Below are 55,272 nucleotides of genomic sequence, written 5' to 3'. Positions count from 1 at the left end.
CATGCCGGGCGAAACGGTCGCCATTGTGGGGGAGTCGGGTTCGGGAAAGTCGACGACGGCGCTAGCCGCCATCGGCTTGCTGCCCAACAACGGACGCGTCTCCGCCGGGCAGATACTGCTCGACGGCGAAGACATCGCCCACGCTTCGGAGAAGCGCATGATCGAGCTCCGTGGCAGCCATATCGGCATGGTTCCCCAGGACCCCATGTCCAACCTGAACCCTGTATGGAAGATCGGCTACCAGGTTCGTGAAACGCTCAAAGCCAACGGGCGGCCGGATGGCCCGGACGACGTGGCCAGGGTGCTTGCTGAAGCCGGCCTCCCGGACGCTGCCCGGCGTGCCAAGCAGTATCCGCACGAGTTCTCCGGCGGCATGCGTCAACGCGCCCTGATCGCCATCGGCCTGAGCTGCCAGCCCAAGCTCCTCATCGCCGACGAACCCACGTCGGCGCTGGACGTGACTGTGCAGCGCAGGATCCTGGACCACTTGGACAAGATGACCACTGAGCTTGGCACTTCCGTGCTGCTCATCACGCACGACCTCGGCTTGGCTGCCGAGCGGGCTGACAAAGTCATTGTCATGTACCAAGGCAATGTTGTTGAGGCGGGTCCCTCTTTGGAGCTCCTCCGCAATCCGCAGCACCCGTATACCCGCCGCTTGGTGGAGTCGGCGCCGTCCCTGGCATCACGCCGCATTCAAGTGGCTAAGGAGCAGGGCGTGGATGCCGGTGACCTGTTGGCACCTGTGGCAGCAGCGCAAAGCCGCGTCCAGGACGAGATCCTCCAGATCAAGAACCTGCGCAAAATCTACAAACTGCGACAGGGGCTGGGTCAGACCTCCGATTTCGCTGCTGTTGACGATGTCAGCTTCTCTGTAAAGCGCGGGACCACCACGGCTATCGTGGGGGAGTCCGGATCGGGCAAGTCCACTGTGGCCAAAATGGTTCTCCAGCTGGAAAAGCCTAGCGAGGGCCAGATCATCTTTGACGGCGTGGATACCGCGGGGCTGAAGGGTAAGGAACTCTTCAAGTTCCGTCGCCGTGTGCAGCCCATATTCCAGGACCCCTACGGTTCCTTGGATCCGATGTACAACATCTTCAGGACCATTGAAGAGCCGCTGCGCGTACACAAGATCGGCAACGCAGCTAGCCGTGAAAAGAAGGTCCGGGAACTGTTGGACCAGGTAGCCCTGCCACAGTCCATGATGCAGCGGTACCCCAACGAGCTCTCCGGTGGCCAGCGGCAGCGCATTGCCATTGCACGTGCCCTGGCCTTGGATCCGGAAGTCATCATCTGCGATGAGGCGGTCTCGGCTTTGGACGTCCTTGTCCAAGCTCAGGTGCTGAACCTGCTGGCTGACCTTCAGGACAACCTCGGCCTCACGTACCTGTTCATCACGCACGACCTCGCGGTGGTGCGTCAGATCGCGGATCATGTCTGCGTCATGGAAAAGGGCAAGCTCGTGGAGACGGGCAGCACGGATGACGTCTTCGACAACCCGCGCGAGGCCTACACGCAGGCACTCCTGGATGCCATTCCGGGCGGTTCGCTGTTGTTGCCACCCGCGGTGGCCTGACCGGCGTCGAGCGTTTGACGGCTGTTTAGCAGAAGAGCCGGTGGATCCCCGAGAAGGGAACCACCGGCTCTTGCTGTTGACTTCGTGTTGTGAGGCCTGCTGTGCACGTCATAAAGCTCGCGAAGCGCGCAGAGCGGGCCACGCAACGCGCGCTCTACTGCGCAGGTGCAGATTCAGGTGCAGATTCAGATGCTGAGGCGGAGCTGTCCGGGCGGGCAGTGAGACCAAGCGAAGTGAATTCGCGAGCCAGTGCGGCGCCTAATTTTGCATGCCCGGCCGGCTTCAAGTGCACGCCGTCCTGGAGATCCCCGATTGCGTTATAGCGGGTGAGCCAGTCGCCCGCGCTGACGAAAGGTATGCCGTGCTTGGCGGCAATACGGCCTAGAAGGGCGTCGATTTCAGTGCGGCGTCCGCCTCCGTTGCTCACGCCCCTGGCAAGGGTTCCAATCATGGCCAAGGTGGTGCCCGGGTAGCGTTTCTTCAGGGCTGCGAGAAGCCGCTCGGCGTTGCTGGTGATCTGGGCGTCGGTGGCGCGTTGGGTGGCATCGTTGCCGCCGCCCTGGACGACGATCAGCGGTGGATCACCGAAGGGCAGTACCCAGTCGCCGCGCTGCAACGCGTCGATGTAGTTGCCGGTCTTTCCGTTGGTGGCCACATACCCGGTGCCGCCCATACCCACTACGTGCAATTTGTAGCCCATGGCTGCGATGCCCTGCTGCGGCCAGGAATCCTTCGGCATTGACTGGGAATCGCCAATTAGTACCGCGGTGTGGCGCACGTCGGCGAGAACCAGTTCGCTGCGGTTGTTCGCGGGGTTCTTATACAGGGATCCCACGGGCAGGTTGAGTGAACTGGGGGCAGGTGCAATCCTGAGCGGTTTGTCTGCGGCGGCTGTCTGCGCAGGCCCGGGCGCGGTCGAGCCAGAGGGGGCGGTCATTGGTGCTGGGCTTGGTCCGCAGCCTACCGTCAGAACGCCAATGGCGATCAATGGTGCGAGCATACGGAACACGGCCGGAGCTTGTCGCATCGTTGTTCTCCACGTGGCACTGGTTCTGCAGCCCATCATGGTGCACAGCGCGGGGAAAATCCAGCATCTGGACTTGCGTTTACATAACAAGACAGCAGTGTGAGCAGCGCCACATCCGAGCGCTGAATAGCTTGCTTTTTAGGCTCAGAAATGCAACTGCGTTTAGACTGGATGCAGGTGCCCTGTGTCCCGGGGTCTTTTCGCTGTGTGTTCCGATCAAGTCGATCAGGTATGCGCGCGGATACAAACAGCTGACTTCACCACTGAATCGAGTCATTAACGCATGTCTGAAACCATCACCAACACTGCGTCGCGGAGCGATCTGCGCAACGTCGCGATCGTCGCACACGTTGACCACGGTAAGACCACCTTGGTCGACGCCATGCTCAAGCAGACCAACTCCTTCGCTTCCCATGGTGAGGTTGAGGACCGTGTCATGGACTCCGGTGACCTGGAGCGCGAAAAGGGCATCACCATCCTCGCGAAGAACACCACGGTTGCCTACAACGGCCCGTCGTCCAACGGCGAGACCATCACCATCAACGTCATCGACACCCCCGGCCACGCCGACTTCGGTGGCGAAGTAGAGCGCGGTCTCTCCATGGTTGACGGCGTCGTCCTGCTGGTCGACTCCTCCGAGGGCCCCCTGCCCCAGACCCGCTTCGTGCTCCGCAAGGCCCTTGCCGCGCACCTTCCGGTCATCCTCCTGGTCAACAAGACCGACCGTCCCGACGCCCGCATCGACGAAGTTGTCCATGAGTCCATGGACCTGCTCCTGGGTCTCGCTTCGGACCTCGCCGACGAAGTTCCGGACCTGGACCTGGACAAGGTTCTCGAAGTTCCCGTCGTCTACGCCGCTGCCAAGGTTGGCCGCGCGTCCCTGGATCAGCCGGCCAACGGCTCTGCTCCGGAGAACGAGGACCTTGAGCCTCTCTTCAAGACCATCATCGAGCACATCCCCGCTCCGACGTACAATCCGGACGGCGTGCTGCAGGCACACGTGACCAACCTGGACGCATCCCCGTTCCTTGGCCGCCTCGCACTGCTTCGCATCTACAACGGCACGCTCCGCAAGGGCCAGACCGTTGCCTGGGCGCGTGCTAACGGCGAGCTCAAGAACGTCAAGATCACCGAGCTGCTTGCTACCAAGGCACTGACCCGTGTTCCTGCTGAGTCCGCTGGCCCGGGTGAAATCGTTGCTGTCGCCGGCATCGAGGAAATCACCATTGGTGAAACCCTCACGGACGCCGAGAACCCGCAGCCGTTGCCGCTGATCACCGTGGATGATCCCGCGATCTCCATGACCATCGGTATCAACACCTCGCCGCTGGCCGGAAAGGTCAAGGGCGCCAAGGTCACGGCCCGCCAGGTGAAGGATCGCCTGGACAAGGAACTGATCGGTAACGTCTCCATCAAGGTGCTCCCCACCGAGCGTCCTGACGCCTGGGAAGTCCAGGGCCGTGGCGAGCTCGCGCTGGCCATCCTCGTTGAGCAGATGCGCCGCGAAGGCTTCGAGCTGACCGTGGGCAAGCCGCAGGTTGTCACCAAGACCATCGACGGCAAGCTGCACGAGCCGATGGAACACATGACCATCGATGTGCCCGAGGAATACCTCGGCGCCGTCACGCAGCTCATGGCTGCCCGCAAGGGCCGCATGACAAACATGGCCAACCACGGCACCGGCTGGTGCCGCATGGAATTCATCGTCCCTGCGCGTGGCCTGATTGGTTTCCGTACCCGGTTCCTGACGGACACCCGTGGCGCCGGTATCGCTGCCTCGATCTCGGAAGGTTACGAGCCGTGGGCCGGACCGATCGAATACCGTACCAACGGTTCGATGATTGCCGACCGCGCAGGCGTTGTTACTCCATTCGCCATGATTAACCTGCAGGAACGCGGTTCCTTCTTCGTGAAGCCCACCTCCGAGGTTTACGAAGGCATGATTGTTGGCGAGAACTCCCGCGCTGATGACATGGACGTCAACATCACCAAGGAAAAGAAGCTCACCAACATGCGTGCCGCTTCCTCCGACACCTTCGAAAACCTGACGCCGCCGCGCGATCTCACCCTCGAAGAGTCCCTCGAATTCGCCCGCGAAGACGAGTGCGTCGAGGTAACCCCGGATGCCATCCGTATCCGTAAGGTCATCCTGGACTCCAACGAGCGCGCCAAGGCCAACCGCGCCCGCGCCAAGTCCTAGTCCTAACTGGCCTGAACCAGTTCGGAACAGCTGAATGAAGAGAGGAGCCGCCGGTTCGGTCCGTGGAATTGCCACGGCCGTGCTGGCGGCTCTTTTCGTTGCCCTGACTGGCACCGCCTTGCACCGGCAGACCGTACTCTGGTCCGGCGTTGAACTCCCTTGGGGCGTGGCCGCAGCCTTGCTGCTGCTGGCGTCCGTGCAGTTGTGGCTCGCTGCATGGTCCCGCTCAGTGATACCGACCGCGGTGGCAGGCGTGGTGAGCTATGCCGTCGTCGGCGTCCTGTCTTCAGCCGGCTCCGCCAAGCAGTTGATACTCGGCGACCTCGTGGGCAACGTGTGGGTCTTCGGCATCGGCGTAGTGACGTTAATCATGCTTATGGTTGTTAAGCGGCTGGTTGTCAGTCCGCTGCGACGCGGACGGACTGCCGCCGTGGCGGTGGCGGTGGAACCTCTTTCGCCGCGATAACCATTGCCAACGGAATCTCGACGTCGGCCGTACGGGTCCTGATGGTGCAGGAACCTTCAGTAGTTCCCACCAGATAGCCCAAGGCGTCCGTCAACCCGTCCTCGATCCTGTACCTGACCACCACCCGGATGCCTGGTTCTGCGGCGAGGAGGAATTGTCGGGGCGGCAAGTTCGGGGGAGTCACCGTTTCATACTAAGACGCGGGCTAGGTTGGCGTCAGCGCACTGTTGGATAATAGGCTCGGAAGTTGAGTGCCCGGCATGATGCCGGCCGTATTACCCCGGCCATCGCCGGGACAAACCGTGGAGAGGTCTGGGACGTGACGTACGTAATCGCGCAGCCGTGTGTAGATGTCAAGGACAAGGCATGTATTGAAGAATGCCCTGTCGACTGCATTTACGAAGGTGAGCGTTCCCTCTACATCCACCCCGATGAATGCGTCGACTGTGGTGCCTGTGAACCCGTGTGCCCTGTTGAAGCCATTTACTACGAGGATGACACCCCGGAAGAATGGGCCGACTACTACAAGGCCAACGTTGAGTTCTTCGACGACCTCGGATCCCCGGGTGGAGCGGCCAAGATCGGTAATACGGGTAAGGACCACCCGTTCATCTCCGCGCTGCCCCCGCAGAACCAAGACCACTAGGCGGTAGTTTCGGTGATTTCAGCGGCGCCGGCTTTCGGCCTGAACCTGCCTGACTACCCTTGGGAGGCCATGGCGCCGTATGTCGCCACGGCTTCCAAGCACCCCGATGGCGCAGTGAATCTCTCCATCGGAACTCCGGTGGACCCCACCCCCGGGTTGATCCGCGAGGCTCTGGCCAACGCTGCCGATGCCCACGGCTATCCCACGGTTCACGGCACGGAGGCCTTGCGGGAGGCGGTTGTGCACTGGTTCGCCAGCCGTCGCGGCGTCCCGGGGCTGGACCCCAAGGACGTCATGCCTACCGTGGGTTCGAAGGAGCTCGTGGCGTGGTTGCCGTTCCTGCTGGGCTTGAGCGCAGGCGACGTCGTCGTGCGTCCCACCGTTGCGTACCCAACCTACGACATCGGCGCCTCTTTGGCAGGCGCCACGGCAGTTGCCGCTGACGATCTGGATGAACTCGATCCCGCCACCCGCGCGAAGGTCCGGTTGATCTGGATCAACTCGCCGGGCAATCCCACAGGAAGCGTCCGCGACATCGAGTCGCTGCAACGGATCGTCGGCCAGGCCCGTGAGCTCGGAGCAGTAGTGGCCTCCGACGAGTGCTACGCAGAGCTGGGCTGGGGCGAATGGGATGCCCAGCGTGGCGGCGAAGCTGTCCCCAGCATCTTGGATCCCCGGGTTACCGGAGGTTCCACCGATGGCTTGCTGTGCGTCTACTCGCTCAGCAAGCAGTCCAACCTTGCCGGGTACCGTGCCGCATTCGTAGCTGGAGATTCGGCGATCATGGCCAATCTGGTCAACAGCCGCAAACATGCCGGCATGATCGTTCCCTACCCTGTGCAGGAAGCCATGCGCGTCGCTTTGGGCGATGCCGGCCATGTCCTGGCCCAGAAGGACCTCTACCGCGGACGCCGCGAGAGGATCGTGCCGGCGCTGGAGAACTTCGGACTGAAGATCCACGAATCCAAGGCCGGCCTGTACCTGTGGTCCACAGCCGGCGAAGCCACGTGGGATACGGTGGCGCGCTTCGCGGAACTCGGCATCGTGGTTGGCCCGGGCGTTTTCTATGGCGATGCCGGCAATGGCTTCATCCGCGTGGCGCTCACCGGCACCGACGAGCGAATTGACGCCGCCGTAGAGCGGCTTGGCACGGCCTCATAACAATGCTGTGACTTGCACCACTAATAGCGTCATTCCGCCAGTAACCGGATGGTACGGATTAGTTCCGTAGGGTTACTGGCGGTAGCTTTTTAACTGACTATCAATGGTGGCCTTCTCTAAGAAAGCACTTCGGCCGTTGGAGCCCTGCAACAGTAGGGCCGAAGGCGGCCACACCAGAAGGTTGTTGGACAAGCGTTCGATAGAGGCCTTGAGGCCTCATGAAGGGGACTCCATGACTGAGACCACCAGCGCGACACTGCGCCATGCCGGCGGCGAACTCGAACTGCCGCGCATCAAGGTTGTAGAAGGAAACGAAGGTTATGACGTTTCCAAGCTGCTGAAGCAGACGGGCGCCGTCGCCTATGACCCCGGCTTCATGAACACAGCGGCCACCACCTCGGCCATCACCTACATCGACGGCGACGCAGGCGTACTGCGTTACCGCGGTTACCCCATTGAGCAGCTCGCGCAGCACTCGAGCTTCCTCGAAGTTTCCTACCTGCTGATCTACGGCAACCTCCCTTCTCCCACAGAGTTGGAAGAGTTTGATCAGAAGATCCGCCGTCACACGCTCCTGCACGAAGAGCTTAAGGGCTTCTTCGGTGGGTTCCCGCGTGACGCCCACCCCATGCCGGTGCTTTCCTCGGCCGTTTCTGCGCTGTCCACCTTCTACCAGGACTCGCTGGATCCCTTCAACGCGGAACACGTGGAAGTTTCCACCATCCGCCTGATGGCAAAGCTGCCGGTCATCGCTGCTTACGCGCACAAGAAGTCCATCGGCCAGCCGATGCTCTACCCGGATAACTCCCAGAACCTGGTGGAGAACTTCCTGCGTCTTAGCTTCGGCCTGCCCGCCGAGCAGTACGAAATGGATCCTGTGGTCGTGAAGGCCCTGGACCTCCTGCTCATCCTGCATGCGGATCACGAGCAGAACTGTTCCACGTCCACCGTGCGACTGGTGGGCTCGTCCAATGCGAACCTCTTCGCGTCGGTGTCCGCCGGCATCAACGCTCTCTTCGGCCCCGCTCACGGTGGCGCCAACGAGGCCGTGCTGAAGATGCTGCGCCAGATCCAGGCCGACGGCATCAAGCCCGAGGACTACATGGAGAAGGTCAAGAACAAGGAAGACGGCGTCCGCCTCATGGGCTTCGGACACCGCGTCTACAAGAACTACGATCCCCGCGCCAAGATCATCAAGGCAACGGCACACGAAGTTCTGGGCAAGCTCGGCGGCAATGACGAATTGCTGGACATTGCCATGCGCCTCGAAGAGAAAGCACTGGCTGACGACTACTTCATCCAGCGCAAGCTGTACCCGAACGTCGACTTCTACACTGGCCTCATCTACAAGGCCATGGGCTTCCCGGAGAAGATGTTCACTGTATTGTTCGCCATTGGACGCCTCCCGGGTTGGATTGCCCAGTGGCGCGAAATGATCAATGATCCCCAGACCAAGATCGGCCGTCCGCGGCAGCTCTACACAGGGGAGCCGGAGCGCAACTACCCGGCCAACTAATACGGCAACAGCGTCAATAACGACGGCGGCCGCCCACCTCGCGCGAGGTGGGCGGCCGCCGTCGTTGGTTGCCGAAGCAGTGTTCGCCTAAGCGTTGCTCGTCGCGGCAGCCTCAGCTGCGTTGTAGCCGTAGGGGTTGTTCTTCTGCCAGCGCCAGTGGTCCTCGCACATCTGGTCCACGGTCATCGTGGTGGACCATCCAAGGTCAGCGAGGGCGGAAGAAGCGTCGGCCCAGAAGGCGGGGAGATCGCCGGCCCGGCGGTCGGTGATCTCGTACGGGATCGGCCGGCCCACGGCCTTCTCGAAGGAATGCAGGACCTCCAGAACGGACGAACCGCGGCCGGAGCCCAGGTTCCAGCGACGGACACCGGCGCGCTCGGCGATGTAGTTCAGGGCTGCTACATGGCCATCGGCCAGATCGACTACGTGGATGTAGTCGCGCTGCGCAGTGCCATCGGGGGTGTCGTAGTCGCCGCCGAAGACCATGAGCTTCTCGCGGCGTCCTACGGCTACCTGTGCGATGAAGGGGACGAGGTTGTTCGGGATGCCCTGGGGGTCCTCGCCGATGCGGCCGGACGGGTGCGCTCCAACCGGGTTGAAATAGCGCAGGAGTGCGATATGCCAGCGGTCATCCGCGTTACCCAGGTCTGAGAGGATGTCCTCGATCTGTTCCTTGGTGCGGCCGTAAGGGTTGTTGGCCCCGATTTCCATCTTCTCGATGTAAGGAATCGGGTTGTGCTCGCCGTACACAGTGGCCGAGGAGCTGAAGACGATGGAGCGCACGTTGTGCTTGTCCATGGCGCGGAGCAGGTTCAGGGTGCCCACGATGTTGTTGTAGTAGTAGGCGAGGGGTTCCTGGACGGACTCTCCTACGGCTTTGAGCCCCGCGAAGTGGATGACTGCGTCGATCTGGTGCTGGTCGAAGACGGCCTCAACGGCGGGCTCATCCACCAGGTCCACCTTGTGGAAGGCGGCAGTCTTGCCGGTGAGCTCCGAAACCCTGCGGAGGGATTCCTCGCTGGAGTTCACGAGGTTGTCGAGCACAACGACGTCGTGGCCGGCTTCCTGAAGGGACAAAACGGTGTGGGAACCGATGTAGCCGGTGCCACCCGTGACAAGAATTTTCATGGTTCCTACGCTATCGGAAATTGGAGCCACGCCGCTCTGTGTTGAGCGGTGTTGAAGCACGTTCGTGCTAAAAACTACTGGTGCCCAAAATTGTTGATGCCGAAGCCCGGCGCCATGAAGTTGTCCAAGCCGTCTTCCGGATTATTGCCAGCGATGGCTTGGAACGGGCATCCCTCAGGGAAGTAGCTGACGAAGCAGGCCTGGCTGTTGGTTCGGTGCGGCACTACTTCGCCAGCAGTGATGAACTTCTGGTCTTCTCCTTCGCGGCCGTCATCGATCGCCTTGCAAGGCGTCTTGAGGCGGCACTCGTGTCCGTCGAGGATGCCTCACCTGAAAGCCCCGAGCAGCACAACGCGGTGCTGAATCTCCTCGGTCAGTTCCTGCCCTTGGACGAGGAACTCGCAGTAGATGCCTGCGTGTGGATGGCGTTCCGGCACGCTGCCCGGATCAAGCCCGTTCTGGCCGACGAAGCCGAGCGCAGCCACCGCACGGTGGCCGCAATCGTCGGTCGCCTCATCATGCTCCTGAATCCGGGTGAAGCTGACGCGCAGCAAACCCTTGTGACGGAAGCGGAGAGGCTCCTGGCCACCATGGACGGGCTGTGCATGCATGCGCTGCTCCAGCCCGAGTGGATGACCGCAGAGATGTGCAGCGACGTCCTCACGGCCCACCTGCGCTCCTTGGGGGCAGTGCCAGCTGGCCGCTGAGGGTTGTTGCGGCTGCCGAGCCAATAAGAGCCGGACAACGCCATTACCGTCCGGAGTCATCGGGAATAGACTGGAACATGTCGGGGACCTGCCAAAGGGAGGAATTCGCATGCACGAGTCAGGCGGCCCGGGATGGCGCATCACCATGGATACGTCCGGGCCTATGCTCATTGCCCTGTACTTGCGCGACGTAGCCGGATTGGATGGTGCTGGAAAACCCATCCTCTCCCACGCAGCACCAAAAGTCAGACATGCAGACCACCAACACCTCACCTCTGATGTGGGGGGTCTCCCGGCGCTAAAGACCGAGTGGGAGGCCTGGTGGGAGAGCCTGGTGAAGTCTTATCCCAATCCGGCTCCCGAGCTATCGCCGCCCAGCTTCAAAGCTTTTGGCAATTCACCGGCACTCCAGCGCGTCCTGCAGGCACATTTTGGCTCTGCTCTGGGATGGGCCACCGACAGGATTGACGAGTATGCCCATCTTGAGGCCGCGCGTGAAGCCAACGGGGTGACACACGTACTGAACGAAATGGTCGAGGACAGGCTCCTCGAGGTCGGTCGTAGTTCCCGGGACTTCGAACTCACTATTATTGAGCTGCCCCTCAATGAACCCCGGGCCTGGTACCTGGAACCGAGCACCATGATCATGAGCCATCGGCTGATGTCCGAGCCCGATGTGTTCCGTAGTTACGTCCAGCCCGTGGTGGAGATGCTGGCCTAGTGGGCTGCACAAAAAAATCAGGTTGCTGGCGCTGAAACAGTGATGATGACCGCCTCAGTGGGAGCGGCGGAGGGTTGCCATCCGTCGCGTTTCTCCCGGTTCCACGTCTGGCCTGCAAGGTCCACTTGCGTGATGGACAAAGTTTTTGCGTTTGCCACCGCCCAGTGAGCCACAGCCCAGGCCTGCGTTCCGCCAATTTCCAGCTGAACCGAGCGGCCCTGAACGGTGGCCGCCTGGGGGCCGAACGCCGTCGTGAGTTCATCGACGACGACGGCAGGGTCACCCGCCGCCTCCGGCATACGCAATTCGCAATTCAATGACGAGGTGGAATGCCCGGTGAGGGCGGAAGCAAAAGCCCGTGCCATTCCCTCATGCTGGGCGTACGCGCGGGGGAAAGCGGAACGCTGGACCGCTTGGGCAGCTTGGGTGATCTCCATGGCCTCGTAGCCGGGCACTTTGACCAGTCCGTCAAAGAAAGCATTGCTTGCATAGATGGGGTCCATCACCTGTTCCTCGGTTCCCCAGCCTTGCGAGGGGCGTTGCTGGAACAAACCGCGGGAGTCCGGTCCGGCGTCGTCGCCGTAGTTGATGTTGCGCAGCCTGGATTCCTGCATGGCTGTGGCAAGAGCGATACTCGCCGCCCGGGGCGGCAGCCCACGCCGGACGGAGATCGCCGAGATGAGCGATGCGTTGGCAGTCTGGTCCGTGGCAAGCTCATGGTTTTCAGAGCCGACCACGGCAAAGCAGCGCTCCGTGACCAGGGTCTCGGAGCGCTGCAGCACGGCAACTATCGCGTAAATGGCACCTGCTACGAGGGCCAAAGCCAGCACCGCAACGATGGCGCGGCGGAACCGGCGCATTGCGTGTCTCCTGCTAGTTGGCGTGGAGAGCCTCGTTCAGCTCCACCGTCTGGCCCTTGCGCGGCAGGACTTCCACGCCGCCGGTGGTGGAGTTGCGACGGAAGAGGAGGTTCGGGACGCCGGAGAGTTCAACGGCCTTGATGATCTTGCTGGTGTCCTCGCCGTTCTCGTCCTTGGGGCCCGGAACACGCACGCGGGTGCCGGCGGTAACGTACAGGCCGGCCTCCACAACGGAGTCGTCGCCGATGCTGATGCCCACGCCGGAGTTGGCGCCGAGCAGAACCCGCTCGCCCAGGGCGATCTTTTCCTTGCCGCCGCCGGAGAGCGTGCCCATGATGGACGCTCCGCCTCCAACGTCCGTGCCGTCGCCGGCAACAACGCCAGCGGAGATCCGGCCTTCCACCATGGAGGTGCCCAGGGTTCCTGCGTTGAAGTTCACGAAGCCTTCGTGCATGACCGTGGTGCCTTCGGCGAGGTGGGCACCCAAACGGACGCGGTCGGCGTCGGCAATGCGCACACCGGTGGGAACGACGTAGTCAACCATCCGCGGGAACTTGTCCACGCCGAAGACCACAACGTTGCCGCGCTTGCGCAGGCGGGCGCGGGTCAGTTCGAAGCCGTCAACCGCGGCGGGGCCGAAGTTGGTCCACACAACGTTGGGCAGCTTGCCGAAGACACCGTCCAGGTTGATGCTGTTCGGCTTGACCAGGCGGTGCGAGAGGAGGTGCAGGCGGAGGTAAGCATCGGCGGTGTCTGCCGGGGCGGCGTCGAGGTCGATCTGCGCGAAGACGACCTTCTGCTCGGTGCCGCGGTCGGCGTCTTTGCCTTCCTCGGCCAGCGCAGTGAGTGCGGGATCGGCGTTCTCGACGTCGCGCAAGGACTCGGCGGCAACGCCCAGCGCGGGTGCGGGGTACCAGACATCCAGCACGGTTGCTTCCCCGGAAGCCGAGGTGGCGATGGTGGCGAGGCCGAAGCCGTAGGCCGATCGGTGGTTGTCGGTCGCGTTTGCAGGCACAGCAGAGGAAGCAGTTTCAGTCATGGGCCAAGTCTATCCAGCAGGCAAAGGTCGGTTAAAACCCGTCTCATGCCATAGAAGTCGCATTTGCGGGCATTAGGCTGGACGGGTGACCCTGAACCCTGCTCCCGCCCTCCTTGACCTGCGCCAGGACGTTGCCCTGCTGACGGCCGCGATCATCGACTTCAACAGCGTTTCCGGCAATGAGACCGAGCTTGCCGACGCCGTCGAGACCGCCCTTCGCGCCATCCCCGCTTATACCGTGACCCGGGATGGCGACGCCATCATCGCGCGCACCGAACTTGGCCGTGCTGAACGCGTCATCCTGGCCGGACATCTGGACACCGTGCCGCTGCCCACCGTTGAAGGCTCCTTGGGCACCGTCCCGGCCACGTGGGAGTCCGGCGTTCCCGGCGAGGGCGTGCTCTATGGCCGCGGAACCACGGACATGAAGGGCGGCGTCGCGGTGCAGCTGGCCCTCGCCGCAACACTGTTTGACGATGGCAGGCAGCCGGACAAGGACGTCACCTTCGTCTTTTATGACCATGAGGAAGTGGAAGCAGTGAAGAGCGGGCTCGGGAGACTGGTCCGCAACCATGGCGACCTGCTCAAGGGTGACTTCGCAATCCTGTTGGAGCCAACCCACGGCACAGTGGAAGGCGGCTGCAACGGAACCAGCCGTTTCGAAGCAACCACCATCGGCGAAACAGCACACTCTGCGCGGGCATGGATGGGCATCAACGCGATCCACGCCGCAGCACCCATCCTGGCCCGGCTCGCCGACTATGAGCCGCAGACCATCAACGTGGACGGCCTCGATTACCGCGAGAGCCTCAATGCCGTAAAGATCAACGGTGGAACTGCGGGCAACGTCATCCCGGACCGCTGCGTGGTGGAGATCAACTACCGCTTCGCCCCGGACAAGACACCGGACCAGGCTGAGGCCGTCGTCAGGGACTTGCTGGAAGGATTCGACGTCGTACGCACAGACGCTGCTGCCGGCGCGCGCCCCGGACTCAACCATCCCGCCGCCGCGTCCTTCGTTGCCGCAGTGGGTGCCGAGCCCAAACCCAAATACGGCTGGACCGACGTCGCGCGCTTCAGTGAACTGGGCATCCCGGCAGTGAACTTCGGCCCCGGCGATCCTCTGCTGGCGCACAAAGACAACGAACACGTCGACGCCGATGCCGTCCGTGAGTGCTTCCGGGCACTCAGGACGTGGCTAACGCCGTAGTCCCAAGGCTTCCCGCTCAGCAAATGAAGAAGGTCCGCAGCCTGGTGAACTGGTCACCGTGGCTGCGGACCTTCTTATTTGCTACAGAGCTACTTCTTATCGGTACCCGGTACGTTGACTTCGAGATCCACCGTCTTGATGGCCGAGGCCATGCCGCCGGCGGCCTTCTTGGAACCGCGGCGCTCAATCATGATGGCAATCCGCGACACCGTCAGGTTAATCAGGATGTAGATCGCAGCGCCCACGAAGAACGCGGGGAACAGGAAGTCCGGACCCAGGAAGTCGGCCATGATCTGGATCTTCCGCAGGAGTTCCTCGTAGCCCACGATGTAGCCGAGCGAGGTGTCCTTGAGCAGAACTACCAGCTGGGCCACCAAAGACGGAAGCATCCGGCGAACAGCCTGGGGGAACTCGATGGACATCCGTGATTGGAAGCTTCGGAGGCCGATGGCCAGACCAGCCTCGCGTTGTCCCTTGGGGAGGGACTGGATGCCTGCACGCAGGATCTCAGCAAAGATGGCGGCGTTGTAGAGAACCAGGCCAACAACCACGGCTTGGAACTGACCCGTGGCGAAAACCAGCAGGACAAACAACATCATGAGGACCACGGGCATGCCGCGGAGGAACTCAAGCACTACCTGCGTGGGAATCCGGATCCAAGGAATCAGGGAGATACGCAGCAGGCAGAGCGCGATGCCCAGGGGGAAGGCGATCACGGCTGCCACGGCGGCTGCGGCCAAGGTGGAGAGAATGCCTTGGCCGATCAGGTTCCAGACGTCCGGAGCCATGGGACCGTAGAAAATCTCCCAACGATCGGCGTCGAAAATGCCCTGCTGTGCCAGCGTTACGACAGCAATGGCGAGGATGCCAAGGATGATCAGGATTCCAGCGGCGGAGCCCAGGAGCGAATAGAGGCGGGCCTTGGGCCCGGGGACGTCGTACAGGACCGATGTCATCGGGCAATCGCCACCTTTCGTTCAACAAAGTGCGCCAGAAGTCCCAGCGGAACTGTGATCAGGAGGTAGAAGAAAGCCACCCCGAGGAGGATCCAGAGGACTTGGTTGCCGTAGTCGTTGGAGAGCTGGCGGCCGTAGCCGAAAAGCTCCAGGACGAAGAACGCGCCGGCCACCGAGGAGTTCTTGACCAATGCGATCAGGATGTTGATCAACGGAGGTATGACGGTGCGCACGGCTTGGGGGAGGACGATGAAGCCCAACACCTGGGTGAAGGTCATGCCGACGCTGCGGGCAGCTTCTGCTTGGCCCACAGGCACGCTGTTGACGCCGGAACGGACGGCTTCGGCGATGAAGGCCGCTGTGTAACTGCTCAACGCGATGATGGCCGCGACTTCGAATTGTTCAAACTTAACGCCCAACCGCGGCAGAACAATGGCGGCGAAGAAGAAAATGATGGTGAGGGGGGTGTTACGCGCCACTTCAACATAGAACATGCTGAAACCGCGAAGTGCTGCCACGGGGGAAACCCTCATGGCTGCCAGGAGTGTGCCGACAATGAGGGCAATGATTCCTGAAATTACGGAGAGATAAAGGGTTCGGAGAAATCCGTCCCAATACTCGGGGAGGCTTGCTATGACGGCGTCCATGGCTTCCTTTGGCTGCAGCTAATCAGGGAACAGGGTCCTGGATTCGTCAACTGCCGCCGTCCGGGTGGGCGGCGGCAGTTGACGGGTCCCGACTAGTAGCGGTTGATCGTAGGAAGTTCAGGAGCGGTCTTGATGACCTTGCCTGCAGTGGCTTCCCAAGCCTTCTTGTAGGTGTCGTCCTTGGCGAATCCCTCAAGCTGGTCATTGATCCAGTTGCGGAAAACGGTGTCGTCCTTCTTCAGGCCGATGCCGTAAGGCTCCTTGGTGAAGGTTTCATCCGAGGCGAGCTTGAAGGCGTCCGGTTCCTTGTCCACATAGCCGGCGAGGATGACGTTGTCAGTGGTGACGGCGACAACCTGCTTGTTGCGAAGCGGCTCCAGGCAAGCGGTGTAGGTGGCCGCAGGGACTACCTCAGCGCCGTACTTCTCGGCGATGGTCTTGGCCGGGGTGGAACCCGTGACGGAGCAGACCTTCTTGCCGGCGACATCTTCGGGCTTGGTGATGGAGGTGTCGTCCTTGTTCACCAACAGCGCCTGGCCTGCTTCGTAGTACGGTCCGGCGAAGGCGACCTTTTCCTTACGGGCATCGTTGATGGTGTACGTGGCGATGACGAGATCGACGCGACCCTGCTCGATGAACGACTCACGGTTCTGGGAGACAGTTTCTACCCACTCGATCTTGTCAGCCTGAATTCCAAGCTTGGCGGCGATTGCCTTGCCCATTTCGACGTCGAAACCGACAGGCTTGCCGTCCAGGCCCTTCTGGCCGAACAACGGCTGGTCGAACTTGGTACCGATCTTGATCGTCCCGGCCTTGTTCAGCTTCTCCATGGTGGTGCCGGCTTCGAAGCTCGCCGAGGCAACGGGGGGAGTGGTGGTGCTGCTGCCGCCGCCGCAAGCGCTCAGGGAGAGAGCAAGCGCAGCCGATGCGGCCACCAGGAGTGACTTCCTCCGGGTAATAAGAGACTTCATGATGTTCCTTTCATTGGGTGGCCGCCTTACGGCCGGGGGTGCTGGCGGTAAGGAGCTAGTGGGTCAAGAGCTTGGACAAGAAGTCCTTGGCACGGGTGCTCTTCGGGTTGGTGAAGAATTCCTCGGGAGTTGCGTCTTCCACGATCTGACCGTCAGCCATGAACACCACTCGGTCAGCGGCCTTGCGGGCGAAGCCCATCTCGTGGGTGACCACGATCATGGTCATGCCTTCCTTGGCCAGCTGGATCATGACGTCCAGTACTTCGTTGATCATCTCGGGGTCCAACGCGGACGTGGGCTCGTCGAACAGCATTACCTTCGGCTTCATGGCGAGAGCGCGGGCAATGGCCACACGCTGCTGCTGGCCGCCGGAGAGCTGGGCGGGAAGCTTCGGGGCTTGGTGCCCGACGCCTACGCGCTCAAGGAGGGCCATGGCCTCCTTGTCAGCCGTGCCCTTGGCCACCTTCTTAACCTTGATGGGGCCCAGCGTGACGTTCTCAAGAATCGTCTTGTGGGCGAACAGGTTGAAGGACTGGAAGACCATGCCGACGTCGGCACGCAAGTGCGCGAGGTCCTTGCCTTCTTCGGGAAGCTTCTTCCCGTCGATGGCGATATCGCCGTCGTCGATCGTTTCCAAACGGTTGATCGCGCGGCAGAGAGTGGATTTACCGGAACCGGAAGGCCCGATGACCACCACGACTTCACCCTTCTGAACCTGGAGGTTGATGTCTTTGAGGACATGCAATTGACCGTAGTGCTTATTGACGCCGTTCAGTGAGACGAGGGCATCGCCGGACGCTTGAGTAGTCATACGACGAATCTAGCGAACAAAGAAGAAAATATGACCACGGTCACGGCAACTTCCTGAAGATCGTGACTGAACAGAAACCTGCCCCACAGCGATATACCAGACTGCAATGCAAGAAGCGGGTCGCAGCGACGGAGCAGGCCTTCGTACGCGCTAGCCTTGGGCAATGAGCATCAGCCAGCACCCAGTTCCCCACCCGGATGCCAACGGTCGCGTCACGGGCACCCATGTGCCACTCCCCTCGGAGATCGCTCCCGCCAAGCACAAAGGCTCCCTCGAGCTCCGTCGCAAACAAGCGGATACGGGGATGTCGGACCAGCATTTGTTGGATACCAGCGGTGCCGGGCAGTTCATCCACACCGATCCTTGGCGTGTCCTGAGGATCCAAAGCGAATTCGTGGAGGGCTTCGGAGCCCTGGCCGACCTGGGGCCTGCCGTCAGCGTGTTCGGATCGGCACGAACCAAACCGGGAACCGAGTACTACGAGATGGCCGTCGATGTAGGACGCAAGCTCGCTGAAGCCGGAGTTGCCGTGATCACCGGTGGCGGACCCGGATCGATGGAAGCCGCCAATAAGGGCGCCGTGGAAGGCAACGGAGTCTCCGTGGGCCTGGGCATCGAACTGCCTTTCGAGCAAGGACTCAACCAGTGGGTGGACCTGGGCATCAACTTCCGGTATTTTTTCGCCCGCAAAACCATGTTCGTCAAGTACGCGCAGGGCTTTGTGGTGCTTCCCGGAGGACTCGGCACCCTCGATGAGTTGTTCGAGGCCATGGTGCTTGTCCAAACCCGCAAAGTGACGTCGTTCCCTATCGTGCTGCTCGGTATTCGGTTCTGGGGACCCATGATCGAGTGGATCAAGGACACCCTGGTGGCAGAAGGCATGGTTTCCGAGAAGGACCTTGACTTGATCCAGCTGGTGGATGACCCCGCCGATGCCGTGCACCGGGTCCTGCACGGTGCACCGCTACCCCCTACCACCAATGGCAACCAGCGCCCGGAATAGGCGGCTGTTTCTGGCACCATGGACCCTGTGAGCTTTTTCCTGGTTTTTCTCGCGATAGTCCTCATCGGCGCGGCGCTGTACCTCGGCGCCGGGATCGTACGGGGGCGCTCGATCGGTTCGGGACTTGACCAACCGGTCCCCAACTTGCCCGCTGTTCTGCTGTCGGAGGATGCCAAGCCCTCCGACGTCGACTCCTTGCGCTTTGCCTTGGGGCTTCGCGGGTATCGCATGGATCAGGTCGACCAGGTTTTGGATGAGCTGAGGGACCAGCTGCAGGCAAAGGATCGCGAGATCGAACGGCTTGGCGCCTTGGTCCAGCCGCGCCTCCAGGACGATGAAACCGGCCGGACCGGGCAGTGAGTTCCCGGGTCCCCGCGCCAAAGGGAACTGCTGCCCCAAAGACACCGATGCAGCAAGGACCCACAGTGCGGCTTTCCCTGGGGCTGTCAGCCGCGGGCGCCAGAATGGCCGGATGGCCGTGGTGGGTACAGGTTTCCTTGGTCTTTGTGGCTGCCAGGCTGGTCAGCGCCTGCATCTTCATGGCGGCCGCCATTCACCAGGGAACGAATCCCTGGTTCCCGCCGGCTCCTGACTACTGGAACTTCATCACCATCTGGGATGGGCGCTGGTACCAGGAAGCTGCTGACAAGGGATACCCCTCGGTCCTTCCCCTGGACGCGAACGGCGTGGTGCAGCAAAACGCCTGGGCGTTCTACGCGCTCTTTCCTTTCCTCGGAAGGGGTCTCTCGGTGGTCACCGGGATAGGAACCCTGCCTTCGCTCACGATCATCGCGATGCTGGCGGGTGTGGGCGCTGCTTTGGTGATCTACAAGCTTTTCCGCGAGTTCGCAGGGAGGCGGGCCGCCCTGTGGGGCGTCATCTTCGTCTCTACTTTCCCGGTATCACCTATTCTTCAAGTCCCTTATGCCGAGTCGCTGAATCTGTTGTTGTTGTCGGGTTCCTTACTGCTGGTAGTTCGGCGCCAGTACCTGGCAGCTATTCCCGTAGTGCTCCTGATGTGCCTTTCCAGGCCCACGGGGGTTCCTTTTGCAGCCATGGTGGGGTTGCTGTTGCTGTGGCGTTTATGGCAGCACTTCGGGCCATCCAGGCCGGCTCCAGCTCCGGCTTCAGCTCCCAACGACGACGGGCCGACGCCGGTGCGCAGCCTGTTGTCGCTGGCGGCTTTGATGTTGGCAGCGGGAGCCGGGGCTCTGGCGTGGCCGGCGATTGCGTGGGCCACTACCGGTGAACTAACGGCCTACACACGTACCGAAACAGCCTGGCGGGGGCACGATCTTGTGCCTTTCAAGCCATGGTTCGATACGGGCAGGATGCTGTTCGGTCCGGTGCTGGGTGTGCTGGCCCCCTTCGTCTTCACGGCACTTTTCGTGCTGGTCATGGTGTCAAAGCCCGTTCGGGCGCTCGGAACCGAGTTAAGGCTCTGGTGCGCCTGCTACATGGGGTACCTGCTGGTTTTCCTGCATCCGCAGACCAGTACATTCAGAATGCTGCTGCCCCTTTTTCCGCTGGCGCTGGGGGTGGCGTTGCTGTCCAAGTCCAAGGCGTACCGGGGGACCGTCGTGCTGATGTTCGTCCTCCTCCAGATCGTCTGGGTGGTGTGGCTGTGGGCGTGGGCCCCGCTCCCCGGGGGCGGAGACTACCCGCCCTGACGTGGACCTTTGCCGGGCAAGGCGAGTATGTACAAAGCCCGGACAAATAGGCGTTTGATTCGCTACGGACGGGTAATTACGGGATAATGGACTAAGAGCAAGGACAAAGCACCGAAAAGTGCCCGGCGAAGGCGGCCTCCCAAGCGGTGCCGCCGGCTGCAATTGCGACGCGGAACCAGCCCGGCCGGGTTGGCGTGACTTGGGACAAATGGAGGGGATTTTCCTAATGGCGGCTATGAAACCACGTACCGGCGACGGCCCTATGGAAGTTACCAAAGAGGGACGCAGCTTGATCATGCGTGTGCCGCTCGAAGGCGGAGGACGACTTGTTGTCGAGCTCAATGCCGCGGAAGCGGCCAACCTCAAGGAATGCCTCGTAGGCGTCACTGAATAGGCATTTTTGACTAGAGTTACAAAGCAGGGCCCGGCGAGCATTTCAGAGCCGGGGCCCTGCTTTTGTTTAAGCTCTTGCTACCGGTTCTGGTCCCGGGTTTGTTGAACCGCCCTACTTCTTGACGGCCACCAGAAGTCCATCGCCGGTGGGCAGCATCGCCGAAGCCAGCCGCTCGTCGTCGCGAATGGCCTTGCCGATCTGACGCAGAACCACCGTGGTGGCATCCCGAGCTGCGGGATTGGAGACGCGGTCTTTGTCCAACGCATCGTTGATGACCAGGGTGCCGCCGGATTTCAGGAGGCGGATTGCCTGTTCTACATACTTGGGGAAGTTGGGCTTGTCGGCGTCGATGAAGACGAGGTCGTAGGCAGAGTCGGTCAGGCGCGGCAACACGTCGGCTGCGCGGCCCGAGATGGTACGGGTGCGGTTGGCCGGGCTCCCCGATTCCAAGAACGCTTCCCTGGCCGCCTTGAGGTGTTCGACGTCCACATCGATAGTGGTCAGCACCGCGTGCGGACTCAATCCACGCAGCAGGCAAACCCCGGATACCCCGGCACCTGAGCCGACTTCCACCACTGTCTGCGCTTTGGAAGCGGCAGCGAGTACGGTCAGCACGGCGCCCACGCCGGGACTGATGGGCGTAACACCAAGTTCGAATGACCGCTCCCGGGCACGCAACAATACGTCATCCTCAGCCGGCAGATCTTCTGCGTAGGACCAGCTGCTTGACTTGTCGGCACTCATGAAGGGGTTCGCTTTCCGCGGGTAGGGGTGTTTGTACCAAGACTACTGTGTCCGCCCCCGTAAACCCGTCGCAGGGAAGCCTCCCCGCACCTGTGTCCACGGCCGATTTCAGCCTCGCGGGAAAATCCTCTGTCAGTCAGGAAATTCCCAGACAAACTTGGGATGATAATGCTCTGGTCATCCATGAGGTGGGCGGCGCCGAAGACTCGGTGAACCACAGTTTGAGGGGAGTGGACGATGCCGGCATCGCATGCTGCGCCAGTCCAAACATCGGGAAGCGTTGAGGCCGTTACTGATTGGGTCATGCCCAGCTGGGAGGAAGTGGTTTCGAATCACTCCGCCAAGGTATATCGGCTCGCCTATCGCCTGACCGGCAACAAGTTCGACGCCGAAGACCTCACCCAGGAGGTCTTCGTCAGGGTTTTCCGGTCCCTGGAAAACTTCAAACCGGGAACCCTGGACGGCTGGTTGCACCGCATTACCACCAACCTGTTCCTGGACCAGGCCCGGCGCAAGAGCCGGATCCGCTTCGACGCGCTTGCCGAGGATGCCGAATCCCGCTTGCCCGGCCGCGAGCCAGGCCCGGAGCAGAGCTTCGAGCACAATAACCTTGACCTTGATGTCCAAAGGGCCTTGGAAGAACTCCCGCCGGACTTCCGCGCCGCTGTCGTGCTATGCGACCTTGAGGGCCTTTCCTATGACGAAGTGGCGGAGGCGCTCGGTGTGAAGCTCGGAACCGTCAGGTCCCGTATCCACCGCGGCCGGACCATGCTGCGCGAGAAGCTTGCCCACCGTGACCCCAGACCGGCGGAGGCCCGCAAGCCGCGGCTGAAGATGCCCCGCATCGCCAGCATTCTTTAGGTAGTCGATGCCTCGACGTTCACTTCGTCCGGGAGCCCTGTCCCGGCGCAAATTGGCCGCGCTTCGCCATACGCGCAGCTCCGAACACCTGGAGGACTGCCCGGACTGCCGGAGCGCGCTCCGCAGGGAACGGCAGTACCTTGAACGCCTCCGTGGGGCAGCCGTGCCCGAAGCCAGCCAGGATCTTGCGGCGCGATTAATTCAGCACACGGAACGCTTGGCCAACGAACCGGCACCAATGTACTCAACACCGCAATATCCGAACCGTCGATTGCGCGGCCTTGGCATTGCGGGCATTGCTGCCGGCACCTTGGCGGTGAGCGCAGGAGCCTTGGCGCTGTCCGCCTATGTGATTGCCGGCGATGAAAGACCACAGGCCCTCGGGGGAACCAGCGATGTTGGCCCCCTTGCCGGTGCTTGGACGGGTAACCCCGCAGAAGCCATGGTTGGACCCGCGTTTCAGGCCGGCAGCAAGGTCAGCTTGAGCACTGCCCAGTTGGAGTCACTGCGTGGAGACGGGTGGGCGTGTCCCGAACTATCCGGAATGGGCTTCCACGTCGTGTCCGCCCAGGCCACCATGCATAACGGGAATCCGGCTGTGGAGATCAGGCTCGAAAGCAATGGTCACTACGCCACCATCGTGGAGGAGCATTTGCCGGCGGATCGATCCGGCACTGGACGGTCTACGTCTGCGCAGCTTTCTGTCACACAGGGAACCCCGTGGAAGGCTGTCTACACCATGCCCGCCGCAGTCATCAGCTATGCCTCCGACCTCCCGGCGGACAGCGCGGACGACGCCGTCCCTGAAATCGTCCGGGCCGGGGAGTCCATGGCGTTAATGTCCGCCAACGAAGATCCGGAAGCCTGGTACCAGAGGCTGCTTCGCGGCCTTCAGACCCTACTCCGTCCCGCCGGTTTATGAGCGGCACCACAGACAAGGTAATCTTCGTAGCGTGCTTGGAATCAACGGCCCGGAGTTCATACTCCTTCTGATTATCGGCGTACTCGTCATCGGTCCCAGCCGTTTGCCCGAATACACTCAAAAGCTCGCCAACCTGGTCAAGGAAGTCCGTCGAATGGCTTCCGGCGCCCGCGAGCAGATCAAAGAAGAAGTCGGCATCGACATCGATGAGGTCGACTGGAAGAAGTATGATCCCCGCCAGTACGATCCCCGTCGAATCATCAAGGACGCGCTCCTGGATGACGACACCAAGCCTGTCAGCGCTGGAGCTCCGGCAGCTGCTGCCACTGCAGTAGATACCAAGCCCAAGGCGCCTGTGCGGGTCATTGAGCGGCTCGCCGAGGGCGAAGCCGCCCCGTTCGATACCGAAGCGACCTGATTCGAAGCAGCTGAAGCCCGTTGTGGGTGCCGGCTCCGCGTAAAGGACGCCGGCCTAGCGCGGCTGGATTCCCAAGGACATGCCGGACAGCCCGCGGGGTCGCGTGGCCAAGGCGGAAGCAATACCTTCCATCGCCTTTGCGGCAGCCGTTTCAGGTGCTGCAAGGACCACGGGTTTTCCGGCGTCGCCGCCCTCCCGCAAACGGATGTCCAAGGGAATCTGCCCGAGGAGCGGAACGTCGCTGCCCACGGCAGCGCTCAACCGCTCAGCCAGGATGGCACCTCCGCCACTTCCGAACAGTTCCATACGTCCGCCGTCGGGCATTTCCAGGTAGGACATGTTCTCGATGACGCCGGCCACTTTCTGCCCCGTCTGGGTGGCGATGGTACCGGCTCGTTCTGCGACATCGGCAGCAGCTGCCTGCGGTGTGGTGACAACCAAAATTTCTGCGTTGGGCAGGAGCTGCGCCACGGAAATGGCGATGTCACCCGTGCCCGGGGGCAGGTCCAGGAAGAGCGCATCGAGGTCACCGAAGTAGACGTCGGTGAGGAATTGCTCCAGGGCCCGGTGCAGCATGGGACCGCGCCAAGCCACCGGCTGGTTGCCTGCAACGAACATGCCGATGGAGATGACCTTCACGCCGTAGGCGACAGGCGGCAGGATCATGTCGTCTACCTGCGTGGGTTTCTGGTCGATCCCCATCAGGGCGGGCACGGAGAAGCCGTGCACATCGGCGTCCACGATGCCAACCCGGAGGCCTTGGGCGGCAAGGGCACACGCCAGGTTGACGGTGACGGATGACTTGCCAACACCGCCTTTTCCGCTGGCTACGGCGTACACCTTGGTCAGGGAGCCAAGCTTGGTGAAGGGTATGCCACGCTGTCCACCGGGCCCGCGGAGTTGTTCCTTGAGGGCTTCCCGCTGGGCCTGGGTCATGACCTTCAGTTCAACATCTACGCCCGTGACGCCTTCCACCCGGATCAGGGCGTCGGTGGCGTCCTTGGTGATGGTCTCGCGCAGGGGGCAACCGGCGATGGTCAGCAGAACTGCGACGTGTACTGCGCCGTCATCATCGGCCGACACCGATTCGACCATTCCCAGTTCCGTGATGGGGCGCCGGAGCTCGGGATCAATGACGGTGGCCAAGGCAGCATGCAGCGCCTCGGCAGATGCGATGCTCATTCGTTCAGGCTCGGCTTTCGGGATTTTCAGGCGATGGCTTGCCGGTGGAATGTTGTGGACCTGCGGCCCGCGGCGGGCGGACCTTCGGAATCTGCTGTGTGCGGGGCCCACGCGATTTGTCGCGCTTCTCCTTCAGCTTCTCCTTGACCTTTTCACCAGACGATTCCGTGCCATCAGTGGCGCCTTCGCTCTCACGGAGTTCCTCCTGGGCGTCGATGATGTCTTCCAGAAGGCTTCGAAGCTCGGTGCGGACGTAGTCACGGGTGGCTACTTCGCGCAAGGCGATGCGCAGTGACGCCAGTTCCCGGGTCAGGTATTCGGTGTCGGAGAGATTGCGTTCGGCACGCTGGCGGTCCTGCTGGAGCGAGACACGGTCGCGGTCATCCTGCCGGTTTTGGGCGAGCAGCAGGAGCGGTGCCGCATAGGAAGCCTGAAGGGACAACATCAGGGTCAGCAGGGTGAAGCCCAGCTCCACGCGGTCGAACTGCCAGTCCGTGGGCGCGAAGGTGTTCCAGGCAAGCCAGAAGACGCAGAACACCGTCATGTAGACGAGGAACGTCGGCGTGCCCATGAACCGGGCGAAGCCCTCCGTTGCGTTTCCGAACGCGTCCGGGTTCGGGGAGAACTTGGGCAGGATGCGTTGGCGACCGCTCAGGGGCGTGTCAAGGCTGCTGCTCGAGCGTCCTGCGGACTTGGGGGATCGGGCGGCGTTGTTATCAGCCAATGCGGCCTCCAAGTTTCCTTATAGGGGCGTCGTCCTCATGGGCGCGCCAGTCATCCGGCAACAGGTGATCCAGCACGTCATCAACAGTCACCGCCCCCACAAGGCGGCCGTCGTCGTCAACGACTGGAAGCGAGTTCAGGTTGTACGTGGCCAGGGTGCGGGCCACCTCGCTGATGTGGGCTTGGTCCGAGAGCGGCTCGAGGTTCTTATCCACGAGGTTGCCCAGCGGTTCCGGCGGTGGGAAGCGCAGCAGCTGCTGTATGTGCACCACCCCCAGGAAACGGCCTGTCGGCGTCTCCAAGGGAGGGCGGGCGATAAAAATGGATGAGGCCAGTGCAGGCGAGAGCTCCTCGCGGCGAACGTGTGCCAGGGCCTCGGCCACGGTTGCTTCCGGCGGCAGGATGACCGGAACCGGAGTCATGAGGCCACCGGCGGTGTCTTCGTCGTATTCCAGGAGACGGCGGACGTCCTCGGCTTCCTGGGGTTCCATGAGTTGAAGCAGCTCTTCCGCCTGGGCGGAAGGCAGCTCGGCCAAGAGGTCGGCGGCGTCGTCCGGATCCATTTCTTCGAGGACGTCAGCGGCGCGTTCCACATCCAACGCTGAGAGGATCTCCACCTGGTCGTCTTCCGGGAGTTCCTGGAGGACATCGGCGAGGCGCTCGTCCTGAAGCTCACTGGCCACCTCGAAACGTCGCTTGTCGCTCATTTCCTGGAGGGCCTCAGCGAAGTCGGCAGGTTTAAGGTCTTCGTGCGTGGCAACGAACTGCGTGGCAGCCTGGGGCTCGTTGTGGGCGCCGGTCTGCGCATCGGCCCAATCGATGATAAGGGTCTCGTTGCGGCGAAGCCTGCCAAAGGGGGACAGGGAGTGCCCACGGCGGACGAAGAGCTTGCTGACAAACCAGTCTTTGGACCTGTGCTGGTCCATGGCGATGTCTTCGATCGTGGCGTCGCCACTGCCATCGGCCAGCGTCACGCGGCGGTCGAACATCTCAGCAACCACCAGTGTTTCGGCGCCGCGCTGCTCGAAGCGGCGCAGGTTGACCAGGCCGGTGCAAATGATTTGCGTCTGGTCTATGGACGTGATGCGCGTCATGGGAACAAAAACCCGCTTCTTGCCCGGAACTTCAACCACGATGCCCACCACATGGGGCGCACCACGGGTGCCGCGGGAGAGCACCACGACGTCGCGCAACCGGCCCAGACGATCGCCCAGGGGGTCGAAGACGTCCAAGCCGAGCAAGCGCGCGACAAAGACGCGTGAGGGATGTGTGCTCATGTTTACAGGCTACCGAGTCTGCTCTCTTTTAGCTGAATTACAGCCGCTACACATGTCCATGAGACACAATGGGGCTATGTCAAACATTTTTGGTGCTCCCAAAGCCGTTGAGGAATCCCGCAGTGTCCCCCAGGGTGACACCGTAGGCTCGTACACCTCGTATTTGGATGCCCAGAAGGCGGTGGACTACCTCGCAGACCAGCAGTTCCCAGTACAGCTGGTGTCGATCGTGGGCAACGACCTCAAAATGGTGGAACGGGTAACAGGCCGCCTGAGCTACCCGAGGGTGGCATTGTCCGGTGCCTTGAGCGGCATGTGGTTCGGCCTCTTCGTCGGCGTCATGCTGTCCTTCTTTACTCCCGCCGGGGGACCGTTCTCCATCATCACTTCCGTGCTCATGGGTGCTGCTTTCTTCATGCTGTTCGGCATCGTCACCTATGCCATGCAGCGCGGGAAGCGTGACTTCACCTCAACCAGCCAGGTGGTGGCCACCAACTACGACGTCATCGTCGCTGTAGAGGCAGCCCACGAGGCCCGCCGTTTGCTTCACCAGCTGCCGATGAACCCGGCGCAGGCAGCCGCGCCGCAGGCCAACTACAACCAGCCGAATGCGCCATTCCAGCAGCCGGGCCAGGCTCCTGAGCGGCCTTCCACCTGGAACGACCCCTACGGCCAGCGTGGTCCTGAGGCCAATGGTTCAACGGCTCCGGAGGGACAGGGCGCAGCTGCGCCGGAGACCCAGCCGGCTCCGAACCCGGCGCCGGCAGCCGTCCGTTACCCGGACCTCCCGGACGGTCGCCCGCAGTACGGTGTCCGGGTGACCGACAGCCAGGACCCGACACGGAACGCGCCGCAGGAAGACGGAGAGCACTCCAGCGCCGAGGGTTCGCCCAAGCAGTAGTCGCCTCCGCAGGCACCAGCTTCCGCAAAGCACAAGCCTCCGCAATGCACCCGCCTCCGCAAAGCACAAAGGGAAGGCCACCGGATCTCCGGTGGCCTTCCCTTTGTTTGGCTCAACTGCCTGTGTCAGCCCAACTGCCTGTGTCTGTCCAACGGCGTGCGCTTAGCCTTGGGCTTCCTGGTAGATGCCGGCCATCCAGGACTCGACGTCATCGGCCTTGCGCGGCAACGCTGCGCTGAGGTTCAGGGGGCCGTCTGCGGTCATGAGGATGTCGTCTTCGATGCGGACGCCGATCCCGCGGTACTCCTCGGGAATGGCGAGGTCTTCATTCTTGAAGTAGAGCCCGGGTTCGATGGTGAAAACCATGCCCTCGGTGAGGATGCCATCGAGGTAGAGCTCGCGCTTTGCCTGCGCGCAGTCGTGGACATCCAGGCCAAGGTGGTGGCTGGTGCCGTGCGGCATCCAGCGGCGGTGCTGCTGGCCCTCCGGGCTGATGGCTTCCTCCACGGAAACAGGCAACAGACCCCACTCGGCGAGGCGTTCGGCCAGCACCGTGGTTGCAGCGGTGTGGATATCCCGGAACCTCACGCCCGGCTGGGCAGCAGCAAAACCGGCATCGGCGGCGTCGAGCACGGCCTCATAGACTTTGCGCTGGACATCGGTGAACGTCCCCGTAGCCGGCAGTGTGCGGGTGATGTCCGCTGTGTAGAGGGAGTCTGCCTCCACACCGGCATCGAGGAGAAGGAGTTCGCCCGCATTGACGGTTCCGGAGTTGCGGTTCCAGTGCAGCACGGTGGCGTTGTTGCCGGACGCAGCAATGGTGTCGTAACCGAGTTCGTTGCCTTCCTCGCGGGCCCGGGCAAAGAAAGCGCCCTCAACTACACGTTCGCCGCGCTTGTGGGTCAGCGCGCGCGGGAGGGCCCGGACCACGTCGGCGAAGCCTTCCACGGTTGCCGCCACAGCGATCTTCATCTGCTCGATTTCCCACTCGTCCTTGATGAGGCGCAGCTCGGACAATGCTTCGCTGAGCTTCTCATCCAGGGCGTCGAGTTCGCCGAGGTCAAGGTTCTCGGGGTCTTTGGCCGTGTTGTAGCGGGCGGTGTCAACCAGCGCATCAATGTTCTCGTCCACCTTGCGGACCAGGCGAATGGAGATGCCGCCGATTTCCGGGGCGCCCACGTTCTTGGTGATGGCCATCTCTAGCTCGGAGATGTGCGCGGCGGGGAGGCCGAGGCGGGCTTCGAATTCGGCCAGTGTGGGACGCGCACCGATCCAGAATTCGCCGGCGCGCGAGTCCGCGTAGAACTGCTCTGTATCCCGGCCGGCCAACGGACGGAAGTAGAGGGTGGCAGTGTGGTGACCGCCGTCGTCGCCCTTTCCTTCAGCAACAGGCTCAAGGATCAGCACGGCGTCGGGCTCGTGGTCGAGGCCCAGACCCGTGAGGTGGGCGAAGCCGGAATGCGGGCGGAAGCGGTAGTCGCAGTCGTTGGAACGGACCTTCAATGGACCGGCCGGGACGACGAGCCGTTCGCCCTTGAACAGTTCGGAGATAGTACGACGGCGGCGCGCGGCGTGGTCTGCAACGGCGTCACGCGCAGGGGTCACCTGCGGGGCGGGCGCCCAATTGCTTGCCATGAATGCCTTGAAGGCATCGGATGTGGGCCTTTGCGAGCGGTTGTTGACACGCTCTTGCAGTGGCTGGGAGGACGAGTTCTGGGTGTTTTCGGCATCGTTCACCGTTACATCGTCCCACCAGTTACGTGAGGAGGCCAACGGCGCAACGCTCCAAGCCGGCCCGCATCCCATAGGCTGGGAAAGTGAGGATAGACCTGCATGCGCACTCAAATGTTTCCGACGGAACCGAGACTCCGGCCGGCGTGATCATCTCCGCCGTCTCGGCCGGCCTGGACGCCGTGGCTCTGACTGATCACGATTCCACCGATGGCTGGGAACTTGCTGCTGCAGCCGCCCGGGAACATGGCATCGCGTTCGTTCCGGGAATGGAGATCTCCTGCCGGACTGAGCAAGGAATCAGCGTTCACTTGCTGAGTTATCTCCATGACCCCGCACATCCTGGCCTGCTTGAAGAGATCACCAAGTCCAAGGACGCCCGGCTCACCCGTGCCGAGCACATGGTCACCTTGTTGTCCGAGGATTACCCGTTGACCTGGGATGACGTCATCCACCACGTGGCTCCCGGTGCCACGGTGGGCCGCCCTCACATCGCCGATGCCTTGGTCGCGGCTGGCGTTGTCGCGGATCGAACGGAGGCCTTCACTTCCATCCTCACCTCACATTCGCGGTACTTCGTGCAGCACTATGCGCCCAACCCGGCAGTCGCCGTCGAGCTTGTCCGCGCGGCTGGCGGCGTTCCGGTTTTCGCGCATCCTGTGGCCTCGTCGAGAGGACGCATCGTGGGGGAGCGAACCTACCGGGACATGATTGATGCCGGACTGCTGGGACTTGAAGTTGAACATCGGGACAACCCGGAGGAGGGCCGCACGTTCCTGCGGGGCCTGGCCGCCGAACACGGTTTGCTCATGACAGGGTCATCTGACTACCACGGAGCGGGCAAGCCCAACCTGTTGGGCGAAAACACTACCTCGCCCGAGGTCTTGGCACGCATTGAGGAGTTGGCAACAGGGAGCACGGTCATTCGCTGATGGATCTTCAACTGCTTGCCTCCGTGATCGTCACCTTGTTCGTGATCATGGATCCCCCGGGTACCGTGCCGATTTTCATGTCACTTACGGCGCAGATGTCGGCCAAGGACCGGAACCGGTCCGCGTTCCAGGCTCTTTTGGTGGCCACCGGTGTGATCGTTGTGTTCGCGATCTTCGGGCAGTCCATCCTGAACTACATGCACATCTCGCTGGCGGCCTTGCAGGGCGCTGGCGGTCTGCTTCTGGTGCTCATTGCGCTGCAGCTGCTGACGGGGTCCACCAGTGGCGAAGAGAATGCTGCCAAGTACAAAAACGTGGCGTTTGTGCCGCTGGGAACACCGCTGATGGCCGGGCCCGGGGCGATCGTCGCCGTCATGGTGTTCGTGCAGCAGTCCAGCCAGCTCTCGGAGTACCTGGCCGTTGGCCTTGGCATCGCCGTAGTGCTGGGCTCGCTTTACCTTGCGATGCGCTTCGCGGGCGTCGTGCAGCGCGTGCTCGGTGAAAACGGAGTGGAGCTGGTGACCCGGATCGCCGGCTTGCTGCTGTCAGCCATTGCCGTCCAGATGATCGCGGACGCCGTTCAGGCCTTCGTGAAGGGTGCTGCCTGATCCAGGCCGGCGACCGGCAAGGAGCCGCTCCGGTGGAAACCTGCCTTGCTGCCCAGCCGTTTCCGCATGACCTCGATGGCCTGTTCGTTCTGGTCTACGCACACGAAGTTGCGGCCTAGCTTGGCTGCAACTGCGCCCAGGGTGCCTGAACCGGCGAAGAAATCAAGGCACCAATCGCCCTCGCGGCTTGATGCAGAGACAATCCTGCGAACCAGGCCTTCAGGTTTCTGAGTGGGGTAGCCGGTCTTTTCGCGGCCCGTGGGCGAGACGATGGTATGCCACCAGACATCCGTGGGAAGCTTGCCGAGCTCGCGTTTGGCTGGAGTGACCAGGCCAGGCGCCATATACGGTTCCCGGTCCACTTCGGCGTTGTCGAAGTGATATTTGGTGGGGTTCTTGACGTACACCAGGATGTTGTCGTGCTTGGTGGGCCAGCGGTTCTTGGCGCGGGCGCCGTAATCGTAGGCCCAGATGATCTCGTTCAGGAAGCATTCCCTGCCGAAGATCGAATCCAGCATCACCTTGGCGTAGTGGACTTCCCGGTAATCCAAATGCAGGTACAGGGTGCCGTCGTCTGCCAGCAGTCGCCAGGCCTCCACGAGCTTTGGTTCCAGGAAAGACCAGTAATCGCTGAAGGCGTCGTCGTAGCTATGGAGGGCGCCCTTGATGGTGTCGTAAGAACGGCCCTTGAAGCCGACGCGGTCGCCGTCGCCGTCCGCATTGCGGACCATACGGGTTTCCTGGCGGCGTTGGACCCTGCCCGTGTTGAAAGGCGGGTCCACGTAAATGAGTGTGAAGGCGCCGTCCGGCAGCGTAGGGAGGAATTCCGCGTTGTCCGCGTGCACCACCAAGTTGCCGCCGTCCGGCGCCCAAACAGATTCAGTCATTGAGGTTTTTAGGCCTCGGTGCTGCCGGACTGGGCAGCTGCGGTCTCTCCGGAAACCACTTCGCCGTTGCGACGACGCGTGCGGGTCCGACGCGTACGTGACGGCTTCTCCGCATTGTCCGCAGTGGCGGTGCGGGTCTCCGAGGCGCCTGCAGCGGGGGCTGCCTCACCATCAGAAGTACGACGGCGGCGCGTACGGTTACGACCACCCTCGCCCTTGGATTCGTTGGACCCGGCGTCACCGGACCTGCCGGAGCGGCCACGGCCGCCATCGCGACCACCGTCGCGCTTGCCGTCTCGTCCGCCATCCCGGCCGGAGCGGGCGTTCTTCTTGCCGGTCTCGCCCAGGTCCTCAAGGACCTCGGCGTCGACGCCGGCGAGGACGCGCTTGTTGCGCGGGAGGCGGCCCTTGGTGCCCTCGGGGATGTCGAGATCGGAGAACAGGTGCGGCGAAGAGGAGTACGTCTCAACGGGCTCGGGAACGCTGAGTCCCAGGGCCTTGTTGATCAGGCCCCAGCGAGGCATGTCGTCCCAGTCAACAAACGTGACGGCCGTGCCCTTGTTGCCCGCGCGACCGGTACGGCCAACGCGGTGCAGGTAGATCTTTTCGTCTTCCACGCACTGGTAGTTGATGACGTGGGTGACGTCATCGACGTCGATGCCGCGGGCTGCGACGTCGGTGGCCACCAGGACGTCAACCTTGTTGTTGCGGAAAGCGCGGAGCGCCTGCTCGCGGGCGCCCTGGCCAAGGTCGCCGTGAATGGCTGCAGCTGCGAAGCCGCGGTCTACGAGTTCCTCGGCAACCTTCGCGGCGGTGCGCTTGGTCTTGGTGAAGATGATGGTGCGGCCACGTCCGCGGGCCTGCAGGATGCGGGCCACAACCTCGGTCTTGTCCATGCTGTGGGCACGGTAGATGAGCTGGCGGATGTCGCGCTTGGTGAGGCCTTCATCATTCGGGTCAGCCGCACGGATGTGGGTGGGCTGCGTCATGTAGCGGCGGGCCATGGCGATGACGGGGCCGGGCATCGTTGCCGAGAAGAGAAGCGTCTGCCGAACGGCGGGGGTGCCCGCAATCAGCGTTTCGACGTCGGGCAGGAAGCCGAGGTCCAGCATTTCATCGGCTTCATCAAGGATGACCATCTTGACGTTCTTGAGGCTGAGGTGCTTCTGCTTGTAGAGATCGATCAGCCGGCCGGGCGTGCCCACTACGATTTCGACGCCCTTCTGCAGGGCATCAACCTGCGGCTCGTACGCACGGCCGCCGTAGATGGTGGCGATGCGCGCGTTGCGCTTGCGCGACGCGGTCTGGAGATCGTTGGCAACCTGCACCGCGAGTTCACGGGTGGGGACGATCACCAAGGCCTGGGGTGCGCCCGGGACAGCAAGCTTTTCGTAACCGGCGTCGTCGCGGCCGGCGACGCGCTGGAGTGCGGGAATGCCGAACCCAAGCGTCTTTCCCGTTCCCGTCTTGGCCTGGCCGATGATGTCGTGGCCGCTCAAGGCGACCGGCAGGGTCATGGCCTGGATGGGGAAGGGGTGCGTGATGCCAACGTCGGCCAAGGACTCAACGATGTCGGCGCGCACGTTAAAATCAGCGAACGACTTCTCTTCGATCTCGTGGGGCGTCTCATCCGAGATGATCGTTTCCTCGGGTTCGATTGATTCGGTTCCGGTGGAGTCCGTCAGGACTTCGTGGGTATGCAATTCACTCACAGGGAGTTTCCTTATTCATTTGGGCATTGGCGCTGCATGCTCAACGGCGGCGGCGGAGCCGTACCGGAGCACGAACGGGCGCGCAAGCAAGTCCAGTGGAAGCCGATCGCGGGCTATCTAAGTACTGGCACTGGTGACCAGTTGGTACATCTCAAGATCGCGTAGGGGCGGGCTTGTTGAGTTCAAAAATTAACTGAATCAACGACCGGGCATCCATTACTACAAGCCCAGTCTATCCTCTGGGGGCCGGAAAGCCCGGATCGCCGGATGAGCGGCTTCAGGGCAGCAACTGGAACCGGATCTCCCGGCTGGCGATATCAGCCTTCAGCAGGCGCACCCGAACCTTGGTTCCGGACTCCATTTCTCCGTCGCAGCGGGCCGTGACAGCGGGTTCTGCGATTTGCACGACGCCAAAGGGTCCGTTGCCGTTTCCGTTTCCACGGGCGGCTCCGTTGGAGGGTTTGGACCCGGAAATGACAACAGCCTCGAATTCCTGGCCGATGTGGTTGGCAACGAGCGCCGCTTCCACTGTGTCCAAAGCCGCCCGCTCGAGGCGTCCGGCCAACTGATCCGAGGATGCCATGATCTCGGGTAACGACGGGAGGGCTTCCCGCGCCCATGCCGGAATGTCCTGGTTATTGCTGAGGGCTTCGCAAATCACCAGGACAAAGCGATCAATGAGGCGCCGCAAGGGTGCTGTGGTGTGGGCATAGGGAGCCCCGATAGCTGCCTGGATCACATTGGCCGGAACATCACCGTCAAAGGGCGTGTAGCCTGCACCGCGGAACAACGTTCCGGCCGAATGCAGGATGGCAAGCTGTTTGGGATCGGATGCATCCAGGGTCCGCAGGTATTCGCCGTAGCTGACCTCTCCGTCCCAGGGTTTGCCGAGGGCAGTGGTCTGCCGCTTGAAATGGAGCAGTGACCGATCATCAGGTGCGGGCATGGTGCGCAGGATGCCCACTTTTCCATCGAGCATCATCTGCGCGGCGGCCATGCCGGTCATGAGGGAGATCTGCGCGTTCCAATCCTCAACCGGCAGGGACGGTGCCGCTGCGATTCTGTACCCGCCGCCGTCAGTCGCCTGGACTATTTCCTGTTCCGGCATGTTGAGGCTTGCGCCGCCGCGTTGACGTTCCAGTTCAACGCGCTTCAGTCCCACTTCTTTGAGTAGCTGGAGAACCGGCGGGGCAGTACCGTCGTCGATCTGTTGTTGTGCGCCCTTGTAGCTCAGCTTTGCCCTGCTGCGCACAGTCGCACGGGCAACGGTGACGGCCAAAATTTCAGCTTTCCCGTCCAGGTCGAAATCCCAAACGAACGCGCTGCAATCCTGGTCGGCCAGCAGGCTTCCCGCGTTCTCACTGATGACCTCCGGATGCAGCGGGATCCGCCCGTCAGGGGCGTAGAACGTCTGCCCGCGTTGACGCGTTTCGGTATCAAGCGCGCCGCCGGGAGCCACGAAGGAAGGCACATCGGCGATGGCATAGAGGACCTTGTACCCATCACCGGCCCTTTCAATGAACAGAGCCTGGTCCAGGTCGGTGGACGTCGCGGGGTCGATGGTCACAAAAGGAATATCCCGCAGGTCCTGGGCCGGCAGCTCAAGGGCCTCCACCGCTTCCCGTGCCTCCTCCACAGCTTCTGCCGGGTATTCGCCGGGGAGTTCCAGCTCCGTCCTTAGGGCGGCGAGGGCCGAGGCGAGCTGGTCCGACGAGTCGTCGACGTTGGGCGCAATCCGATGATGTGACACGAAAATCAGGTTAGCCCGAAATGGGCCGATAGTCTTGGATCATGGGCACTTCCCCGGACGCCGCAGCCTATGCCGGGCAACTCTCAGCGGAGTTGCTTGGAGCCATGGCGTATGGCGAACTGTCCGCCTTCGGGCGGCTCTCCTTGGATTCCCGCTATGCACCCACGCTTCACGACAGGTCCGTGCTCGCGAAGATCGCAGTGGGGGCCTACGGAAACTTCGCCCTCCTCAACGACCGCCTGTCGGAGATGGGTCTGGATCCCGAACGTGCCATGCTGCCGTTTCAGCGCTCCTTCGATCACTTCCACGAGCGCACCAAGCCGGGGGACTGGTTCGAATCCGTGATGAAGGCCTATGTCATCGATACTGTGTCATCGGATTTCTATAGGGCTGTCTCGATGTTCCTCGACCCGACAACGCAGCATTTCGTTGAGCGCGTTGCTTCACCCGATCAGGCCACGGAAGTCCTTCGCGTCCTGCTCAGGCGGGCCTTGGCAGATGACCCGCGCCTCGCTTCGCGATTGGCGCTGTGGGGCCGCCGCTTGGTGGGGGAAGCGCTGACGCAGGCGCAACGCGTGGGCATGGAACACCCCCTGCTGGGGCCGATGCTGAAAAGCGGCGGGGACGCGCGTGCCGCGGCGAAAAGGCTGACGACGGAGCTCGCCGAAAAGCACGCCCGCCGGATGACTGGCCTCGGCCTGACCGCCTAGCCCGCGGATCGCACGGAACCTCCGGCTTCCCTAGACGGAATCCAAGGCTTCCAGCAGCGACTTGGCCGCCGCCGTCGGGTCCGGTGCCGCTGTGATGGCGCGGACCACCACGATCCGGCTGGCGCCCGCTTTCACAACCTGTTCAACGTTGCTGAGATCGATGCCACCAATGGCGAACCAGGGGAGGGTCACACCGTCGCCCGAGCGCTTGACCGCTTCTGCGGCATATGTGACCAGGTCCAAACCGACAGCAGCGCGACCTGGTTTGGTGGGTGTTGCCCAGACCGGACCCACGCAGAAATAGTCCAGTCCCAGGGGCCCTTGGGAGGTGGCGACAGCGGCATCGATTTGTTCGGTTGTGTGGGTGGAGAGGCCTATGCCGGTGGCGTTCGGCAGGAGGGTCCGGGCTGCAGTCAGGGGCAGGTCCTTTTGCCCGATGTGGAACACGGGAGCCCCGGAAATGCTGGCAACATCGGCCCGGTCGTTGACCGCCCAAAGCCGTCCGTGCCGTTGTGCGACGCTCCGCAGGACGGCCAACATCTCCAGTTCCTCGGCAGCTTCCAGCGTCTTGTCGCGGAGTTGGATGATGTCCACGCCGCCTTCGAAAGCGGCGTCCACAAAGTCCTCAAAATCGCCCTGCTGCTTACGGGCATCGGTGCACAGGTAAAGACGGGCGGAGGCAAGAGCGTCAGGCTGAGTCATGGGAACCAGAGTAGTTCCTCTAAACTGGGCTCGTACTGCGGGAGCCGCGACATTCGTCATATGACTGTCCGGCTGAGAGGGCTTCAGCGCCGACCGCTTGACCTGATCCGGCTAGTACCGGCGTAGGGAAGGAAACGAATGGCAGATTCCCGCCGTACCCGCCTCCAGGCAGACGTTGCCGTCATTGGTGGCGGCGTCATCGGCCTCGGCATCGCTCACGAAGCCCGGCGATTGGGCCGTTCAGTTGCGCTGATCGACCCCGCTCCCGCTTCCGGCGCGTCCTTCGCAGCGGCAGGCATGCTTGCACCCGTCAGCGAACTCCATTACCAGGAAGAAGACCTTCTTGAGTTAATGCTTGAGTCTTCCCAGCTCTGGCCCTCCTTCGTGGACGGCCTGCATCAAGGCGCAGAGGACAACGGATATCGCACGACGCCGACCCTCGCCGTGGGTGCCGACGCAGCCGACCGCCGGGCGCTCGCAGACTTAAGGTCGGTCCAGCTTGCGGCTGGCCTGGAAGTCGAACCTATCGCTCTGCGGGACGCGAGGCAACGGGAGCCGCTCCTCAGCCCGCAGATCTCCTGTGCTTTCGATATACCTGCCGACCACCAAGTCGATCCAAGGAGACTCGCGGCATGCCTCCTGGCAGGACTGGCAGCCCATTCGCCCAATGACAGTTCCTGGGTGTCGGGAGCCGATGACGGATTCGCCATTGCTTCCAGGGCGCGCGGTTTGCTGTGGGAAGGCGGGCGTGTCACAGGCGTGGCGCTGGACTCAGGAGTCACCGTTCACGCCGGAGAAACGGTGGTGGCCAACGGGCTCGGGGCGTCCCAACTCTCCGGTCTTCCTGAAGGCCTCAGGCTTCCCGTAAGGCCGGTCTACGGGGACATCCTCCGGCTTCGCGTCCCCGATCACCTGCGGCCCTTGGTCACATCAACGATTCGCGGGATGGTTCGCGGGGTGCCGGTTTACATCGTGCCCCGGGACGACGGAACTGTGGTGATTGGAGCCACGCAACGCGAAGACGGGTTGTCAGCCTCTTCCAACGCGGTCTCGTCGGGTGGCGTTTACCAATTGCTGAGGGACGCCCAAGTATTGGTCCCTGCAGTGGCTGAACTGGAACTCCTTGAAGCAACCGCCCGCGCCCGGCCCGGAACTCCGGACAACGCTCCACTGCTCGGACGGGTCGGTGCTTCCAACGGCGACATCGACGGCCTGGTGATTGCCACAGGATTCTTCCGCCACGGAGTCCTCCTGACTCCGGTGGCCGCCAAGATCGTGGGGGAACTCCTCAAAGGCTCCTCGGACTCCCGGTGGGCCCCCTTCCTGCCCCATCGTTTCGCGGGCAACGCCCCTGTTGCCCGAGCACTTACACCAGCAGCCCGAACCACCACCAAGGAAACAGCATGAACATCAAAGTGAACGGAACCGACCACGCAGTCTCTGACGACGCATCCGTCAGTACCCTCGTCACCGCCGTCACCGGTCGCGCCTTGGACCCTCGCGGACAAGCGGCCGACGGCGGCAAGCTGGGAGTCGCCGTCGCACGCAATTCCGAGGTGGTGCCGCGCAGCCAATGGGCCGTGACAGCGCTCTCCGACGGAGACGAACTCGAACTCGTAACAGCAGTCCAGGGAGGCTAATCATGACAACAGCAAACGTTGACGTTCGCACCGACGCACTGGTGATCGACGGCGTCGAGTTCGGTTCCCGCCTCATCATGGGTACCGGAGGCGCGCCGAGCCTCGACGGCTTGGGAGCAGCGCTCCTCTCTTCAGGGACGGAGCTCACCACAGTGGCGATGCGTCGCTATTCGCCCGCCGAAACGGGCTCGCTGTTCCAGCTGCTGGTGGACCATGACATCCGCGTGCTGCCCAATACTGCTGGATGTTTCACGGCCAAGGACGCCGTGATGACTGCTGAACTGGCCCGGGAAGCACTTGAGACCGATTGGGTGAAGCTGGAAGTCATCGCGGACGAACACACGCTCCTTCCAGACGCCGTGGAACTGGTGGATGCAACGGAGCAGCTGGTGAACCGAGGCTTCAAGGTATTCGCTTACACCAATGACGATCCCGTACTCGCGCTCAGGCTCGAGAACCTGGGTGCAACAGCCGTGATGCCCTTGGGATCGCCCATCGGGACGGGCCTTGGCATCCTGAATCCGCACAACATTGAGCTCATCGTGTCCCGGGCCTCCGTACCCGTGGTCCTGGATGCAGGGATCGGGACGGCCTCCGATGCTGCCCTTGCCATGGAACTGGGCTGCGACGCCGTCCTGCTTGCCACCGCCGTAACGCGGGCGCAGAACCCGGTGCAGATGGGCGAGGCCTTCAAACACGCTGTGATCGCCGGTAGGCTGGCCAAGCAGGCGGGCCGGATCCCGCGGCGGGAGCACGCGCTCGCATCCTCGGCGATGGAGGGCCGGGCAGAGTTCCTCTGATGAAGGAGCAGTCATGGCAGGCACGGAAGACCAACTGACTGAAGCAGCCATCAATGATGCCCTCGGTGACCTTCCGGACTGGAAGTACCAGGGTGGCCTGGTGAGTGTATATAAAACCTCGACGGCGGCGGACGCGCTAGCGCTCATCGCCGCGGTTGGAGAGATCGCCGAGGACCAAAATCATCATCCGGATCTGGAGTGGCGCTACAACAGGGTTTTTCTCCGCTACGTGTCCCACGATGCGGGCGGCCAAGTGACCAAACGTGACGTTGCCGCTGCCACCGCTGTGAGCGAAGCGGCCGCAAAGGTAGGCGCAGCTGCGCAGCCTGAGCGGTATCCGGCGTCGTAAAGAGCCGAGATGGCAGTTAACACCAATCCCAAGCTTGACCATTGGTGTTAACTGCCATCTCGCGGGCTTAAGGCATTAAAGCCGCAGGGCCTTGGTGAGCGCCGCAGTGTCGTGTTTCGTTCGGGTCCGGCCCAGGAAGAGCACCACGGCAACCGCCGCGGCAGTCCCGAGCACAATGGGCAGAACCCAAGGAATCCATGTGGCGCCCGGCTGGTAGCCCAATCCGGCGCTGATGAATGCGATCCAGCTCAGGGTGCCGACAGCTGCTGAGACGCCGGCAGGCAGCGCGATCCCGTATTTGCCGTGCCGCTTGTCGTTGGCCCACACGATGAATCCGGTGGCAATGGTGGCCAAAACCACCACGACGAGAGAAAGCATGAAAACTCCTTAGCGGACGACGAGACGGGTGATTGGGCTAGAGGGCCCCGAAGCCTACGCGGCGGACTTCCTCGGCGCCGATCTCCACGTAGCCCAGGACGTTGCCCGGAACGATGATCTGGCGGCCCTTCTCGTCCGTAAGGCGAAGTTCGGAGCCCTTGGTCACGGCCTCGGCCACGATCTTGGCAACAGCATCGGCATCCAAAGAGGATTCGAGCACGATCTCACGGCCAACATTCTGAATGCCGATCTTTACTTCCACAGCAAGGCCTCCAAGCCAATCAAGGGTTAAGTCAGTCCTCTATTTGTAGCCTAGGACTCTTTGGGGAAACGACTGATTCCGCGCCAAGCTAAACGATAGATCAGATCGCTGGCCACATCGAGGTCCAGGTTTCCATCCGTTTCAAGCCAATACCGGGCGCTGACCTGCGCCATTCCGGCCAAACCACGCCCAAGCAGCTGCGCTTCAAGCGGGGGCAGCTTGGTGTCCTCCGCAATCACGTGGGCCACGGCGTCCGCGAACGTTTTGTTGAAAGTCTCCAAACGCGAACTGACGTCGGGGTCGTTGATGAGGTCGGACTCGAACACCAGGCGGTGGGCTTGGTCGTCGTCGGCGATGAACCTGTAGTAGGCGCGCATGACGGCCTTGACGCGTTCCTTGTTGTCCGTGGTGGAGTTCAAGGCGTCGAGCATCAGCTGCGTCAAGGTTGCCAGGTGGCTGTCCAAGAGAGCCATATAAAGCTCGCGCTTGGACGGGAAGTGCTGGTAAAGCACTGGTTTACTCACATGTGCGGCTTCCGCGATTTCGTCCATGGCCGCGCCGTGGAAACCGTTGGAGACGAAAACTTCCAATGCCGCGTTCAGCAACTGGGCGCGGCGCTCGTCCCGCGGCAACCTTGGTGAACGCGTTGTACCTGCCCGTTCCAGCTTGGCCGGTGCTCCATCGTTTGCCCGTGTGCCGTCAGCCACAGTCTGCCGCCTTTCCTTTGCAGTTATGACTACTCTACCGGGGGGTAATATGACCGCGCGGCATCTGCAGGCATACATTGGGGTATGGCCTCAATTGTTGCTGCCCACACTGCTGCGCCCGCTGTCCTGCCGCCACTCGTCGAACCTGCCGCCGAACTCACTCCGGCCGAGGTGGAGCGGTACTCCCGGCATCTCATCATTCCCGAAATTGGCGCCCTGGGCCAACGCAGGCTTAAGAATGCCAGAGTCCTCGTCATCGGCGCCGGAGGCCTCGGGTCCCCGGCTCTGCTTTACCTGGCCGCCGCAGGCGTGGGCACTCTTGGCATTGTGGACGACGACGTGGTGGACCTCAGCAACCTGCAGCGACAGGTCATCCATGGTGTGAAGGACGTGGGTACGCCCAAGATCGAATCCGCGCGCAATGCCATTGCAGAGCTCAACCCCTTGGTCAACGTGGTCCTGCATGACATCCGGCTCGACTCTTCAAACGCGCTGGAGCTGTTTGCGCAATATGACCTCATCCTGGACGGCGCCGACAACTTCGCCACGCGATACCTCGTGAACGACGCCGCTGCCATCCTCGGTAAGCCTTATGTCTGGGGCTCCATCTTCCGTTTTGACGGCCAAGTGAGCGTCTTCTGGGCCGAACACGGGCCCACATACAGGGATCTCTACCCTGAAGCGCCTCCCGCGGGGTCTGTGCCGTCCTGTGGCGAGGGCGGGGTGTTCGGCATGCTGTGCGCAGCGGTTGGATCGCTCATGGTGACTGAGGCCGTGAAGCTGATCACCGGCGTCGGACGTTCCTTGCTCGGCCGTGTGGCGCTCTTCGATGCCCTTGGCGGCAGCTGGCGCGAGATCAAGGTCTCCAAGGATCCGGAAGCCGAACCCATCACTGAGCTGACCGACTACGAAGCCTTCTGCGGCGTGACGCCACCGGCCGCCACGGACCAGGCTCACACTGTTACCGCCAAGGACCTCGCCGGGATGCTTGCCGAACGGGAGCTGGGGGAGCGGGATTTCGAACTCGTGGATGTCCGTGAGTCCGGCGAGCACAGCATCGTCAGCATCGATGGCTCGCGGCTCATTCCGCAGGGCCGCATTCTCTCCGGCGAGGCGTGGGTAGAGCTGCCGCAGGACAAAGACATAGTGTTCCACTGCAAGGCGGGGACGCGCTCGGCTGCGGTCCTGGAAGCGGCACAAAAGGCGGGTTACACCCGCATTAGCCATCTCGACGGCGGTATTCTCGCCTGGGTGCGGGATGTGGAGCCGCAGAAGCCCGTTTACTAGACGGAGAGGTGGGCTTACTGGACAGAGCTGGGCGCCCAGCTAACTGGGCACAGCCAACCGGCGGGCGGCAATCTGGCGGCTAGGCGCTTTCGGAGCGGAGTTGCTCGTGGTCAACCGGGCACTCAGCGGACGGGGCAACGGCCCGGGGCTGTTCCACCTGGATGCCGTAGAGCGCCTCGAGCGCGGCAACGTAGTCGTCCTGCTGGCCGTTTGCCGCGAGTTCACGCGCCCGGACGGTGGGGATGTGCAGGAGCTGCTTGACCATCCGGCGCAAAGCGAACTCCACCTCTTCGGCAGCGGCAGTACAGCCGTGACGGGCGCGGACTTTTTCCATTTCCGCATCCAGGACGTTCATGGTGTGGCGGCGGAGCGCCACGATGGCGGTGTCCACGGAGCGGGCTTCGCGTTCTGACTCGAATGAGGTAGCGGCACCGTTGACGATTGCGCTGGCCTGCGAGAGTGACTCTGCCTGTTCCTGGGGGGCCGCGAGCCGAACGGATTCGAGCGTCAGGAGTTCAACGCCGTCGAGTTCGCCTACTGCGGGGTCGAAATCATGGGTGAGGGCGAGGTCGATTGCGATCAAGGGTTTGCCCGAAGTTGCCCGGACACGGGCAAGGTCCGCGGCCTCCACCCGGTTGTCGGAACCGCTGCAGCCGATCATGACGTCAGCTGCGGCAACAGCAGCGGGAAGGGTGTCGGCGTCGAGTGCTGTTCCACCGCGTGTCGCGACGAAACCTTCGGCGCGGCCGGAAGAAGAATAGACGGAAACATCCGTGCAGCCACGCTCACGGAGCAGCGACATGGTGGCGCCGGCGTAGGCCCCGGTTCCGAAGACCACCACTTTCTTGGTGGACCAATCGTCGTTCTCGGCGAGGTCGGTGGCCAGGTCCAACGCGACAGACACGATCGAAAGACCACGCGAGCCGAGGGCAGTCTGCGCGCCTACATCCTTGGCGGTCTTGGATGCTGCCTGGAAGAGACGCACGAGGCCGGAGCTGGCGGTGCCTTCCTGCTGGGCGGTGATCAATGCACGGCGGACCTGGCCGGCGATTTCACGCTCACCCACTACGGCTGAATCCAGTCCGGCGCTCACAGCGAAGAGGTGCCGGGTAACGTCCGGGCCGGTGTGTGTGGCAAAGGAGCGGGAGACGAGTTGCTCGTTGAGGCCGCTGAGTTCGCTGATCTGCGAAACGAGGGCGGAACGGGCTGCCTCAAGGTCAGCGCCGTTGGCAGTTTCGCCGTAAACCTCGTAGCGGTTGCACGTGGCCAGGACCACGGCTCCGGAGACCACAGAGGAATCTGTCAGGGCTGCCGAGGCAAGCTCAGAGGAACCGTTGCTCAACTGAGCGACGGTTTCGAGGTCGATGTCGGCGTGTGTAGCCACCAATGAGAAAAGAACCACAGCACCCCAATCATAGCTTTTTCGTAGCCCGGTAGAACAATGTGGCGCCGTGGTGATCCACACGAAGGCGGGTGATCCCGGCCACAACGGCCCGGGCGGGGCGCGACGTGACAGCTTGTCGTTATCTTTTGCCCCGGATTTTCGGCACAATCGAAGGCATGACTTCTAGCGCGGCAGCATCCAACAGTACGGCCTCCAACGCCCCGGCGGGAACCCTCGACGCCAACCACCCGCTGAAGGACGGTCGGACCTCGGACTCGCCGCTGATCACGGCATACCGCGGTGGCACCCCTTCCCGCAGGCCGGTGTGGTTCATGCGCCAGGCTGGCCGTTCCCTTCCGGAGTACCTGAAGGTGCGCGAGGGCGTGGCCATGCTGGACTCCTGCCTCCGTCCGGAACTCGCCGCCGAGATTACCCTCCAACCTGTTCGCCGCCACGATGTGGACGCCGCCATCTTCTTCTCGGACATCGTCATTCCGCTGAAGCTCGCCGGTGTCGGTGTGGACATCGTCCCCGGCGTGGGACCCGTCCTGGATAAGCCGGTCCGGACAGCAGCCGACGTTGCTGCCCTGCCCACGCTGACGTGGGAAGCGCTGGAGCCCATCCGTGAAGCAGTCCGCCTGACGGTTGCCGAGCTGGGAAAGACGCCGCTCATCGGCTTCGCCGGTGCACCCTTCACCCTTGCCGCCTACATGGTTGAAGGGAAGCCCTCGCGTGACCACCTAGGCCCGCGGACCATGATGCACGCGGATCCCGAGACCTGGGCCGCGCTGGCCAACTGGGCTGCCGACACCTCAGGCATGTTCCTCCAAGCCCAACTTGAGGCAGGCGCTTCGGCGGCGCAGCTCTTTGACTCGTGGGCCGGATCCCTGGGCCTGGGTGACTACACCAAGTACGTGGCGCCGGCATCTACCCGCGCGCTTGACCACGTCCGTGGACTCGGGGCGCCGCTGATCCACTTCGGCACCGGCACCTCCGAACTGCTGGTTGCCATGCGCGACGTCGGAGTGGACGTCGTGGGCGTGGACTACAGGCTGCCCCTGGACGAGGCCAACCGTCGTCTCGGTGGCACCGTGCCGCTGCAGGGCAACATAGACCCCGCTCTTCTGTCTGCCCCGTGGGAGGTCCTCGAAGCCCACGTCCGCGAAGTCATCGCCGCCGGTTCCCACGCCCCGGGCCACGTACTGAACCTCGGCCACGGAGTTCCTCCCGAAACGGACCCCACAGTCCTGACGCGCGTCGTGGAGCTCATTCACTCCATCCCCGCGGAGTAGGAACAATGCGCGGGGGACACCCAACGCCCAAGGCAACAGTCGCAGGACCAGCCGCCGTCGTGGTGGGCGGTGGCGTCTCGGGCCTGATCGCCGCACGGGAACTGGCCCTGGCCGGTTCTGCGGTTACTGTCCTTGAGGCAAGCCAGGCCTGGGGCGGCTGCGTGGGTAGCCATGTTGTTGCGGGGCTGCACCTGGACAGCGGGGCGGAATCGTTCGCCACCCGGTCCACAGCTGTAGCCGACCTCGCACGTGAACTTGGACTGGCGGACAGGATCGTAGCTCCGCACCCGGGCGGTGCTTGGGTGCAGCTGCCGGACGGCCCGCAGGAGCTCCCAAAAACGGGAGTGCTTGGGATTCCGGCGAACCCGTGGGACCCGGAGGTACGGCGTTCCCTGGGCCTCGCCGGAGCCATCAGGGCCTCCTTGGACCGCTGGCTCCCGGCCTCTGTTGGCACGTCTTCGGACGTCACCAGCGTTTCCTCTTTGGTCCGCGCCCGCATGGGCAAAAAAGTTCTTGAACGGCTTGTCTCACCCGTAGTGGGCGGCGTTCACTCGGCCGACCCTGCCCTCTTGGACGTTGACATGGTGGCCCCGGGGCTGCGCGCTGGGATTCGCGCCCAGGGCTCACTCGCCGCCGCTGTGGCGGCTCAACGCAAAGCCGCCAAGGGTTCCGGCGGCGCGTCTGGTCCGGCCAAGGCGGGTTCCGCCGTCGCGGGCTTGAGGGGTGGAATGAACACCTTGGTGGACGCGCTCGTGGCGGACCTCCGGGAACGTGGAGTCAAGTTGCTCACGGGTCAACACGCCGACGACGTCGTGAAGGCACCGGAGGGCTGGCGGGTCACCGCCGGGAATGCCACGTACGACGCCGGCCGCCTGGTGGTCGCGCTCGACGGCCCGGCCGCTGTCGGGTTGCTGGAGAAGTCCTTGCCTGAGCTGTCCAGCCTCCGCCCGGCTCCCGGTCCGCTGGTGAGTCTTGTGACGATGGTGGTGGACTTGCCCCAGCTCGATGGCAGGCCGCGGGGGACGGGGATCCTGGTGGCGCCTGAAACCCCGGGGATCAGGGCCAAAGCGCTGACTCATGCAACGGCCAAGTGGGATTGGCTGGCCGACGAAGCTGGTCCCGGCACGCACGTTTTGCGCCTTTCCTACGGCCGGCGTGAAGAAGCTGGCGGGGGCGGGGATGTTGTCCTCGATGACGAATCTCTGCTGGCGGCGGCGTTGGAGGATGCTTCCACACTGCTGACCGTTCCCATTTCGCAGGCGGACATCGTTGACTGGGATGTGGTGCGGTGGGCGGGCGCCTTGCCGTTCGCCGCCGTCGGTCATAAACAGCGCGTGGCGCAAGTCCGCCAGGTGTGCGCCGCAGCGGACGGACTTAGCGTGGTGGGCGGCTGGTTGGCCGGAAACGGCCTTGCCGCAGTAGTGGCTGATACGCGGGCGCAACTCAAGGCTGCACCCGCCGACGGATCACTTGCTTTGTGATTTGCGTCACTTCTACGGCTTGTAGAACTGATCCGTTTCGACTTAGGGGCTGGCACGGGGCAAACTTGAACCATGAGCCACACTTCTGCCGAATCTGTCACTAAAACTGCTGAAACCGAAGAACAGTTCTACACGCTGTGGACGGTCTTCAAGCGCTCGGCCGACGTCCTGCGCAGCGGCGATGCTGCACAGGAATTCGAAGCCCTTGCGGAGAAGCTCGCGGAGGGCGGCGTGATCCTCCGGGGCAGCTACGACGTCTCGGCCATGCGCTCGGACGCTGACATCATGGTGTGGCTCCATGGGCCCAAGCCGGAGGACCTGCAGGCAGCTGTTCGGTCCATCCGCCGCAGCAAGCTCTTCGCGGGAACAGACATCGTCTGGTCCGCCATGGGCGTGCACCGCGAAGCTGAGTTCTCCAAGAGCCACGTGCCCGCCTACGCACGCGGTGTCGAGCCCAGCACCTGGCTCTGCGTCTACCCGTTTGTGCGTTCCTACGAGTGGTACCTGCTGCCCACGGACGAGCGCGGCAAGATGCTCCGCGACCATGGCCTTCTTGGGCGCGAATTCCCGCAGGTCATTTCCAACACTGTCTCCTCGTTTGCCTTGGGCGACTGGGAATGGATCCTCGGCCTTGAAGCACCTGAACTGGTGGACCTCGTGGACCTGATGCGCCACCTGCGGTCCACGGAAGCGCGACACCACGTCCGCGAAGAAATCCCCTTCTATACCGGCCGCCGCGTCACGGCTGCCGAGATTGCCGAGGTCCTGGCATGACCCAGCCCGTTATCTCCACAGCACCGAACGCCGTCACTGAGCGTGGGCGGCAGGAACCCAAGCGGTACGACGCCGTGCTGCTCGCATCCTTTGGTGGTCCTGAAGGCCAGGATGACGTCATTCCCTTCCTGCGCAACGTCACCCGTGGCCGCGGGATCCCGGACGAGCGCCTCGAAGAGGTCTCGCACCACTACCGGGCTTTTGGTGGAATCAGCCCCATCAACCAGCAGAACCGTGAGCTGAAGGCCGCGATCGAGGCCGAACTGGCACAGCGGGGGATTGAATTGCCGGTCCTTTGGGGCAACCGGAACTGGGACCCGTACATCGCCCCGGTCCTGCAGGACGCTTACGACGCCGGACACCGCCGGATCCTGATGCTCACCACCAGCATCTACTCCTGTTACTCCAGCTGCCGCCAGTACCGCGAAGACATTGGTATTGCGCTGACCGAAACCGGTTTGGACGGCAAGCTTGAAGTGGACAAGATCCGTCAGTACTTCGATCACCCCGGCGTAGTCCAGCCCTTCCTTGAGGGAACTGCTGCCGGCCTGGAGGAGATCCGTGGGAAGCTCACCGCCGCAGGCGAAGCGGACCCGGATTCGAAAATTCGAGTGCTGTTCGCCACCCACTCCATTCCTACCCGGGATGCAGAGGCCGCAGGCAGGTCCGAAGACGAGCCGCGCGAATTTGCGGAAGGTTCCGCCTACGCTGCACAGCACCTTGCCAATGCCAAAGCCATCATGGACGCTGTGGCGCCGAACGTGGCTTGGGACCTCGTGTACCAGTCACGCTCGGGGGCCCCGCACATTCCCTGGCTGGAACCGGACATCAATGACCACCTTGAGGAGATCGCCCCCGAGGGCGTCCGCGGTGTGGTCATCGTTCCCCTTGGCTTTGTCAGCGACCATATGGAAGTTGCCTGGGATCTGGACACCGAGGCACTGGAAACCTGCAAGAACCTGGATATCGAGGCCACCCGTGTGCCCACACCGGGTACGCACGCGGCTTTCGTGTCCGGCCTCGTGGACCTGATCTGCGAACGCACAGTGGACAACAACATCGCCGACCGTCCCCACGTCACCGACCTGGGCCCTTGGTACGACGTCTGCCGTCCCAACTGCTGCGAGAACTTCCGCGGGGCAAAACCCGTCATCTCCGAAGTCGGCGCCGGAATCGGTATCGGCCACGACGCCTACCCGGCTCCGGAGGCTGCCAAGTGACTGTTCGCATCGGCACCAGGGCGAGCAAACTTGCCCTGACGCAGACGCAGCAAACTGCGGACCAGTTGGCTGCCGTCGGCGGCTTCCCCGTAGAGCTCGTGCACATCAAGACCGAGGGCGACGTCAAAACCGGATCCCTTTCCCAGATGGGCGGCACAGGCGTGTTCGTTGCTGCCCTGCGTGATGCCCTTCTCGCCGATACCTGTGATGTCGCCGTGCACTCCCTGAAGGACCTGCCCACGGGAGCCGCACTTGGCCTGAGCATCGCAGCAACTCCCAAGCGGGTGGATGTCCGTGACGTTCTCTGTGCACGCGACGGTATGACTCTTGCCGAGCTGCCGGGCGGTGCCAAAGTAGGCACAGGCTCGCCACGGCGTGCCGCTCAGCTTCGGGCTGCACGTCCGGATATCGAGGTACTCGATATCCGTGGGAATGTGGACACTCGCCTCGGTCGTGTCCCGGGATTGCCCGGAAACCTCACCGATGTTGTTGTGCCGGGCAAGTCCTGTGACCTCGACGCCGTGGTGTTGGCTGCTGCGGGCTTGGAGCGCATGGACCGCCTGGACACTGTCAGCGAGTTCTTCGAATCCGACGTCATGCTTCCCGCGCCCGGACAGGGAGCGTTGGCCATCGAATGCCGGACCAACGACGCCCCGCGTACAGCGGGTTCCACCGAAGGGTCAAACGGCGTGCTCGCACAGGCCCTTGCGGCGCTGAACGACGACGACACCCGCCTCGCCGTCACGGCCGAGCGTGCAGTCCTGGCCAGGCTTGAAGCCGGTTGTGCAGCTCCCGTGGGCGCCTACGCCTTCCGCAAGGGCAGCATGCTGCACCTTGAAGCAGTGGTCTGTGCCGTGGATGGCACCAAGACTGTGCGCGAGAAGAAAGCCACCGACGGCCTCACGGAAGTCGGAGCCACGTTGCTCGGCATCGAAGTGGCGGAGCTCCTGCTCGCTGCCGGCGCCGCGGAGATCGCGGACCTTGCGGCGTCCTGAGACGCATGAATTGAACGGGCTGACCGGTCGGCGCGTCCTGATTACCAGGACCGCCGACCGTGCGCGTCCGCTGGCGTCGCTTTTGACCGGTTTGGGAGCGGAGCCACTGGTGCTGCCGCTCATCGATTTTGAGAAGGCGGGAAACCAGGTTCCCCTTGACGCCGCCTTGGACCGTTTGGTGGCCGGCGACTTCGACTGGATGGTGATCAGCAGCATCACTACCGTGCGGGTTCTGTTGGAGAAAGCTTCTCAGCGCGGCATCGCCCTCGCTGACCTTGTCCCAGCCGATACGAAGGTGGCCACCATCGGTCCGTCATCCCGTCAGGTCCTTGAATCCGTCGGCCTCACTATCGCCTTGGCGCCGGCGGAAGTCCAGTCGGCCGAGGGCTTGCTTGCTGTATGGGAGGCGTCCAATGGAAGGGTTTTCCTGCCTCAGGCTGATATCGCTTCGCCCGGCCTGCGGGACGGCCTGGCCGCCACCGGCGCGGACGTCACGTCCGTTGTCGCCTACCACACGGTCGATTACCCTGCCAGTGCGGAACTCCGCCTAACAGCGGAACTACCGTCCGGCGTCGTGCTTTCCGCACCAGACGTTCCGGCAACGCTCAGCCCTGAAGAGGCACGAACCGCACTCGATGCCGGAACCCTGGACGCAATAGTGGCTGCTTCTCCCAGCGCTGCACGTCGTATCGCCCAATTATTTCCTGCATTGGGCACCTGCCGCTTAGTCGCCATCGGGCGTCCGACGGCGGCGGAGGCCTCGCGGATCGGCCTCGCCGTTGCAGTCACAGCCAAAGAACCAACCCCGGACGGCATTGTGGCCGCCCTGGAGTCTATTTTCGCCAACGAAGGGAACCCGCAATGAGCTTTCCGAACCATCGTCCCCGCCGCTTGCGCACAACTCCCGCCATGCGCAGGCTCACCGCCGAGACCCGTCTGGCGCCCGCGGACCTGATCCTTCCAGCGTTCATCCGGGAGGGACTTACCGAGCCGAGCCCCATCAGTTCCATGCCGGGGGTCGTCCAGCACACCACCGAGTCCCTGAAGCGGGCGGCCGCGGAAGCCGTGGAGTTGGGCGTTGGCGGCATCATGCTGTTCGGCGTGCCCGCGGTACGTGACGCGCAAGGCACCGCCTCGCTGGACCCTGAAGGCGTCCTGAACAAGGCCATTCGTGACGTCAAGGCCGAGGTCGGCGATGACCTGGTCATCATGGGCGACGTTTGCCTCGACGAATTCACGGACCACGGCCACTGCGGCGTCCTTGATTCCGATGGCTATGTGGACAACGACGCCACGTTGGAGATCTATGGCCGGATGGCAGTCGCCCAGGCCGACGCCGGAGCCCATGTCTTGGGCCCCTCGGGAATGATGGACGGCCAGATAGCGGTGATCCGTCAGGCACTGGAGGAATCCGGACACAAGAACACGGCCGTACTTGCCTATGCTGCCAAGTACGCGTCAGCGTTCTACGGCCCCTTCCGTGAGGCCGTGGATTCCCAGCTCAAGGGCGATCGCCGGACCTACCAGATGGACGCTGCCAACCGTCGGGAGGCCATCCTGGAAGTTGAGCTGGACCTCGAAGAGGGCGCCGACATGGTCATGGTCAAGCCCGCAATGAGTTACCTGGACATCCTGGCCGACGTTGCAGCCATGAGCCCTGTGCCGGTGTCGGCCTACCAAATCTCTGGCGAGTACGCCATGATCGAAGCGGCCGCGGCCAACGGCTGGATCGACAGGCGCGGTGCCATCACCGAATCCGTCCTCGGCATCAAGCGTGCCGGGGCAGACACCGTCCTGACCTACTGGGCCTCCGAACTGGCAGGCTGGCTGAAGGAGTCCTGATGACATCCGTTTCCTCCGACCCCACCGCTCCGGTAGGGGCCAACGAGATCCTGCTCGGCCTGAACACTTTTGGCGACGCCGGTGTGGATGCCGATGGGAACCCGAAGGAGCATGCGCGCGTCCTGCGTGAGTTGCTGCAGGAAGCGAAGCTGGCTGACGCCGTCGGAATCCATGCCTTTGGTGTGGGCGAACACCACCGCCGCGATTTCGCTGTGTCGGCGCCCGAGGTCTTCCTTGCTGCGGCAGCCGCAGTTACCTCACGGATTCGCTTGGGGTCGGCCGTTACCGTGCTCAGCTCAGATGATCCGATCCGGGTTTTCCAGCGCTTCGCCACAGTGGACGCGTTGTCCAACGGCAGGGCTGAGGTAATGCTCGGCAGGGGTTCGTTCGTGGAGTCGTTCCCGCTGTTTGGCTTGGACCTGGCGGACTACGAAGTCCTGTTCGAGGAAAAACTGGAGCTGTTCGACAAGGTTCGGGCACAGAAACCGGTTCATTGGGAGGGGCGCACGCGGCCCAACGTCAACGGGCTGCAGGTATACCCCAAATTGCAGCACCATTTGCTGCCGGCCTGGATCGGCGTCGGAGGTACACCTGAGTCCGTGCTGCGCTGTGCCGAATATGGGTACCCCATTATTTTCGCCATCATCGGGGGAGAGCCCCGCCGCTTCGCACCGCTGGTCAACCTGTACCGTGAGGCGATGGCCAAGTACGGACATCCGATGCGTCAGATCGCAACGCACTCACCCGGTTTCATCGCTGACACGGACGATGTTGCCCGCGAGGAACTCTTCCCGCATTGGCTGGAGCAACGTAACAGGATTGGTTCCGAACGCGGCTGGGGTCCAGGGAACCGTGGCGAGTTTGATGCCATGTGCGGCCCCGAAGGCGCACTCTACGTTGGCTCCCCGGAAACCGTGGCGCAGAAAATCGTCTTACTCAAGCGGAACCTTGGTGTGGACCGCTTCGACCTCAAATACAGCAATGGAACATTGCCGCATCCATCCATGATGCGCTGCATCGAGCTCTACGGCACCGAGGTAGCCCCGAGGGTTGCTGAGTTGCTGGCCGCAGCATCCTAGGTGGCGGCCATGCCGCTCCCTGAATCACTGAAAGAATAGGTACCATGACGTCAAACACCCCCGTGTCCGATCAACTGTTCGACCGTGCCCGGTCCCTGATGCCCGGCGGCGTGAACTCGCCGGTACGCGCCTTCGGGTCAGTGGGCGGCACTCCGAAGTTCATGGTGTCCGCCAAGGGCGCCTACTTGACGGACGCAGACGGTAAGGAATACGTAGACCTCGTGTGCTCCTGGGGGCCGGCGCTGCTGGGCCACGCCCACCCCGCCGTGCTCGACGCCGTTCACGCAGCTGTGGACCGCGGCCTTTCCTTCGGAGCTTCCACGCCGGATGAAGCCAACCTTGCCGCGATCGTCAAGGACCGGGTGTCCGCCGTGGAACGTTTGAGGATGGTGTCCACCGGAACCGAAGCCACCATGACGGCCGTTCGCCTGGCCCGCGGTTTCACCGGCCGCAACCTGATCATCAAGTTTGCCGGTTGCTACCACGGGCACCTTGACGGACTGCTGGCAGCCGCAGGATCCGGCCTCGCCACGTTGGCACTGCCCGGCTCTGCCGGTGTCACAGAGGCCACCGCAGCTGAGACTCTGGTTCTGCCTTACAACGATCTTGCTGCCGTTGAGGCTGCCTTCGCTGCCCACGGCCAAAACATCGCTGCTGTCATCACGGAAGCGGCTCCGGCGAACATGGGCGTCGTCACCCCGGGCGAAGGCTTCAACGCGGGCCTGTCCCGCATCACCAAGGAACACGGTGCACTCCTGATCCTCGATGAAGTCCTTACTGGCTTCCGTACCGGCTACGCCGGCTACTGGGGATTGACCGGTCGCCAGGAAGGCTGGGCTCCGGACCTGCTCACCTTCGGCAAGGTCATCGGCGGCGGACTGCCGACGGCGGCACTCGGCGGCCGTGCCGACGTCATGGACTATCTCGCGCCCGTGGGCCCGGTTTACCAGGCCGGTACGCTGTCCGGAAACCCCGTGGCCATGGCCGCAGGTGTGGCGACGTTGACCAATGCAACTCCTGAGGTCTACGCCTATGTTGATGCCCGTTCGCTGGAACTCTCAGCTGCGCTCTCCTCCGCCCTTGATGACGCCGGCGTGGACCACTCCATCCAGCGGGCGGGCAACCTCTTCTCGGTTGCGTTTGGAACCTCTTCCCACGGCGTGCACAACTACGGCGACGCCCAGCGGCAGGATAGCTTCCGATACGCCCCGTTCTTCCACTCCATGCTGGATTCCGGCGTTTACCTCCCGCCGTCGGTCTTCGAAGCCTGGTTCCTCTCCGCTGCCCATGACGACGCTGCGATGAACCGGATTATTGATGCCCTCCCAGCCGCAGCGAAGGCCGCAGCGGGCGCCTCGGCCTGATCTTTGATGATGCCCCGGGCGACTGCTTGAAGCAATGGTCCGGGGCATTGTTGCGTCCGATCGGGGTAGGCTCGTAGGTGGAAACCCCACCCCCAACGAATTTACGGTTTACCATGCGCAAGTCCCCTTCCTTTGCATCATTGAGTGTCAGCATCGCCACCGCCGGAGTGCTTCTGGTCTCGGCGGCCGGATGTTCCACTGGCCAAACGAACTCCGGCCAAAATTCGGCCGAGGGGACACCATCGGTGGCTCCTTCTTCGCCGTCAGGCACGCAGGCTCCCTCGTCCCCGCCGGCGTCAGTTACCAAGCCAGCGGTTCCTTCCCCGGCTCCCTCCGTGGCGCCTGTGCCGGCGCCGAGCACGCCGTCAGCTGCGGAGCAGCAGCTCGCCGCTCTCAGCCTTGAGCAGCGGGTGGGACAACTGTTCATGGTGGCAGCCAAGGCCAGCGGCCCCGAACCGGGAACCATGGAAGCGCTGACGAAGTATCACGCCGGGAACGTTTACCTCAGCGGACGCAGCAAGGCCGGAACTGCCCCGACGGCGTCCCTTGTGTCTTCGCTGACAGGCACGGTCTCTGCCGCCACAACCGGCGGGGTACCCCTTTTTGTGGCCACCGACCAAGAGGGTGGATATGTCCAGGTTCTCTCCGGTCCGGGTTTCTCCACCATTCCCACGGCCCTGGTCCAGGCGTCCTCCGGGGCGGCAAGACTTCGCGCGGATGCTGCAACGTGGGGGAAGGAACTTAGCAGCGTAGGCATCAACGTGAACCTCGCACCGGTCTTGGATACAGTGACGAGCCCACAGTTTGCACCCTCCAATGCCCCCATCGGCCATTTCCAGCGGGAGTACGGCTACGACCCAGCCAACGTTTCGCTGCTGGGCAATGCCTTTGCCGATGGCATGAAGGATGCCGGCGTTGCCCCGGTAGTGAAGCACTTCCCAGGGCTTGGCAGGGTAGTTCCCAACACGGACGTCACCAGCGATGTCCGTGACGCGGCGACCACCCGGAACGATCCCGCACTGGGGCCGTTCCACGCGGCCATAAAATCAGGCGCCAGGTGGGTCATGGTTTCGAATGCCTACTATGACAAGATCGACGCCGCCAACATCGCACCATTCTCATCGACAGTGATGGACACGATGCTGCGTGCTGACGCCGGCTTCAAGGGGATAGTTCTTTCGGATGACCTCTGCAGTGCGGCCCAGCTGGAAGCATGGTCCGATGCCGAGCGTGCCCTGAACTTCTTCGGCGCTGGGGGAACCATGCTGGTATGCGCCGATCCCGCGAGCATTCCGGCGATGCACCAGGCGGTGGTGCAGAAGGCCACGTCCGATCCTGCCTTCCGAGCCAAGGTGGATGCCGCCGCGCTCACGGTGCTGCGCGTCAAGGCCAATCAGTAGCGGCCCCAAAGCAGTGTGAACGGCAAAGAACCCCGCCTTCGCTTGGAAGGCGGGGTTCTTTGTAGCGGGTGTAATCCTGCTAAGGGGTCCTTAGAGGACGTCCGAAAGGAAACCCTGGAGGCGTTCCGTTTGCGGATTCGTGAACAGCTGCTCCGGAGGCCCGGATTCAACCACCACGCCGGCGTCCATGAAGGTCACGATGTCCGAGACGTTGCGTGAGAAGCCCATTTCGTGGGTTACCACCACCAT

Annotated in this window: 58 protein-coding genes and 1 riboswitch (2 of these 59 cut by a window edge); of the genes, 35 read left to right on the top strand and 23 right to left on the bottom strand. The window is 62.9% G+C overall.

Annotation, left to right across the window (positions count from 1 at the left end):
* Nucleotides 1-1,576 carry the 3' portion of a dipeptide ABC transporter ATP-binding protein gene (locus KCX59_RS15095; protein WP_178997016.1) on the top strand. Its footprint begins 134 nt before the window's first position, so only the last 1,576 of its 1,710 coding nucleotides appear in the window; its start codon lies off the left edge, out of view; it ends in the stop codon at nt 1,574-1,576.
* Between the two features lie 154 nt (nt 1,577-1,730).
* Here KCX59_RS15095 and KCX59_RS15090 read toward each other — a convergent pair whose 3' ends face one another.
* Nucleotides 1,731-2,603, bottom strand: a complete 873-nt coding sequence (locus KCX59_RS15090; RefSeq protein WP_256871664.1) for an SGNH/GDSL hydrolase family protein — start codon at nt 2,601-2,603, stop codon at nt 1,731-1,733.
* Nucleotides 2,604-2,886: 283 nt separating this feature from the next.
* On the opposite strand from KCX59_RS15090, the gene typA reads away from it, so the two are divergent.
* Both typA and KCX59_RS15080 read left to right on the top strand, forming a co-directional pair.
* Complete coding sequence (gene typA, locus KCX59_RS15085) at nt 2,887-4,803, top strand: translational GTPase TypA (protein ID WP_089595701.1); 1,917 nt, start codon at nt 2,887-2,889, stop codon at nt 4,801-4,803.
* A gap of 34 nt (nt 4,804-4,837) precedes the next feature.
* A complete protein-coding gene (locus KCX59_RS15080; RefSeq protein WP_179019860.1) occupies nt 4,838-5,269 on the top strand; it encodes a hypothetical protein in 432 nt (143 codons plus the stop codon).
* Here KCX59_RS15080 and KCX59_RS15075 read toward each other — a convergent pair.
* Nucleotides 5,202-5,453 (bottom strand): putative acetyltransferase, encoded by a 252-nt coding sequence (locus KCX59_RS15075; protein WP_243836819.1) that lies wholly within the window; start codon nt 5,451-5,453, stop codon nt 5,202-5,204. The two genes, KCX59_RS15080 and KCX59_RS15075, sit on opposite strands and share 68 nt — an antisense overlap.
* A 135-nt stretch (nt 5,454-5,588) precedes the next feature.
* On the opposite strand from KCX59_RS15075, the gene fdxA reads away from it, so the two are divergent.
* From fdxA to KCX59_RS15060, 3 genes are all read left to right on the top strand, one after another.
* Nucleotides 5,589-5,915, top strand: a complete 327-nt coding sequence (fdxA, locus tag KCX59_RS15070) for a ferredoxin (RefSeq protein ID WP_024817464.1) — start codon at nt 5,589-5,591, stop codon at nt 5,913-5,915.
* Nucleotides 5,916-5,927: 12 nt separating this feature from the next.
* Complete coding sequence (gene dapC, locus KCX59_RS15065) at nt 5,928-7,076, top strand: succinyldiaminopimelate transaminase (protein WP_178997013.1); 1,149 nt, start codon at nt 5,928-5,930, stop codon at nt 7,074-7,076.
* Nucleotides 7,077-7,308: 232 nt separating this feature from the next.
* Entirely contained in the window at nt 7,309-8,592 is a 1,284-nt protein-coding gene (locus KCX59_RS15060) for a citrate synthase (RefSeq protein ID WP_091468769.1), read from the top strand.
* Between the two features lie 87 nt (nt 8,593-8,679).
* Here the strand turns inward: KCX59_RS15060 and galE are convergent, their stop codons facing one another.
* Nucleotides 8,680-9,720 (bottom strand): UDP-glucose 4-epimerase GalE, encoded by a 1,041-nt coding sequence (galE, locus tag KCX59_RS15055; RefSeq protein ID WP_179017100.1) that lies wholly within the window; start codon nt 9,718-9,720, stop codon nt 8,680-8,682.
* A gap of 80 nt (nt 9,721-9,800) precedes the next feature.
* On the opposite strand from galE, the gene KCX59_RS15050 reads away from it, so the two are divergent.
* Nucleotides 9,801-10,427: a TetR/AcrR family transcriptional regulator gene (locus KCX59_RS15050; protein ID WP_178997011.1), complete on the top strand. Its 627-nt coding sequence runs from the start codon at nt 9,801-9,803 to the stop codon at nt 10,425-10,427.
* A 109-nt stretch (nt 10,428-10,536) separates the two neighbouring features.
* Entirely contained in the window at nt 10,537-11,148 is a 612-nt protein-coding gene (locus KCX59_RS15045) for a hypothetical protein (RefSeq protein ID WP_178997010.1), read from the top strand.
* A gap of 17 nt (nt 11,149-11,165) precedes the next feature.
* Here the strand turns inward: KCX59_RS15045 and KCX59_RS15040 are convergent, their stop codons facing one another.
* On the bottom strand, nt 11,166-12,008 hold the full coding sequence (locus KCX59_RS15040) for a hypothetical protein (RefSeq protein WP_091468760.1): 843 nt from the start codon (nt 12,006-12,008) through the stop codon (nt 11,166-11,168).
* 13 nt (nt 12,009-12,021) lie between these two features.
* Nucleotides 12,022-13,047 carry a 2,3,4,5-tetrahydropyridine-2,6-dicarboxylate N-succinyltransferase gene (dapD, locus tag KCX59_RS15035; RefSeq protein ID WP_178997008.1) on the bottom strand — a complete coding sequence of 342 codons (1,026 nt, stop codon included), beginning with the start codon at nt 13,045-13,047 and terminating at the stop codon, nt 12,022-12,024.
* An 85-nt stretch (nt 13,048-13,132) separates the two neighbouring features.
* On the opposite strand from dapD, the gene dapE reads away from it, so the two are divergent.
* A complete protein-coding gene (gene dapE / locus KCX59_RS15030) occupies nt 13,133-14,257 on the top strand; it encodes a succinyl-diaminopimelate desuccinylase (protein ID WP_179017101.1) in 1,125 nt (374 codons plus the stop codon).
* A gap of 89 nt (nt 14,258-14,346) precedes the next feature.
* On the opposite strand, the gene KCX59_RS15025 is transcribed toward dapE, so the two are convergent.
* The 4 genes from KCX59_RS15025 to KCX59_RS15010 form a co-directional block, all read right to left on the bottom strand.
* Nucleotides 14,347-15,213 carry an amino acid ABC transporter permease gene (locus tag KCX59_RS15025; protein WP_091468754.1) on the bottom strand — a complete coding sequence of 289 codons (867 nt, stop codon included), beginning with the start codon at nt 15,211-15,213 and terminating at the stop codon, nt 14,347-14,349.
* On the bottom strand, nt 15,210-15,860 hold the full coding sequence (locus KCX59_RS15020) for an amino acid ABC transporter permease (RefSeq protein ID WP_011775440.1): 651 nt from the start codon (nt 15,858-15,860) through the stop codon (nt 15,210-15,212). Before KCX59_RS15020 ends, KCX59_RS15025 begins: the two co-directional genes overlap by 4 nt.
* Before the next feature lie 92 nt (nt 15,861-15,952).
* The gene (locus KCX59_RS15015) at nt 15,953-16,831 is read right to left on the bottom strand and encodes a glutamate ABC transporter substrate-binding protein (RefSeq protein ID WP_178997005.1); all 879 of its coding nucleotides are present in this window, start codon (nt 16,829-16,831) and stop codon (nt 15,953-15,955) included.
* A 55-nt stretch (nt 16,832-16,886) separates the two neighbouring features.
* On the bottom strand, nt 16,887-17,642 hold the full coding sequence (locus tag KCX59_RS15010) for an amino acid ABC transporter ATP-binding protein (RefSeq protein WP_011775438.1): 756 nt from the start codon (nt 17,640-17,642) through the stop codon (nt 16,887-16,889).
* A 163-nt stretch (nt 17,643-17,805) separates the two neighbouring features.
* On the opposite strand from KCX59_RS15010, the gene KCX59_RS15005 reads away from it, so the two are divergent.
* From KCX59_RS15005 to KCX59_RS14990, 4 genes are all read left to right on the top strand, one after another.
* On the top strand, nt 17,806-18,645 hold the full coding sequence (locus KCX59_RS15005) for a TIGR00730 family Rossman fold protein (protein ID WP_178997004.1): 840 nt from the start codon (nt 17,806-17,808) through the stop codon (nt 18,643-18,645).
* Nucleotides 18,646-18,663: 18 nt separating this feature from the next.
* On the top strand, nt 18,664-19,005 hold the full coding sequence (locus KCX59_RS15000) for a DivIVA domain-containing protein (protein ID WP_178997003.1): 342 nt from the start codon (nt 18,664-18,666) through the stop codon (nt 19,003-19,005).
* A 104-nt stretch (nt 19,006-19,109) separates the two neighbouring features.
* Nucleotides 19,110-20,315, top strand: coding sequence for a glycosyltransferase family 39 protein (locus KCX59_RS14995; RefSeq protein ID WP_179017254.1), 1,206 nt, complete (start codon nt 19,110-19,112; stop codon nt 20,313-20,315).
* A 226-nt stretch (nt 20,316-20,541) separates the two neighbouring features.
* Nucleotides 20,542-20,709, top strand: a complete 168-nt coding sequence (locus KCX59_RS14990) for a DUF3117 domain-containing protein (RefSeq protein WP_009357720.1) — start codon at nt 20,542-20,544, stop codon at nt 20,707-20,709.
* 111 nt (nt 20,710-20,820) lie between these two features.
* On the opposite strand, the gene KCX59_RS14985 is transcribed toward KCX59_RS14990, so the two are convergent.
* Nucleotides 20,821-21,453 carry an O-methyltransferase gene (locus KCX59_RS14985; RefSeq protein ID WP_017198612.1) on the bottom strand — a complete coding sequence of 211 codons (633 nt, stop codon included), beginning with the start codon at nt 21,451-21,453 and terminating at the stop codon, nt 20,821-20,823.
* Nucleotides 21,454-21,690: 237 nt separating this feature from the next.
* Here KCX59_RS14985 and sigE point away from each other — a divergent pair, with 237 nt between their 5' ends.
* Genes sigE through KCX59_RS14970 form a run of 3 tightly spaced genes read left to right on the top strand, consistent with a single transcriptional unit; the run spans nt 21,691 to nt 23,654 of the window.
* Nucleotides 21,691-22,314, top strand: coding sequence for an RNA polymerase sigma factor SigE (gene sigE / locus KCX59_RS14980; RefSeq protein WP_178997002.1), 624 nt, complete (start codon nt 21,691-21,693; stop codon nt 22,312-22,314).
* A 7-nt stretch (nt 22,315-22,321) separates the two neighbouring features.
* Entirely contained in the window at nt 22,322-23,236 is a 915-nt protein-coding gene (locus KCX59_RS14975) for a hypothetical protein (protein ID WP_256871367.1), read from the top strand.
* A gap of 31 nt (nt 23,237-23,267) precedes the next feature.
* Nucleotides 23,268-23,654, top strand: a complete 387-nt coding sequence (locus KCX59_RS14970; RefSeq protein ID WP_091468745.1) for a Sec-independent protein translocase TatB — start codon at nt 23,268-23,270, stop codon at nt 23,652-23,654.
* A gap of 54 nt (nt 23,655-23,708) precedes the next feature.
* Here KCX59_RS14970 and KCX59_RS14965 read toward each other — a convergent pair whose 3' ends face one another.
* The 3 genes from KCX59_RS14965 to KCX59_RS14955 are packed head-to-tail and all read right to left on the bottom strand — an operon-like array spanning nt 23,709 to nt 26,836.
* On the bottom strand, nt 23,709-24,836 hold the full coding sequence (locus tag KCX59_RS14965; protein WP_179017102.1) for an Mrp/NBP35 family ATP-binding protein: 1,128 nt from the start codon (nt 24,834-24,836) through the stop codon (nt 23,709-23,711).
* Between the two features lie 4 nt (nt 24,837-24,840).
* A complete protein-coding gene (locus tag KCX59_RS14960) occupies nt 24,841-25,572 on the bottom strand; it encodes a DUF1003 domain-containing protein (protein WP_178997001.1) in 732 nt (243 codons plus the stop codon).
* Nucleotides 25,553-26,836 carry a magnesium transporter MgtE N-terminal domain-containing protein gene (locus KCX59_RS14955; RefSeq protein WP_011775428.1) on the bottom strand — a complete coding sequence of 428 codons (1,284 nt, stop codon included), beginning with the start codon at nt 26,834-26,836 and terminating at the stop codon, nt 25,553-25,555. Before KCX59_RS14955 ends, KCX59_RS14960 begins: the two co-directional genes overlap by 20 nt.
* A 76-nt stretch (nt 26,837-26,912) precedes the next feature.
* Here KCX59_RS14955 and KCX59_RS14950 point away from each other — a divergent pair, with 76 nt between their 5' ends.
* Nucleotides 26,913-27,737 (top strand): general stress protein, encoded by an 825-nt coding sequence (locus KCX59_RS14950; RefSeq protein WP_179017103.1) that lies wholly within the window; start codon nt 26,913-26,915, stop codon nt 27,735-27,737.
* A gap of 162 nt (nt 27,738-27,899) precedes the next feature.
* On the opposite strand, the gene KCX59_RS14945 is transcribed toward KCX59_RS14950, so the two are convergent.
* On the bottom strand, nt 27,900-29,474 hold the full coding sequence (locus KCX59_RS14945; protein ID WP_179017104.1) for an aminopeptidase P family protein: 1,575 nt from the start codon (nt 29,472-29,474) through the stop codon (nt 27,900-27,902).
* 80 nt (nt 29,475-29,554) lie between these two features.
* On the opposite strand from KCX59_RS14945, the gene KCX59_RS14940 reads away from it, so the two are divergent.
* Complete coding sequence (locus tag KCX59_RS14940; RefSeq protein WP_178996998.1) at nt 29,555-30,400, top strand: PHP domain-containing protein; 846 nt, start codon at nt 29,555-29,557, stop codon at nt 30,398-30,400.
* The gene (locus tag KCX59_RS14935; RefSeq protein ID WP_091468732.1) at nt 30,400-31,008 is read left to right on the top strand and encodes a MarC family protein; all 609 of its coding nucleotides are present in this window, start codon (nt 30,400-30,402) and stop codon (nt 31,006-31,008) included. The genes KCX59_RS14940 and KCX59_RS14935 overlap by 1 nt, the downstream gene beginning before the upstream one ends.
* Here the strand turns inward: KCX59_RS14935 and KCX59_RS14930 are convergent.
* The 3 genes from KCX59_RS14930 to KCX59_RS14920 form a co-directional block, all read right to left on the bottom strand.
* On the bottom strand, nt 30,981-31,895 hold the full coding sequence (locus KCX59_RS14930; RefSeq protein WP_091468729.1) for a DNA-methyltransferase: 915 nt from the start codon (nt 31,893-31,895) through the stop codon (nt 30,981-30,983). The genes KCX59_RS14935 and KCX59_RS14930 overlap by 28 nt on opposite strands.
* 8 nt (nt 31,896-31,903) lie before the next feature.
* Nucleotides 31,904-33,607, bottom strand: a complete 1,704-nt coding sequence (locus tag KCX59_RS14925; protein ID WP_179017105.1) for a DEAD/DEAH box helicase — start codon at nt 33,605-33,607, stop codon at nt 31,904-31,906.
* A gap of 277 nt (nt 33,608-33,884) precedes the next feature.
* Nucleotides 33,885-35,357 (bottom strand): RNB domain-containing ribonuclease, encoded by a 1,473-nt coding sequence (locus tag KCX59_RS14920; protein WP_179017106.1) that lies wholly within the window; start codon nt 35,355-35,357, stop codon nt 33,885-33,887.
* Between the two features lie 41 nt (nt 35,358-35,398).
* Between KCX59_RS14920 and KCX59_RS14915 the strand changes: the two genes are divergently transcribed.
* Nucleotides 35,399-36,067 (top strand): ferritin-like fold-containing protein, encoded by a 669-nt coding sequence (locus tag KCX59_RS14915; protein ID WP_091468723.1) that lies wholly within the window; start codon nt 35,399-35,401, stop codon nt 36,065-36,067.
* 30 nt (nt 36,068-36,097) lie between these two features.
* Here the strand turns inward: KCX59_RS14915 and thiE are convergent, their stop codons facing one another.
* Entirely contained in the window at nt 36,098-36,769 is a 672-nt protein-coding gene (gene thiE / locus KCX59_RS14910) for a thiamine phosphate synthase (protein ID WP_179017107.1), read from the bottom strand.
* Nucleotides 36,770-36,796: 27 nt separating this feature from the next.
* Nucleotides 36,797-36,915: riboswitch (TPP riboswitch) on the top strand.
* On the opposite strand from thiE, the gene thiO reads away from it, so the two are divergent.
* From thiO to KCX59_RS14890, 4 genes are all read left to right on the top strand, one after another.
* Nucleotides 36,908-38,176: a glycine oxidase ThiO gene (gene thiO / locus KCX59_RS14905; protein ID WP_179017108.1), complete on the top strand. Its 1,269-nt coding sequence runs from the start codon at nt 36,908-36,910 to the stop codon at nt 38,174-38,176. (Overlaps the previous riboswitch by 8 nt.)
* Nucleotides 38,173-38,409, top strand: coding sequence for a sulfur carrier protein ThiS (thiS, locus tag KCX59_RS14900; protein WP_054809343.1), 237 nt, complete (start codon nt 38,173-38,175; stop codon nt 38,407-38,409). Before thiO ends, thiS begins: the two co-directional genes overlap by 4 nt.
* A 2-nt stretch (nt 38,410-38,411) precedes the next feature.
* A complete protein-coding gene (locus KCX59_RS14895) occupies nt 38,412-39,209 on the top strand; it encodes a thiazole synthase (RefSeq protein ID WP_178996993.1) in 798 nt (265 codons plus the stop codon).
* Nucleotides 39,210-39,222: 13 nt separating this feature from the next.
* Entirely contained in the window at nt 39,223-39,558 is a 336-nt protein-coding gene (locus KCX59_RS14890) for a 4a-hydroxytetrahydrobiopterin dehydratase (RefSeq protein WP_179017109.1), read from the top strand.
* A gap of 75 nt (nt 39,559-39,633) precedes the next feature.
* Here the strand turns inward: KCX59_RS14890 and KCX59_RS14885 are convergent, their stop codons facing one another.
* The 3 genes from KCX59_RS14885 to KCX59_RS14875 are packed head-to-tail and all read right to left on the bottom strand — an operon-like array spanning nt 39,634 to nt 40,983.
* Nucleotides 39,634-39,936, bottom strand: coding sequence for a hypothetical protein (locus tag KCX59_RS14885; RefSeq protein ID WP_017198593.1), 303 nt, complete (start codon nt 39,934-39,936; stop codon nt 39,634-39,636).
* A 37-nt stretch (nt 39,937-39,973) separates the two neighbouring features.
* On the bottom strand, nt 39,974-40,198 hold the full coding sequence (locus KCX59_RS14880) for a DUF3107 domain-containing protein (RefSeq protein ID WP_091468712.1): 225 nt from the start codon (nt 40,196-40,198) through the stop codon (nt 39,974-39,976).
* Nucleotides 40,199-40,248: 50 nt separating this feature from the next.
* Complete coding sequence (locus KCX59_RS14875; RefSeq protein ID WP_091468709.1) at nt 40,249-40,983, bottom strand: TetR/AcrR family transcriptional regulator; 735 nt, start codon at nt 40,981-40,983, stop codon at nt 40,249-40,251.
* 6 nt (nt 40,984-40,989) lie between these two features.
* Between KCX59_RS14875 and moeB the strand changes: the two genes are divergently transcribed.
* On the top strand, nt 40,990-42,192 hold the full coding sequence (moeB, locus tag KCX59_RS14870; protein ID WP_179017110.1) for a molybdopterin-synthase adenylyltransferase MoeB: 1,203 nt from the start codon (nt 40,990-40,992) through the stop codon (nt 42,190-42,192).
* A 79-nt stretch (nt 42,193-42,271) separates the two neighbouring features.
* Here the strand turns inward: moeB and KCX59_RS14865 are convergent, their stop codons facing one another.
* On the bottom strand, nt 42,272-43,594 hold the full coding sequence (locus KCX59_RS14865) for a glutamyl-tRNA reductase (protein WP_179017111.1): 1,323 nt from the start codon (nt 43,592-43,594) through the stop codon (nt 42,272-42,274).
* 158 nt (nt 43,595-43,752) lie between these two features.
* Between KCX59_RS14865 and hemE the strand changes: the two genes are divergently transcribed.
* The 10 genes from hemE to KCX59_RS14815 all read left to right on the top strand — a co-directional run bounded on the left by hemE (nt 43,753) and on the right by KCX59_RS14815 (nt 55,023).
* Complete coding sequence (gene hemE, locus KCX59_RS14860; protein WP_178996989.1) at nt 43,753-44,868, top strand: uroporphyrinogen decarboxylase; 1,116 nt, start codon at nt 43,753-43,755, stop codon at nt 44,866-44,868.
* 5 nt (nt 44,869-44,873) lie between these two features.
* On the top strand, nt 44,874-46,349 hold the full coding sequence (hemG, locus tag KCX59_RS14855; protein ID WP_179017112.1) for a protoporphyrinogen oxidase: 1,476 nt from the start codon (nt 44,874-44,876) through the stop codon (nt 46,347-46,349).
* A gap of 72 nt (nt 46,350-46,421) precedes the next feature.
* Nucleotides 46,422-47,123, top strand: coding sequence for a hydrogen peroxide-dependent heme synthase (gene hemQ / locus KCX59_RS14850; RefSeq protein ID WP_091468698.1), 702 nt, complete (start codon nt 46,422-46,424; stop codon nt 47,121-47,123).
* A complete protein-coding gene (locus KCX59_RS14845; RefSeq protein WP_179017113.1) occupies nt 47,120-48,343 on the top strand; it encodes a ferrochelatase in 1,224 nt (407 codons plus the stop codon). The genes hemQ and KCX59_RS14845 overlap by 4 nt, the downstream gene beginning before the upstream one ends.
* Nucleotides 48,340-49,338, top strand: a complete 999-nt coding sequence (gene hemC / locus KCX59_RS14840) for a hydroxymethylbilane synthase (protein ID WP_178996986.1) — start codon at nt 48,340-48,342, stop codon at nt 49,336-49,338. The genes KCX59_RS14845 and hemC overlap by 4 nt, the downstream gene beginning before the upstream one ends.
* A 10-nt stretch (nt 49,339-49,348) precedes the next feature.
* The gene (locus KCX59_RS14835) at nt 49,349-50,203 is read left to right on the top strand and encodes a uroporphyrinogen-III synthase (protein ID WP_256871370.1); all 855 of its coding nucleotides are present in this window, start codon (nt 49,349-49,351) and stop codon (nt 50,201-50,203) included.
* Nucleotides 50,200-51,180, top strand: a complete 981-nt coding sequence (hemB, locus tag KCX59_RS14830) for a porphobilinogen synthase (RefSeq protein WP_179017115.1) — start codon at nt 50,200-50,202, stop codon at nt 51,178-51,180. Before KCX59_RS14835 ends, hemB begins: the two co-directional genes overlap by 4 nt.
* Nucleotides 51,180-52,259 (top strand): LLM class flavin-dependent oxidoreductase, encoded by a 1,080-nt coding sequence (locus KCX59_RS14825; RefSeq protein ID WP_179017116.1) that lies wholly within the window; start codon nt 51,180-51,182, stop codon nt 52,257-52,259. Before hemB ends, KCX59_RS14825 begins: the two co-directional genes overlap by 1 nt.
* A gap of 44 nt (nt 52,260-52,303) precedes the next feature.
* Nucleotides 52,304-53,623 carry a glutamate-1-semialdehyde 2,1-aminomutase gene (gene hemL / locus KCX59_RS14820; RefSeq protein ID WP_179017117.1) on the top strand — a complete coding sequence of 440 codons (1,320 nt, stop codon included), beginning with the start codon at nt 52,304-52,306 and terminating at the stop codon, nt 53,621-53,623.
* A 113-nt stretch (nt 53,624-53,736) separates the two neighbouring features.
* Complete coding sequence (locus KCX59_RS14815) at nt 53,737-55,023, top strand: glycoside hydrolase family 3 N-terminal domain-containing protein (protein WP_179017118.1); 1,287 nt, start codon at nt 53,737-53,739, stop codon at nt 55,021-55,023.
* Nucleotides 55,024-55,113: 90 nt separating this feature from the next.
* Here the strand turns inward: KCX59_RS14815 and KCX59_RS14810 are convergent, their stop codons facing one another.
* On the bottom strand, nt 55,114-55,272 hold the 3' end of the coding sequence (locus KCX59_RS14810; RefSeq protein ID WP_017198579.1) for an amino acid ABC transporter ATP-binding protein. It continues 579 nt past the right edge of the window; the window shows 159 of its 738 coding nt (coding positions 580-738); the start codon falls outside the window, past its right edge — the gene reads right to left on this strand; the stop codon is at nt 55,114-55,116.

Origin of the sequence: Paenarthrobacter nitroguajacolicus (assembly GCF_051027655.1) — a bacterium.
Classification (GTDB): domain Bacteria; phylum Actinomycetota; class Actinomycetes; order Actinomycetales; family Micrococcaceae; genus Arthrobacter; species Arthrobacter nitroguajacolicus.
The sequence above is the reverse complement of the archived record's forward strand: the minus strand, read 5'-3'. Positions and strand labels throughout refer to the sequence as shown.

Bases quoted from the DNA above. Each gene is read 5' to 3' on its own strand.
- KCX59_RS15090 (WP_256871664.1), bottom strand. From the start codon at position 2,603: ATGCGACAAGCTCCGGCCGTGTTCCGTATGCTCGCACCATTGATCGCC.
- typA (WP_089595701.1), top strand. From the start codon at position 2,887: ATGTCTGAAACCATCACCAACACTGCGTCGCGGAGCGATCTGCGCAAC.
- KCX59_RS15080 (WP_179019860.1), top strand. From the start codon at position 4,838: ATGAAGAGAGGAGCCGCCGGTTCGGTCCGTGGAATTGCCACGGCCGTG.
- KCX59_RS15060 (WP_091468769.1), top strand. From the start codon at position 7,309: ATGACTGAGACCACCAGCGCGACACTGCGCCATGCCGGCGGCGAACTC.
- galE (WP_179017100.1), bottom strand. From the start codon at position 9,720: ATGAAAATTCTTGTCACGGGTGGCACCGGCTACATCGGTTCCCACACC.
- KCX59_RS15045 (WP_178997010.1), top strand. From the start codon at position 10,537: ATGCACGAGTCAGGCGGCCCGGGATGGCGCATCACCATGGATACGTCC.
- KCX59_RS15040 (WP_091468760.1), bottom strand. From the start codon at position 12,008: ATGCGCCGGTTCCGCCGCGCCATCGTTGCGGTGCTGGCTTTGGCCCTC.
- dapD (WP_178997008.1), bottom strand. From the start codon at position 13,047: ATGACTGAAACTGCTTCCTCTGCTGTGCCTGCAAACGCGACCGACAAC.
- KCX59_RS15025 (WP_091468754.1), bottom strand. From the start codon at position 15,213: ATGACATCGGTCCTGTACGACGTCCCCGGGCCCAAGGCCCGCCTCTAT.
- KCX59_RS15020 (WP_011775440.1), bottom strand. From the start codon at position 15,860: ATGGACGCCGTCATAGCAAGCCTCCCCGAGTATTGGGACGGATTTCTC.
- KCX59_RS15015 (WP_178997005.1), bottom strand. From the start codon at position 16,831: ATGAAGTCTCTTATTACCCGGAGGAAGTCACTCCTGGTGGCCGCATCG.
- KCX59_RS15010 (WP_011775438.1), bottom strand. From the start codon at position 17,642: ATGACTACTCAAGCGTCCGGCGATGCCCTCGTCTCACTGAACGGCGTC.
- KCX59_RS15005 (WP_178997004.1), top strand. From the start codon at position 17,806: ATGAGCATCAGCCAGCACCCAGTTCCCCACCCGGATGCCAACGGTCGC.
- KCX59_RS15000 (WP_178997003.1), top strand. From the start codon at position 18,664: ATGGACCCTGTGAGCTTTTTCCTGGTTTTTCTCGCGATAGTCCTCATC.
- KCX59_RS14995 (WP_179017254.1), top strand. From the start codon at position 19,110: ATGGCCGGATGGCCGTGGTGGGTACAGGTTTCCTTGGTCTTTGTGGCT.
- KCX59_RS14990 (WP_009357720.1), top strand. From the start codon at position 20,542: ATGGCGGCTATGAAACCACGTACCGGCGACGGCCCTATGGAAGTTACC.
- KCX59_RS14985 (WP_017198612.1), bottom strand. From the start codon at position 21,453: ATGAGTGCCGACAAGTCAAGCAGCTGGTCCTACGCAGAAGATCTGCCG.
- sigE (WP_178997002.1), top strand. From the start codon at position 21,691: ATGCCGGCATCGCATGCTGCGCCAGTCCAAACATCGGGAAGCGTTGAG.
- KCX59_RS14975 (WP_256871367.1), top strand. From the start codon at position 22,322: ATGCCTCGACGTTCACTTCGTCCGGGAGCCCTGTCCCGGCGCAAATTG.
- KCX59_RS14965 (WP_179017102.1), bottom strand. From the start codon at position 24,836: ATGAGCATCGCATCTGCCGAGGCGCTGCATGCTGCCTTGGCCACCGTC.
- KCX59_RS14955 (WP_011775428.1), bottom strand. From the start codon at position 26,836: ATGAGCACACATCCCTCACGCGTCTTTGTCGCGCGCTTGCTCGGCTTG.
- KCX59_RS14950 (WP_179017103.1), top strand. From the start codon at position 26,913: ATGTCAAACATTTTTGGTGCTCCCAAAGCCGTTGAGGAATCCCGCAGT.
- KCX59_RS14935 (WP_091468732.1), top strand. From the start codon at position 30,400: ATGGATCTTCAACTGCTTGCCTCCGTGATCGTCACCTTGTTCGTGATC.
- KCX59_RS14930 (WP_091468729.1), bottom strand. From the start codon at position 31,895: ATGACTGAATCTGTTTGGGCGCCGGACGGCGGCAACTTGGTGGTGCAC.
- KCX59_RS14915 (WP_091468723.1), top strand. From the start codon at position 35,399: ATGGGCACTTCCCCGGACGCCGCAGCCTATGCCGGGCAACTCTCAGCG.
- thiE (WP_179017107.1), bottom strand. From the start codon at position 36,769: ATGACTCAGCCTGACGCTCTTGCCTCCGCCCGTCTTTACCTGTGCACC.
- thiO (WP_179017108.1), top strand. From the start codon at position 36,908: ATGGCAGATTCCCGCCGTACCCGCCTCCAGGCAGACGTTGCCGTCATT.
- thiS (WP_054809343.1), top strand. From the start codon at position 38,173: ATGAACATCAAAGTGAACGGAACCGACCACGCAGTCTCTGACGACGCA.
- KCX59_RS14895 (WP_178996993.1), top strand. From the start codon at position 38,412: ATGACAACAGCAAACGTTGACGTTCGCACCGACGCACTGGTGATCGAC.
- KCX59_RS14890 (WP_179017109.1), top strand. From the start codon at position 39,223: ATGGCAGGCACGGAAGACCAACTGACTGAAGCAGCCATCAATGATGCC.
- KCX59_RS14885 (WP_017198593.1), bottom strand. From the start codon at position 39,936: ATGCTTTCTCTCGTCGTGGTGGTTTTGGCCACCATTGCCACCGGATTC.
- KCX59_RS14875 (WP_091468709.1), bottom strand. From the start codon at position 40,983: ATGTATGCCTGCAGATGCCGCGCGGTCATATTACCCCCCGGTAGAGTA.
- moeB (WP_179017110.1), top strand. From the start codon at position 40,990: ATGGCCTCAATTGTTGCTGCCCACACTGCTGCGCCCGCTGTCCTGCCG.
- hemE (WP_178996989.1), top strand. From the start codon at position 43,753: ATGACTTCTAGCGCGGCAGCATCCAACAGTACGGCCTCCAACGCCCCG.
- hemG (WP_179017112.1), top strand. From the start codon at position 44,874: ATGCGCGGGGGACACCCAACGCCCAAGGCAACAGTCGCAGGACCAGCC.
- hemQ (WP_091468698.1), top strand. From the start codon at position 46,422: ATGAGCCACACTTCTGCCGAATCTGTCACTAAAACTGCTGAAACCGAA.
- KCX59_RS14845 (WP_179017113.1), top strand. From the start codon at position 47,120: ATGACCCAGCCCGTTATCTCCACAGCACCGAACGCCGTCACTGAGCGT.
- hemB (WP_179017115.1), top strand. From the start codon at position 50,200: ATGAGCTTTCCGAACCATCGTCCCCGCCGCTTGCGCACAACTCCCGCC.
- KCX59_RS14825 (WP_179017116.1), top strand. From the start codon at position 51,180: ATGACATCCGTTTCCTCCGACCCCACCGCTCCGGTAGGGGCCAACGAG.
- hemL (WP_179017117.1), top strand. From the start codon at position 52,304: ATGACGTCAAACACCCCCGTGTCCGATCAACTGTTCGACCGTGCCCGG.
- KCX59_RS14815 (WP_179017118.1), top strand. From the start codon at position 53,737: ATGCGCAAGTCCCCTTCCTTTGCATCATTGAGTGTCAGCATCGCCACC.